Annotated in this window: 51 protein-coding genes (2 of these 51 cut by a window edge); 37 read left to right on the forward strand and 14 right to left on the reverse strand. The window is 52.8% G+C overall.

Annotated elements, in window-relative coordinates:
* From PEL01S_RS08430 to PEL01S_RS08470, 9 genes are all read left to right on the forward strand, one after another.
* A protein-coding gene (locus PEL01S_RS08430; RefSeq protein ID WP_127460003.1) for an NAD-dependent epimerase/dehydratase family protein crosses the window boundary here: on the forward strand, positions 1-433 show its 3' portion. 572 nt of this gene lie to the left of the window's left edge; 433 of the gene's 1,005 nt are visible here — the last part of the coding sequence; its start codon lies beyond the left edge, outside the window; its stop codon occupies positions 431-433.
* Positions 423-1,307 (forward strand): MBL fold metallo-hydrolase, encoded by an 885-nt coding sequence (locus PEL01S_RS08435; RefSeq protein ID WP_127460004.1) that lies wholly within the window; start codon positions 423-425, stop codon positions 1,305-1,307. Before PEL01S_RS08430 ends, PEL01S_RS08435 begins: the two co-directional genes overlap by 11 nt.
* Complete coding sequence (locus PEL01S_RS08440; RefSeq protein ID WP_174806918.1) at positions 1,307-2,650, forward strand: F390 synthetase-related protein; 1,344 nt, start codon at positions 1,307-1,309, stop codon at positions 2,648-2,650. The genes PEL01S_RS08435 and PEL01S_RS08440 overlap by 1 nt, the downstream gene beginning before the upstream one ends.
* A complete protein-coding gene (locus PEL01S_RS08445; RefSeq protein ID WP_307722000.1) occupies positions 2,631-3,782 on the forward strand; it encodes a GNAT family N-acetyltransferase in 1,152 nt (383 codons plus the stop codon). Before PEL01S_RS08440 ends, PEL01S_RS08445 begins: the two co-directional genes overlap by 20 nt.
* 27 nt (positions 3,783-3,809) lie before the next feature.
* Positions 3,810-4,655, forward strand: coding sequence for an SDR family oxidoreductase (locus tag PEL01S_RS08450; RefSeq protein ID WP_127460006.1), 846 nt, complete (start codon positions 3,810-3,812; stop codon positions 4,653-4,655).
* Positions 4,656-4,982: 327 nt separating this feature from the next.
* A complete protein-coding gene (gene uvrA / locus PEL01S_RS08455) occupies positions 4,983-7,490 on the forward strand; it encodes an excinuclease ABC subunit UvrA (RefSeq protein ID WP_127460007.1) in 2,508 nt (835 codons plus the stop codon).
* Between the two features lie 157 nt (positions 7,491-7,647).
* Entirely contained in the window at positions 7,648-8,286 is a 639-nt protein-coding gene (locus PEL01S_RS08460) for a rhomboid family intramembrane serine protease (RefSeq protein ID WP_029191490.1), read from the forward strand.
* A gap of 812 nt (positions 8,287-9,098) precedes the next feature.
* On the forward strand, positions 9,099-10,904 hold the full coding sequence (locus PEL01S_RS08465; protein WP_127460008.1) for an ABC transporter ATP-binding protein: 1,806 nt from the start codon (positions 9,099-9,101) through the stop codon (positions 10,902-10,904).
* On the forward strand, positions 10,901-12,637 hold the full coding sequence (locus PEL01S_RS08470; protein ID WP_127460009.1) for an ABC transporter ATP-binding protein: 1,737 nt from the start codon (positions 10,901-10,903) through the stop codon (positions 12,635-12,637). Before PEL01S_RS08465 ends, PEL01S_RS08470 begins: the two co-directional genes overlap by 4 nt.
* A gap of 254 nt (positions 12,638-12,891) precedes the next feature.
* On the opposite strand, the gene PEL01S_RS08475 is transcribed toward PEL01S_RS08470, so the two are convergent.
* Together PEL01S_RS08475 and PEL01S_RS08480 are read right to left on the reverse strand one after the other, a co-directional pair.
* Entirely contained in the window at positions 12,892-13,314 is a 423-nt protein-coding gene (locus PEL01S_RS08475) for a hypothetical protein (RefSeq protein ID WP_127460010.1), read from the reverse strand.
* Positions 13,315-13,389: 75 nt separating this feature from the next.
* The gene (locus PEL01S_RS08480; RefSeq protein WP_063184634.1) at positions 13,390-14,481 is read right to left on the reverse strand and encodes a hypothetical protein; all 1,092 of its coding nucleotides are present in this window, start codon (positions 14,479-14,481) and stop codon (positions 13,390-13,392) included.
* Between the two features lie 177 nt (positions 14,482-14,658).
* On the opposite strand from PEL01S_RS08480, the gene PEL01S_RS08485 reads away from it, so the two are divergent.
* From PEL01S_RS08485 to PEL01S_RS34415, 3 genes are all read left to right on the forward strand, one after another.
* On the forward strand, positions 14,659-15,399 hold the full coding sequence (locus PEL01S_RS08485) for a helix-turn-helix transcriptional regulator (protein WP_503826317.1): 741 nt from the start codon (positions 14,659-14,661) through the stop codon (positions 15,397-15,399).
* A gap of 400 nt (positions 15,400-15,799) precedes the next feature.
* The gene (mle, locus tag PEL01S_RS08490; protein WP_127460011.1) at positions 15,800-16,639 is read left to right on the forward strand and encodes an alpha/beta fold macrolide esterase; all 840 of its coding nucleotides are present in this window, start codon (positions 15,800-15,802) and stop codon (positions 16,637-16,639) included.
* Between the two features lie 22 nt (positions 16,640-16,661).
* The gene (locus PEL01S_RS34415; RefSeq protein WP_163768508.1) at positions 16,662-16,823 is read left to right on the forward strand and encodes a hypothetical protein; all 162 of its coding nucleotides are present in this window, start codon (positions 16,662-16,664) and stop codon (positions 16,821-16,823) included.
* 22 nt (positions 16,824-16,845) lie between these two features.
* On the opposite strand, the gene PEL01S_RS08495 is transcribed toward PEL01S_RS34415, so the two are convergent.
* Positions 16,846-18,081, reverse strand: coding sequence for an MFS transporter (locus tag PEL01S_RS08495; protein WP_127460012.1), 1,236 nt, complete (start codon positions 18,079-18,081; stop codon positions 16,846-16,848).
* A gap of 491 nt (positions 18,082-18,572) precedes the next feature.
* Between PEL01S_RS08495 and PEL01S_RS08500 the strand changes: the two genes are divergently transcribed.
* From PEL01S_RS08500 to PEL01S_RS08535, 8 genes are all read left to right on the forward strand, one after another.
* The gene (locus PEL01S_RS08500) at positions 18,573-20,555 is read left to right on the forward strand and encodes an endonuclease MutS2 (protein WP_127460013.1); all 1,983 of its coding nucleotides are present in this window, start codon (positions 18,573-18,575) and stop codon (positions 20,553-20,555) included.
* 5 nt (positions 20,556-20,560) lie between these two features.
* Positions 20,561-21,724 carry a bis-aminopropyl spermidine synthase family protein gene (locus PEL01S_RS08505; RefSeq protein WP_127460014.1) on the forward strand — a complete coding sequence of 388 codons (1,164 nt, stop codon included), beginning with the start codon at positions 20,561-20,563 and terminating at the stop codon, positions 21,722-21,724.
* Between the two features lie 17 nt (positions 21,725-21,741).
* Complete coding sequence (locus PEL01S_RS08510) at positions 21,742-22,227, forward strand: GNAT family N-acetyltransferase (RefSeq protein ID WP_239551531.1); 486 nt, start codon at positions 21,742-21,744, stop codon at positions 22,225-22,227.
* Between the two features lie 19 nt (positions 22,228-22,246).
* Positions 22,247-23,308: an HAD-IIIC family phosphatase gene (locus PEL01S_RS08515; protein WP_127460016.1), complete on the forward strand. Its 1,062-nt coding sequence runs from the start codon at positions 22,247-22,249 to the stop codon at positions 23,306-23,308.
* Positions 23,305-23,583, forward strand: a complete 279-nt coding sequence (locus PEL01S_RS08520) for an acyl carrier protein (RefSeq protein ID WP_127460017.1) — start codon at positions 23,305-23,307, stop codon at positions 23,581-23,583. Before PEL01S_RS08515 ends, PEL01S_RS08520 begins: the two co-directional genes overlap by 4 nt.
* Before the next feature lie 258 nt (positions 23,584-23,841).
* Positions 23,842-24,729: a type II CAAX endopeptidase family protein gene (locus PEL01S_RS08525; protein ID WP_063184629.1), complete on the forward strand. Its 888-nt coding sequence runs from the start codon at positions 23,842-23,844 to the stop codon at positions 24,727-24,729.
* Positions 24,730-24,797: 68 nt separating this feature from the next.
* Entirely contained in the window at positions 24,798-25,244 is a 447-nt protein-coding gene (locus tag PEL01S_RS08530) for a DUF6376 family protein (protein WP_127460018.1), read from the forward strand.
* A gap of 313 nt (positions 25,245-25,557) precedes the next feature.
* Positions 25,558-26,211 (forward strand): FusB/FusC family EF-G-binding protein, encoded by a 654-nt coding sequence (locus PEL01S_RS08535; protein ID WP_127460019.1) that lies wholly within the window; start codon positions 25,558-25,560, stop codon positions 26,209-26,211.
* 127 nt (positions 26,212-26,338) lie between these two features.
* On the opposite strand, the gene PEL01S_RS08540 is transcribed toward PEL01S_RS08535, so the two are convergent.
* Positions 26,339-26,650, reverse strand: coding sequence for a hypothetical protein (locus tag PEL01S_RS08540; RefSeq protein ID WP_010495215.1), 312 nt, complete (start codon positions 26,648-26,650; stop codon positions 26,339-26,341).
* 313 nt (positions 26,651-26,963) lie between these two features.
* Between PEL01S_RS08540 and PEL01S_RS08545 the strand changes: the two genes are divergently transcribed.
* The 5 genes from PEL01S_RS08545 (at position 26,964) to PEL01S_RS08565 (ending at position 33,666) form a co-directional block, all read left to right on the forward strand.
* A complete protein-coding gene (locus PEL01S_RS08545; protein ID WP_127460020.1) occupies positions 26,964-27,650 on the forward strand; it encodes a protein kinase family protein in 687 nt (228 codons plus the stop codon).
* Between the two features lie 24 nt (positions 27,651-27,674).
* Positions 27,675-30,980, forward strand: coding sequence for a DEAD/DEAH box helicase (locus PEL01S_RS08550; protein ID WP_127460021.1), 3,306 nt, complete (start codon positions 27,675-27,677; stop codon positions 30,978-30,980).
* A 291-nt stretch (positions 30,981-31,271) separates the two neighbouring features.
* Positions 31,272-32,291, forward strand: a complete 1,020-nt coding sequence (locus PEL01S_RS08555) for a glycoside hydrolase family 113 protein (RefSeq protein ID WP_127460022.1) — start codon at positions 31,272-31,274, stop codon at positions 32,289-32,291.
* A 64-nt stretch (positions 32,292-32,355) separates the two neighbouring features.
* Positions 32,356-32,844, forward strand: a complete 489-nt coding sequence (locus PEL01S_RS08560) for a MarR family winged helix-turn-helix transcriptional regulator (protein ID WP_255320086.1) — start codon at positions 32,356-32,358, stop codon at positions 32,842-32,844.
* 60 nt (positions 32,845-32,904) lie between these two features.
* Positions 32,905-33,666: an SDR family NAD(P)-dependent oxidoreductase gene (locus PEL01S_RS08565; protein WP_127460023.1), complete on the forward strand. Its 762-nt coding sequence runs from the start codon at positions 32,905-32,907 to the stop codon at positions 33,664-33,666.
* A 381-nt stretch (positions 33,667-34,047) separates the two neighbouring features.
* Here PEL01S_RS08565 and PEL01S_RS08570 read toward each other — a convergent pair whose 3' ends face one another.
* Complete coding sequence (locus PEL01S_RS08570; RefSeq protein WP_127460024.1) at positions 34,048-36,018, reverse strand: hypothetical protein; 1,971 nt, start codon at positions 36,016-36,018, stop codon at positions 34,048-34,050.
* Between the two features lie 177 nt (positions 36,019-36,195).
* Here PEL01S_RS08570 and PEL01S_RS08575 point away from each other — a divergent pair, with 177 nt between their 5' ends.
* From PEL01S_RS08575 to PEL01S_RS08590, 4 genes are all read left to right on the forward strand, one after another.
* The gene (locus PEL01S_RS08575) at positions 36,196-37,722 is read left to right on the forward strand and encodes a hypothetical protein (protein ID WP_127460025.1); all 1,527 of its coding nucleotides are present in this window, start codon (positions 36,196-36,198) and stop codon (positions 37,720-37,722) included.
* Positions 37,723-37,823: 101 nt separating this feature from the next.
* The gene (locus PEL01S_RS08580) at positions 37,824-38,330 is read left to right on the forward strand and encodes a DinB family protein (protein WP_127460026.1); all 507 of its coding nucleotides are present in this window, start codon (positions 37,824-37,826) and stop codon (positions 38,328-38,330) included.
* 117 nt (positions 38,331-38,447) lie between these two features.
* Entirely contained in the window at positions 38,448-39,632 is a 1,185-nt protein-coding gene (locus tag PEL01S_RS08585; RefSeq protein ID WP_231884812.1) for a hypothetical protein, read from the forward strand.
* 118 nt (positions 39,633-39,750) lie between these two features.
* Positions 39,751-40,515 (forward strand): SDR family oxidoreductase, encoded by a 765-nt coding sequence (locus tag PEL01S_RS08590; protein ID WP_063184617.1) that lies wholly within the window; start codon positions 39,751-39,753, stop codon positions 40,513-40,515.
* 56 nt (positions 40,516-40,571) lie between these two features.
* On the opposite strand, the gene PEL01S_RS08595 is transcribed toward PEL01S_RS08590, so the two are convergent.
* Both PEL01S_RS08595 and PEL01S_RS08600 read right to left on the reverse strand, forming a co-directional pair.
* Positions 40,572-41,762: an MFS transporter gene (locus PEL01S_RS08595; RefSeq protein ID WP_063184616.1), complete on the reverse strand. Its 1,191-nt coding sequence runs from the start codon at positions 41,760-41,762 to the stop codon at positions 40,572-40,574.
* 74 nt (positions 41,763-41,836) lie between these two features.
* Complete coding sequence (locus PEL01S_RS08600) at positions 41,837-42,118, reverse strand: ArsR/SmtB family transcription factor (RefSeq protein ID WP_063184615.1); 282 nt, start codon at positions 42,116-42,118, stop codon at positions 41,837-41,839.
* A 366-nt stretch (positions 42,119-42,484) separates the two neighbouring features.
* Between PEL01S_RS08600 and PEL01S_RS08605 the strand changes: the two genes are divergently transcribed.
* Positions 42,485-45,355, forward strand: a complete 2,871-nt coding sequence (locus tag PEL01S_RS08605; protein ID WP_239551455.1) for an endo-beta-N-acetylglucosaminidase — start codon at positions 42,485-42,487, stop codon at positions 45,353-45,355.
* Between the two features lie 94 nt (positions 45,356-45,449).
* On the opposite strand, the gene PEL01S_RS08610 is transcribed toward PEL01S_RS08605, so the two are convergent.
* The 3 genes from PEL01S_RS08610 to PEL01S_RS08620 all read right to left on the reverse strand — a co-directional run bounded on the left by PEL01S_RS08610 (position 45,450) and on the right by PEL01S_RS08620 (position 49,146).
* Positions 45,450-46,766 carry an MFS transporter gene (locus PEL01S_RS08610; RefSeq protein ID WP_127460028.1) on the reverse strand — a complete coding sequence of 439 codons (1,317 nt, stop codon included), beginning with the start codon at positions 46,764-46,766 and terminating at the stop codon, positions 45,450-45,452.
* The gene (locus PEL01S_RS08615) at positions 46,763-47,446 is read right to left on the reverse strand and encodes an ArsR/SmtB family transcription factor (RefSeq protein ID WP_127460029.1); all 684 of its coding nucleotides are present in this window, start codon (positions 47,444-47,446) and stop codon (positions 46,763-46,765) included. Before PEL01S_RS08615 ends, PEL01S_RS08610 begins: the two co-directional genes overlap by 4 nt.
* Before the next feature lie 182 nt (positions 47,447-47,628).
* Positions 47,629-49,146 carry a M36 family metallopeptidase gene (locus PEL01S_RS08620; protein ID WP_127460030.1) on the reverse strand — a complete coding sequence of 506 codons (1,518 nt, stop codon included), beginning with the start codon at positions 49,144-49,146 and terminating at the stop codon, positions 47,629-47,631.
* A gap of 232 nt (positions 49,147-49,378) precedes the next feature.
* Here PEL01S_RS08620 and PEL01S_RS08625 point away from each other — a divergent pair, with 232 nt between their 5' ends.
* Together PEL01S_RS08625 and PEL01S_RS08630 are read left to right on the forward strand one after the other, a co-directional pair.
* The gene (locus PEL01S_RS08625) at positions 49,379-49,963 is read left to right on the forward strand and encodes a TetR/AcrR family transcriptional regulator (protein WP_063184610.1); all 585 of its coding nucleotides are present in this window, start codon (positions 49,379-49,381) and stop codon (positions 49,961-49,963) included.
* Positions 49,964-49,984: 21 nt separating this feature from the next.
* A complete protein-coding gene (locus tag PEL01S_RS08630; RefSeq protein ID WP_127460031.1) occupies positions 49,985-50,617 on the forward strand; it encodes an HXXEE domain-containing protein in 633 nt (210 codons plus the stop codon).
* Positions 50,618-50,722: 105 nt separating this feature from the next.
* On the opposite strand, the gene PEL01S_RS08635 is transcribed toward PEL01S_RS08630, so the two are convergent.
* The 3 genes from PEL01S_RS08635 to PEL01S_RS08645 all read right to left on the reverse strand — a co-directional run bounded on the left by PEL01S_RS08635 (position 50,723) and on the right by PEL01S_RS08645 (position 52,168).
* Positions 50,723-51,010, reverse strand: a complete 288-nt coding sequence (locus PEL01S_RS08635) for a hypothetical protein (RefSeq protein ID WP_127460032.1) — start codon at positions 51,008-51,010, stop codon at positions 50,723-50,725.
* A 145-nt stretch (positions 51,011-51,155) separates the two neighbouring features.
* Entirely contained in the window at positions 51,156-51,434 is a 279-nt protein-coding gene (locus tag PEL01S_RS08640) for a hypothetical protein (protein ID WP_127460033.1), read from the reverse strand.
* 323 nt (positions 51,435-51,757) lie between these two features.
* The gene (locus PEL01S_RS08645) at positions 51,758-52,168 is read right to left on the reverse strand and encodes a VOC family protein (RefSeq protein ID WP_063184607.1); all 411 of its coding nucleotides are present in this window, start codon (positions 52,166-52,168) and stop codon (positions 51,758-51,760) included.
* A gap of 144 nt (positions 52,169-52,312) precedes the next feature.
* Between PEL01S_RS08645 and PEL01S_RS08650 the strand changes: the two genes are divergently transcribed.
* Positions 52,313-52,648 carry an ArsR/SmtB family transcription factor gene (locus tag PEL01S_RS08650; protein ID WP_063184606.1) on the forward strand — a complete coding sequence of 112 codons (336 nt, stop codon included), beginning with the start codon at positions 52,313-52,315 and terminating at the stop codon, positions 52,646-52,648.
* A 339-nt stretch (positions 52,649-52,987) separates the two neighbouring features.
* Positions 52,988-53,266 (forward strand): DUF2277 domain-containing protein, encoded by a 279-nt coding sequence (locus tag PEL01S_RS08660; protein WP_063184605.1) that lies wholly within the window; start codon positions 52,988-52,990, stop codon positions 53,264-53,266.
* 97 nt (positions 53,267-53,363) lie between these two features.
* Here the strand turns inward: PEL01S_RS08660 and PEL01S_RS08665 are convergent, their stop codons facing one another.
* The gene (locus tag PEL01S_RS08665; RefSeq protein ID WP_127460050.1) at positions 53,364-54,278 is read right to left on the reverse strand and encodes a class I SAM-dependent methyltransferase; all 915 of its coding nucleotides are present in this window, start codon (positions 54,276-54,278) and stop codon (positions 53,364-53,366) included.
* A 269-nt stretch (positions 54,279-54,547) separates the two neighbouring features.
* Here PEL01S_RS08665 and PEL01S_RS08670 point away from each other — a divergent pair, with 269 nt between their 5' ends.
* The 3 genes from PEL01S_RS08670 to PEL01S_RS08680 all read left to right on the forward strand — a co-directional run.
* Complete coding sequence (locus tag PEL01S_RS08670) at positions 54,548-55,351, forward strand: DUF817 domain-containing protein (RefSeq protein ID WP_127460034.1); 804 nt, start codon at positions 54,548-54,550, stop codon at positions 55,349-55,351.
* A gap of 255 nt (positions 55,352-55,606) precedes the next feature.
* A complete protein-coding gene (locus PEL01S_RS08675; protein ID WP_127460035.1) occupies positions 55,607-57,097 on the forward strand; it encodes a spore germination protein in 1,491 nt (496 codons plus the stop codon).
* Positions 57,098-57,102: 5 nt separating this feature from the next.
* On the forward strand, positions 57,103-57,671 hold the 5' portion of the coding sequence (locus PEL01S_RS08680; protein ID WP_127460036.1) for a Ger(x)C family spore germination protein. 631 nt of this gene lie beyond the right edge of the window; 569 of the gene's 1,200 nt are visible here — the first part of the coding sequence; the start codon lies at positions 57,103-57,105; the stop codon falls past the right edge of the window.

Raw genomic sequence — 57,671 nt, forward strand, 5'->3', positions numbered from 1 at the left:
CCCGCTGATCGGTGGAGGGAAGGCGCTCATCGACTTGACGTATGTCGATAATGCCGTCGATGCGCTGCTGCTGTGCCAAGCGGCGCCAGCCGCTGCCGTGGCGGGACGCATCTACAATATTACGAACGGGGAACCGATGCCTTTTGGCGAGGCGGTAAGCAAGCTACTCGGGAAACTGGGCATTCCGGTCCGGTTCAAGCGGCTGCCTTATGCCGCCGCCTACGGCGTGGCTACGCTGATGGAGCTGTCCGCCCGGCTGCTTCCGGGCCGGGGCGAGCCGATGCTCACCCGGGCGGTCGCGGGCATGATCGGGAGAAGCCAGACGCTGGATATTAGCGCAGCCCGAAGGGAGCTGGGCTATTCGCCCAAAATTTGCGTGGACGAAGGAATGGAAGCTTTTGCTCAGTGGTGGAGGAGTAAGCATGACTTATAGACAACAGAGAGAAGACAGAGGGCTGCCGATCCCCAAGGTCAAGCTGCGCTTGTTTGCGGCAGGCTATTGCACGCACCCGGAATGGGTCACGCTTCGGGGCGGCTCGCTGCGTTCGTGCCGCATTCCGGCGATATTCGCCTGCATCGAGCATCCGGTGTTCGGCGCGATTGTCGTCGACACCGGATATTCGGAGCGGTTCATCCGGGAAACGAACCGGCTGCCGGAGCGGCTGTACCGTATGATTACGCCTGTGGTATTCCGCGAGGAGGAAAGCGCGGTGCGGCAGCTTGCAGCCTGCGGGGTCATTCCAGAGCAGGTGCAGACGGTGATCGTGACGCATTTTCATGCCGATCATGTGGCCGGTCTGCGCGATTTCCCGAACGCCACATTTTTGTACGTGCCGGAGGCGTACGACGCGGTGAAGTCCTTGCGCGGATTGGCGGCACTCCGCAGGGCGTACCTGCCGGGGCTGCTGCCGGAATCGTTCGAACGCCGCTCGCAGCCGATTCTCCAGGACCGGAAGGTCGAGCTGCCGGCGGATTTCCCGTTCTCCAGCGGCCTCGATGTGCTGGGTGACGGCAGTCTGGTTGCGGTCGACCTTCCCGGGCATGCGGACGGGCAGATCGGGCTGCTTTTGTCAACGGAGCGCTACGATTATTTGCTCTGTGCCGATGCGGCTTGGTCGAGCCGGGCGATCCGCGAGAACCGCCCGCCGCACCCGCTTGCCGGACTGGTCATGCCGAACCGGCGGCAGTACCGGGATAGCTTCGAACGGCTCGTTCGGCTGCACGAGCGGTATCCGGCTTTGCGTATCGTTCCCTCACACTGCCCGGAAATTTGGGAAAAGTGGATTCGAGGAGGGGAACCGCTCTGATGTTCATCGATTCGCTGCGCATTTTATCCCGTTATTGGCTTACCCGCCACGGACGCCGGTGGACGGACCGGGCTTCGCTCGAGCGGTGGCAGGAAGCGCGCATCCGGAACCATTTGGACCGGGTACGGCGGCAATCCCCCTTTTACCGCGAATGGTGGGGGAATCGTCCGCTGTCGGAATGGCGGGAGTTTCCGATGATCGACAAACAAATCATGATGGAGCAGTTTGACCGTCTGAATACGGCGGGAATCCTGAAAGAGGAAGCCTTTGCTCTGGCGCTCCGCGCGGAACAAACGCGGGATTTCACTCCGATGATCGGCGGGACGACCATCGGCTTATCGTCCGGAACGTCGGGTCACCGGGGACTGTTTCTCGTCAGCCGGGAGGAGCGGCTGGCCTGGGCGGGCGCCGTGCTGGCCAAGGTGCTGCCGGGATCGCTGCTCGGCAAGCACCGCATTGCCTTTTTTCTTCGCGCCAACAGCAACTTATATGCCGCGGTAGGCAGCCGGCGGCTGCAGTTCCGGTTCTACGATTTGCTCGATCCTTTGGAGCACCATCTGGACAGGCTCCGGGAACAGCAGCCGACCTTGCTCGTCGCGCCCCCTTCCTTGCTTCGCCTGCTTGCGGAGCAGCAAAGAGAGGGGCGGTTATCGATTGCGCCCGGGCGCATCGTGTCGGTGGCCGAGGTGCTGGACCCGCTCGACCGCCGGTATATCGAGGAAGCATTCGGGCAAACGCTGCATCAGGTTTACCAGTGCACCGAAGGTTTTCTTGCCGCTACATGCGCTCACGGTACGCTGCATATGAATGAAGATATCGCAGTCATTCAAAAAGAAGTTGTGGACCTTCGGTTGCGGAAGTTCATTCCGGTTATTACCGATTTTTCCAGAATGGCGCAGCCGATGATCCGGTACCGGCTGAACGACGTGCTGACCGAACGTGCGGAGCCTTGTCCTTGCGGATCGCCGTTTATGGCGATTGAAACGATCGAAGGGCGCTGCGACGACTTGTTCTATTTTCCGGCTCGCGATGGCGAAGGATGGGTGCGCGTATTCCCCGATTTCGTCAGCCGGGCGCTGCTTGCCGCCTCCGGTGATATCGAAGCGTATCGCGTCGTGCTCCACGCGCCGAACCGGCTGGAGGTTTCCCTGCAAGTCGCGGACGGCAAACGGGCGGAGACTGAAGCGGCCGTGGCGAATGCCTTGACTGGCTTGTGCGATCGGATCGGCTGCTGCACGCCCGGGTTCGAATTTACGGCGTATGCCTTCCAGCCGGGAGACCGGAAGCTTCGGCGGGTGGAGAGGAGGTTCGACCTTGACCTCGATGCTGCGCTTATTCGATAGGAAATCGATCGGGCAGCTCGAATGGCCTGATACGGCTGACGGCGGCTATGCCAAGCGTTACTTGCTTCCGCTGCTTCAACAGCCGGTCGAGACATTCGTGCCGAACCTGTCCACGGCTTTGCACGTGCTTCAACTGAACGACAACGTATTGCCGGTGACCGTCAACGAGACGGAATACGACAATTCGTACGTCTGTTCCCCGTACACCCACTACGTCAGCTATGCGAAGCAGGAGTTGTATCTGCTGAACTCTCGCCCGGCGGAGATTGCGCTTCGTGGACTGCTTACCACTATGGGCTGGCTGCTGAAAGGGAGCGGGTTCAACCGTACGGTGCACGTTAACAACTGGCTGCTGTCGACCAATTTGTATCCTGATCTGTCCGACGAGGAAATGGAAGACGCGGTGCGCTTCCTGCTCCGTTCGTTTCCGAAGCATACGCTGATTTTCCGGTCCCTCAACCGGACGACGAACGGCGCGATGATGGATGCGCTGGAGAAGCTGGGCTTCCGCATGGTTCCGAGCCGGCAGGTTTATCTGCTCAAGCCGTCGGACGATGCCTGGATGAATGCGAAAGCCCGCTGGCTGCTGAAGCGGGACTACGGACTGCTGGACAAACACGGGTATGAAGCTGTCGGTCCGAAGGATTTGACGGAGGCGGATATGCCCCGGCTGGCGGACTTGTACCGGGCGCTTTATTTGGACAAATATTCGTACCACAATCCGCAGTTCGGAGCGAGCTTTTTCAAGCTGGCTTGGAAGGAAGGGCTGCTGGAGCTGCATGCGCTTCGTCATAAGCCGACGGGACGTCTGGATGCGGTGCTCGGCTTCTTTTGCCGCAACGGGGTCATGACCACGCCGATCTTCGGTTACGATACGTCGCTTCCGCAGGAGCTCGGCTTGTACCGCATGCTGTCGTCGGTGCTGATCGGCATTGCCCGGACGAACGGCCATCTGCTCCACGAAAGCTCGGGGGCCGCGCAGTTTAAGCGCAACCGAGGGGCGGTCGCGGATATCGAATACAGCGCCGTTTACGACCGGCATTTGCCCTTCCGCCGGCGTTCGGGCTGGATGCTGCTGCATAAGACGCTGAACGGCATTGGCATTCCGCTTATGAAAAAATATAAATTTTAGATGGGAGCAGGAGAAGGAGGGAATTCCATGGACAACGCCCAGCCGGTTGCTTTGGTGACAGGCGCGTCCAGCGGCTTTGGCTTGTTGACGTCGGTCGCGCTGGCTCGCGCTGGCTATAGAACCGTTGCGACGATGCGCAATCCGGACAAAAGCGATGCACTTCAGGGGCATGCGGAGCGCAGCGGGGTGCAGGAGCTGATCGACATCATGCCTCTGGATGTTACCGATCACGAGGCGATCGGGCAAACCGTCGGTTCGATTGTCAAAACATACGGCCGGATCGACGTGCTCGTGAATAATGCCGGTTTCGCCGTCGGCGGATATGTTGAGGATGTGCCGATGGAGCAGTGGAGACAGCAGCTGGAGACGAACGTATTCGGTATGATCGCGGCGACCAAGGCCGTGCTTCCGCATATGCGGGAGCGAAGGTCCGGGTGCATCGTCAACGTCAGCAGCGTCAGCGGCCGCAGCGGCTTTCCCGGTTATGCCCCTTACAGCACGTCCAAGTTCGCCGTGGAAGGCTTCAGCGAGTCGTTAAGGCTCGAAATGAAGCCCTTCGGCGTTAATGTCGTGCTTATCGAACCGGGCGCCTACAAGACGGACATCTGGCAAAAAGGCTTCGACTCCATGTGCAGCTCCGAAGCCTCGCCTTACCGGCCTTTGCTGGAGAAGGTGCTCCGCTACTCGAAGCAAGCGGCCGCTACCGCACCGGACGCGGCGGAGGTAGCGGAAACCATCGTCCGCGTCGTCCGCTCGAAGCGTCCCAAGCTGCGTTATCCGCTCGGTCGCGGGGCAAAGCTGGCCCTGAGGAGCAAGGCGCTGCTCCCTTGGCGGTGGTACGAATCAATTGTGCTGCGTCTGCTCAACAAATGAAGCGCATAAATGACATAAGACAAGGCCGTTCCTGGTCGGAGATGATCCGCGGGAGCGGCCTATTTGTTTGTCGACAGATTGACCAAAGCTCTAGTGGCGTGTAACGGCATGGCCTGGAGACCGGTCCGGCCGCAGATTCCGCGTTCGGGGGCCCCATCGGATACTTCATTTAAAACTCTAAAGTACATGTCAAATGTTTATTGAGAGAAGAATTTATTTTATAGGGATATTATCGTTGAACCTTGGCATTTGCATCAATGTAGTACGATGGGGGTGAAGCTCGAAACGATATTCATTTGCGAGATCAACGATAAAGGAGGAGTATCTTTGAAAGAAGCCATCTTGATCCAAGGCGCACGTGAAAACAATCTGAAAAACATTTCGTTATCGATTCCCAGAAATCGATTGGTTGTCTTGACCGGGCCATCGGGGTCCGGGAAATCAACGCTCGCGATGGATACGCTGCAAAGGGAATGCCAGCGGCAGTATATGGAATCCATGGGAATGGTCACGGATTCGATCAGCAAGCCAAAGGTGGATTCCATCGCCGGACTGTCTCCGTCGATCAGCGTAGGACAGCACGTCACGAACCGCAATCCAAGGTCGACGGTAGGCACGGTGACGGACATCTATACGTATTTGCGCCTTTTGTACGCCAAGCTCGGAGAACGGCCGTGCCCGTCCTGCGGCTCGACCGTTCCGCCATCGTTCGAAGAGGCGGGTGGCTTGAGCGAGGAGGACGAAGCGTCCGGCCAGCCGCAATACGTCCAATGCCCGAACTGTGCGCTTGAGCTTTCCAAGCTGACGATGGGCCATTTTTCGTTCAACAAGCCGGAGGGCGCTTGCGAAACGTGCGATGGACTCGGCAGCGTAGCCAGCCTGAACCTGGAGGCCGTCTTCGTCGAAGAGCAGAGCCTGCGCGGGGGATGCGTGACTTTTTGGTACCAGTCACTCATCGATTACCAGAACAGCATCCTGCAAGCTGCCGCCAAGCATTACGGCTTCGTCTTCGACCCGGATCAGCCGTTGAAAGAATACGGCCAGGTTCAGCGCGACCTGCTGTTCTACGGCGTGGAAAGCGAAGCCTTCCTGCGGCACTTCCCGAACGTCCAGCCGCCCAAAACGGTCGGTAGAGGAAGATTCGAAGGCGTCGTCACGATCTTGTGGCGGCGCTACCTGGAAAAAGACGGCGACCCAAACGGTTCGGCGTCCGTAGGGGCGTATTTCCGCCGGCAAACGTGCGGTGGCTGTCAAGGAACGAAGTTGAACCAGCAAAGCCGCCGGGTTACGGTGCGCGGCGCGTCGATTGCCGAAGTATCGTCCTGGTCGCTGGATGACGTGCTGTCGTGGCTGAACGGTTTGCCGGGAAGCTTGCCGCCGGCCGGACGAGAAATGCTGGAGCCGGTGCTGAACGATTTGCCCGAGCGGCTAAGACGGGTGATCGATGTCGGTTTAGGGTACTTGTCGCTTCACCGGCAGACGGTGACGCTGTCCGGAGGAGAGGCGCAGCGAATTCGGCTCACTTCCTTGCTCGGTTCCGGTCTCACCGGGGTGCTGTATATTTTGGACGAGCCTTCGGCAGGGCTGCATCCGCGGGACACGGAGGGGCTAATTCATGTCCTGAAGCAGCTTCGCGATCTGGGAAATACGGTGCTTGTCATCGAGCATGACGTCGAGGTGATGCGTGCGGCGGATCATGTCATTGACATGGGACCCGGCGCGGGCGCGATGGGAGGAACCGTCGTCGGCGAGGGTCCCTTGGAAGCTCTGAAGTTGTGCGAGAGGTCGGTTACGGGCGCTTATTTGCGGGACGAGAGCTTACTGTCCTCAGGGCGGGTTAGAAGGCGGGGGAATGGGAGCTTCCTGACGATCCGGGATGCCCACGCGCGGAATTTAAAGCACATTACCGTTTCGTTTCCTCTCGGCTGCCTGATTTCGGTGACCGGCGTATCCGGTTCGGGGAAGTCGACGCTCCTGTTCGATCTGCTCGCGCCGGACGAACAAGCCGGGAAGCACGAAGGCTGCGGAGCTATTACCGGTCTGGAGCATATCGGGAACTGGATTACAGTAGACCAGTCTCCGCTCGGGCGGATGCAGCGTTCGAACATTGCGACTTATACCGACGTCTTTACCTCGATTCGGAATCTGTTCGCCAGCTTGCCGGAGGCGAAGCGAAGCAAGCTGACATCGAAGCACTTTTCGTTCAATACGCCCGGCGGACGCTGCGAGAACTGCCAGGGGCTCGGCGTTTTGTCGCTGCACATGCATTTTCTTCCGAATCTGGAAGTGCGGTGTCCCGCCTGCCGTGGCAGAAGGTTTCAGGATAACGTACTGCGTGTTACCTACAAAGGCTACACGATATCCGACCTGCTCGATATGACGGTTCAAGAAAGCCTGTCCGTCCTGAAGGATCAGGATAAAATGTCAAGAACGATTGAACTGCTCTGCGAGGTAGGGCTTGGCTATTTGCAGTGGGGCCAGTCCGTAACGACGCTGTCGGGCGGAGAGGGGCAGCGGGTCAGGCTGGCCAAGGAGCTGAGCAAAAAAACAAAGACCCACACCCTCTATTTGCTGGACGAACCGACTACCGGCCTGCATCCCGGTGATGTGCGGCAGCTGCTCGTTTTGTTGAATAAATTGGTTGATGCGGGCCATACCGTGATGGTGGTCGAGCATAACGTGGACGTCATCCGCGAGTCCGATTGGGTCGTCGATCTCGGCCCGGAAGGAGGAGAAGCGGGCGGCTCGCTCGTCGCAGCGGGAACCCCGGAGGAAGTGGCCGCATGCGAAGCTTCTCACACCGGGCGCTTCTTGAGGCAAGCACTACGCTTGTAAAGGCGGCAGGGGACGTCCCCACAAACCGGACCGTGCGGGAGCGTAGGAGGAGGTGCCGTTCGGGCATCTCTTTTTTTATGCCCCGATTTCACAATAAGAGCAGAAGCCGTTATAATTAGGAGATACTTTTGCATCGCAGGGAAGGGAAGCGAGGTACATGTTTGCGCGTAGGGAAAGCTTAGGTCAATATGTTCGGCTTTATCCGGTGACAACGGCCATCATCTTGATTCAATTGCTGGTGATGGCGGCGATGGAGTGGTACGGATCGTCCCAAGACAGCGAAACGCTGCTCCGGTTCGGCGCCATGTACGGCGTTCCAGGCATCGAGCCGGCACTGTGGCGCTATGTGACGGCTATCTTCGTACATATCGGGTTCCAGCACTTGCTTTTTAACAGCTTCGCCTTGTACGTGTTCGCCGCTCCGCTTGAGCGTATGCTCGGCTCCTGGCGCTACGCGGCGTTCTATCTTGCGAGCGGAATCGCCGGGAATGTGGCGAGTGCGTGGTTCCACTCGGACCCCTATATCGGAGCGGGTGCGTCCGGAGCGATCTACGGCATATACGCCGCGTACTTGTACTTATCGGTATTCCGGCGCGATCTGATCGATTACCAGACGAAACAAACGGTATGGACCATTGTGATCATCGGCTTTGTGTATTCATTTGTCGTCCAGAATGTCGACGTTTATGCCCATGCCGGCGGCTTCGTCGGCGGGTTGGCCGTATCGGCGCTGATGACCTTGTTCGTGAAGCGGAGACGGCGCAGGGAGAGCTGGGACGAGCCCGGTGTGGAGTAGTCCAGCGGCTCGAAACCCTCGAATAGTCTGAATTGGTTGGGAATAGAGGAACGCCGGTGCGCTAAACGGAGTTTGAAGACGGTGATGGAAGCATAGCGGAACTGGGGAGCATTTAAGTGTGTCGAAAAATGTTAATGCTCCCCGTGATCGGCCTGATAACGCATCACAGGTTCTCTATATTGGGCCATTCGACGATTTCGGCCGTTATAGCGCATCTCAGTTCCTCTAAGTTTGCGAGCCTCGCATCGAGGACGGTGCTTCATGCGCCGTGAAGTGAATTTGCCTCTCGGGGGGCGGACATAGGCCCACCGATTTAATCCGCGAGTTCAATCCTAAAGGTCAATCCTAAAGGTCAATCCTAAGGCAATCCTAAACGTCAATTCCAATAGCCCCCCCTCTAAAATCTATCTTCTCACATGAATCTCCGAAAATTTCGAATCCCCAGCCACTTCAACCTTTCACATTAACCCGCACATAACGGCTCCTGAGCATTAAACGAGGTTTCTTGGCAAATCAAAGAACTATAGATCAGTTCGGGAGCTACGGAGGTGGCTCTTTAGCATGACTAAACGAATGCGCTTTCAATCAGAACTATGGGGAGGCCGACATTTCTTCGCGACAGCTCTTTCCTTCCTTACCCCTCCACAAAAACGAAAAATGCTGCGCCCGTGCACCTTCCTCTAACTTCGCTCAACAACAACTGCGAGTTTATCCGTAGAACCGCATAAATAATCCGTCCTCCGGGAGACAAAGAAAAGCCCTTAGTGATAATCTTTATCAATGAACGGGTTCAACGAAGGGGAGGGATACATGTGAACCAAAAAAACGGAATCGCAAGACTGCTCGAGATTGCGGGCGAGAAGCGCGGGCTACTGATCGTTTCCGGCATTTTGTCGGCTCTGAGCGCGGTCTGCATGCTTATTCCTTACGTATCGGTATATTTTATCATCCGCGAGCTGTTGGAGCATGCGGCGAATCCGGCTTCCGCCGACGGAACGTGGATGATCCGCTGGGGGATCGTTGCGCTGCTAGGGCTGCTGGGAAGTCTGCTGCTGATGTATGCGGGAGGAATGTTCTCCCACATGGCGGCGTTCCGGATCTTGTACGGTCTACGCGTCAAGCTGTCCAACCATATCGGACGGCTGCCGCTCGGCTGGCTGAACGGCACCTCGACGGGCGTCGTGAAGAAGACGTTGGAGCAAAACGTAGAAAAGGTGGAGACCTTCGTCGCGCATCAGCTCCCGGATCTTATTCATGTGGCGGTGTCTACTCTGGTGATGATGGTCGCGATGTTTGCGTTGAACGTATGGCTGGCGCTGGCTTGTCTCGTTCCGATTGCAGCCGGTTTCACCGTGCAGATCCTGCTCTCGACGGGGGAAAAGTCCAAGAAAAACGTTAAGCTGTATTACGATTCTTTGGAACGGATGAGCGGATCGGCGGTTCAATATGTGCGGGGGATGCCGGCGGTGAAGGTGTTCGGACAGACGGTCCATTCGTTTCGCAAGTTTTACGACGACATGATCCGCTACCGTGATTTTTGCGTCAAATTTACCGATCAGTTTCAGAACGGATTCCTGATCTTTAAAGTCATTCTCAGCTCGTTTGCGGCGTTTATACTGCCGGTCGGCGTCTATCTGCTGGCACGGGACCCGGGCAGTGTGGCGTTCGCCTCGGTTCTGCTGTTCTTTCTGATCATGGCCCCGGGCATCTCCGCCCCGATGTTCAAAATTATGAATATCAGCTCCTCGCTCCGCGATATTAACGAGGGGGTCGAGCGGATCGACCGTATTTTGGCGGAGGAGCCGGTAAAGGAACCGGTGAACCCGAAAAAACCGGACGCGTACGACTTGACGTTCCATAGCATCTCCTTCTCCTACGGGACGGAAGGCAGATCTTCCCGGAGCGAAGCGCTGTCCGATATTTCGTTCAACGCACGGCAGGGCAAGGTAACGGCGCTGGTCGGTCCGTCCGGCTCCGGCAAGTCCACGGTTGCCAATCTCATTCCCCGGTTCTGGGACGTGAGCCAAGGAAGCATCCGCATCGGCGGCGTAGACATCCGCGAGATGGCCTCGGCCGATCTGATGAACACCGTCGCTTTTGTTTTTCAGGAAACGTTTTTGTTCTACGATACGCTCTATAACAATATCGCCGTCGGGCGGCCCGGAGCGTCGCCGGAGGAAGTGTACGCCGCCGCGAAGGCGGCCCAGTGCCACGAGTTTATCGGCAGGCTGCCCCAAGGCTACGATACATTGATCGGGGAAGGCGGCGTGTACTTGTCGGGCGGCGAGGAGCAGCGGATTGCGGTGGCCCGGGCGATTTTGAAGGATGCCCCCATTTTGGTACTCGATGAGGCGACCGCTTTCGCCGATCCCGAGAACGAGTACGAGATGCAACTGGCGCTTAAACAGCTGATGCAGGGAAAAACGGTTATCGTGATCGCGCACCGGCTTTCTTCGATCCGGGATGCCGATCAAATTATCGTGCTGAACGCCGGACGGCTCGAAGAGCAGGGAACGCATGACGGACTCGTTGCCGCAAACGGTTTGTATGCCAAAATGTGGAAAGCGTACACGGATGCGGGGCAATGGCAGATCGAGACGGGAGGAGTGAGGGCATGAGTCTGCTTCATCATATTACGGCGGGCCAGCCGAAGAAGCTGATCAAGCCGGTACTGTATACGACGTTCGCCAACCTGATGGCGATCGCGCCTTTTGCTCTGCTGGTTGGAGGCGCGAGACTGATCTTCGAGCCGTTCGTTCATCCGGGCGCGTCACTGGATGTAGCGGGACTTTGGTGGGTGTGCGGGGGCATGGCGGCTGCGCTGATTGTTTTGTTCTTCTGCGAAGTGCCGGCATACCGCGCCCAGTTCAGGGGGGCTTACGAGACGGCGGCCGAAGGTCGCGCTCAGCTGGCCGAGCATTTGCGGAAGCTTTCCCTCGGCTACTTGAACCGACGCGACCCCGGCGATTTGGCGAACATGATAATGGGCGATTTTACGCTGGTGGAGCACGGCATCTCGCACCTCGTGCCGCAGATGCTCGGCGCGCTGGTGATGCCGGTGCTGGCCCTTGCCGGGCTCTCCATTCTAGACTGGCGCATGGCGGCCGCGATGTTTGCCGCTTTTCCTGTGGCGGTCGTGCTGGTGCTTTTCACCTCCCGCATTCAGCGTAGGCTGGGGGCGAACCATATGCGGGCCAAGATTGATGCCGCAAATCGTCTCCAGGAATATTTGAACGGTATCCGGGTCATTAAAGCTTACAATATGACGGGCGAGCGCTTCGTCCGGCTTGAAAAATCGTTCAAGGAGCTGATGCACCGCAGCATCCGGATCGAAGGGCTGCTTGGGCCGATCGTGCTGAGTGCCATCGCTCTTATTCGCGCCGGGCTCACCCTGATGGTGATCGTTGGGGTTCATCTGCTGCTGGGCGGCAAGCTCGAAGTCATGACGCTTGTGACGTTTTTGCTCATCGGAACGCGGATTTTCGATCCTCTCACGACCGCGCTTGTGAACTATGCGGAGTTTCGCTATCACGAGCAGGCCGGTGAACGTATCGTCCAATTGCTGAAAGAACCTGGCATGACGGGCGGCGTGCTTCCTCCCGAAGAGCACGACATTGAGCTGCGGCAGGTCACCTTCGGCTACAACGAGCAATCCACGCTCAAAAACATCAGCGTCCAGATGCCCGCCGGTTCGTTCACTGCGCTGGTCGGCCCGTCGGGAAGCGGGAAGAGCACGATTCTTCGGCTAGCCGCCCGCTTCTACGATCCCGTCGAAGGAAAGGTGCTGCTCGGAGGGCAGGATATGCGGAGCATGGACCCGGAAGCGCTGCTGCGCAAGGTGTCGATGGTGTTTCAGGACGTCTATTTGTTCCAGGATACGATCGGCAACAATATCCGCTTCGGGCGGAGCGGTGCAACGCAGCAGCAGGTGGAGGAGGCGGCCCGGCTGGCCTGCTGCCACGAGTTTATCATGAAGCTGCCGCAAGGCTACGATACGATGGTGGGCGAGGGGGGCAGCACATTGTCCGGCGGGGAAAAACAGCGGATTTCCATCGCGCGGGCGATTCTGAAGAACGCGCCGATCGTCCTGCTGGACGAGGCGACGGCTTCCTTGGACCCGGAAAACGAGGTGGAGATTCAGCGCGCGATCGATCATCTGGTTCAAGGGAGGACGGTGATTGTCATCGCACATCGTCTGAAAACGATAAAAAACGCCGACAACATCATCGTGCTGGACAACGGCCAAGTGGTCGAGCAGGGGCGGCATCACGACCTGTTGAAGCGCGAAGGCTTATACGCCAGGCTCTGGAATTTGCAGCAGCAAACCGGAGGCTGGAGTATCACTTCTTGATCGGCGACGTAGTTTCATAGTTCTACCAACACTGCTTTTACAACCATTAATCTAATCCAGCTCTGTGCTGGATTTTTTGTTGTTTAAAAAAGTTATACACTATTCAAACTTGTGGATAAACTCGAAGAATGAAGCAAGGGGATAGTCATTAAAAATGGAAACATGGAAAAAGAAAGGGGGTGGAAATAAATCGGCGTCGAGGGTGACAAATTATCAATTTAATTTTAAAATTGGAACAATAAAAAATAGTTAGTTTATGGGAGTTTTGGCCAATCATTGTAGCTGGTGCTTGAATATTTTTCAACCAACCATTTTCCATTATCTTGAATCATTATTATAGTGTCCGTGTAAGTTGCATGTTCGCCAGTTTTTTTAACTGTTTTTACACTAACTATTCCTTTTTTTCTTGATTCATCTACGTTGGTTATTTTTTCAACTTTAAAACTCTTAATATCCCCGTAGTAAAACCTGTAGTTAACAAGTTGTCCGGCATTAGTTCCACTAACATATTTTGCCGCCTCATTAACTCCAATAATATATGCATTATAAAAATCTTTTAATGCCTGATAGGCATCTTTATTGTTTTCAGAGTTTGGGTCAGATTTGAAGTGCTCATATGTATAAAAAATACCACCTAATACAAGTAATAAAGCGAATATTAAATAAAATTTCTTCATAAATGTTCTCCTTGAATTGATATTACAATAATACTGGAACCCAATAAAACGATGGGTTCCAGTATTAAGTCATGCTTAAGGGTATAACCTACCTGCTTTTAACCAAATCTTTTCTTCACTCTGAGAAGTATAATCTACTAATATTTGATTTCTAGGAAAACCATAAAATAATCCCCAATCTTGCGATTGAGCAGGATTATATCTTTGCCCAATTCTTACATTTGTCCAGTTTGCATGGTTGAATTCTGATCCTGAATTCAGGTTTTGGTTAACTTGGGCGATAGAAGTGATACGTTTTACCTTCATTCCAGAACCGTCACCATAAAAATCATATCTCCAAGGCAATTCCGCTGTCAAGGTTGAACCAACATAGTAACCAGCCCTGTTATATCCGGCACAAAACAATGCTACCGAATTTGTGGCGTATACGTAAAAGTCCATTACAATGGATTGACCACCTTGGAAATTATGTTCGGGCGGAGTTACGATTGTACCTTCTTTAGCGCCATGGATTGTCATTCCCCAAACATCATCCCAAGGATTAGGACCATCATTGTAGTTGTATGCGAGACCGATATCAATAGAGTCGCCATCTTTGTCAATTGCTCCCGTATATGCCCATGCTTTTTCGTTACTGCTATCAGTAATATATATTCCATTGCCTTTTTTGGGTAACCATATATCAGTAACTAATCTGGAATAACCGACATTTGAAACAGCCCGACGGTAAATGCCCGTTTTGACATTTTCAGATTCATAGTCAGGGTATTTCCAACCTGTTCCCAATAGGGCAGGTACTTTTCCTTTTTCTTTGTCTGCATCAATGCTCTTGGTGACCAATTCCTCAGTATTTATTTTTAAATTACCGTTTCTATCCAATTTGTTTTTATTCAGTTCCTTCAGACTTTTCAAATTAGATGAACGATTAGAAATTATAGACCCATCAATGTTTATATGAATTACATTTTCTCTATGTTTTTCGTCTAGTTTGGACAGAACTTCCTTCAACTTCTTTCTATCACTTTCAGGTATGTCCTTATCAATATATGCCTCTAATGCGGCACTTTCGGCAGGACCTAACTCTTCATTCGATTTGGCAGAAGCAACAGGTATAGCCATTGTAGACAGTAAAATAGCACTGATTATTAATGCGGGAATCCTTTTCATATGACTACCTCCGTATTTTTCGATATTTTTATGAGGATCATGGTAGTTTCATGCAATAGAATCGAATACCACCTTTCCCTGTTTTTAAATGCTTGATTTCGGATATAAAATACAAATAATTACATAATATAAAATATAATGCATTAAATGCTAATAGATTACAATATATGATTTTGATTGTTAAAAGAAAGTCCTTCCAAACTCTGGCTTCGAGACGGCATGGAGCTGCAGTTGAGCGATATGATCTGGCGGGAGGATGTAACCTTTGACATGAGCGTTCGGTATCCGCATCTGGAACTTGCGCTGAATATCGAGGGGAACGGCTGTTGGTCCGCTGAAGGGCAGCGGAGGGAAATATCGAGCGAGTCCGGCTCCGCGCAGCTTGTTTACTTTAACGATATCCGTATCCGTGCGGAGCATAGGAAAAACAAACGAATCTTGCACGCGGAGCTGCGCATGGACGCCCGGCTCTGGCGGCCCCTTTTTCTAGAGCTTGAATGTTCGGATGGAGCAGTCCTTTTTCTACTTCGAAGATTTGATCGGTCCCAAGCTTCAGGTTCTTGCGCAACAGCTGCGGAGCTGCCCGTACGGTGGCTCGGCCAAGCGGCTTTTTCTAGAGATATTTTGCTGCAGACGCTGGCCCAGCCGCCAAGCTTGCTTGCCTTATCGCGCAAAATCAGCCTTAACGACTACAAATTGAAGATCGGCTTTAAGGAAGTGTTCGAGATGACCGTCTTCGAATTCGTCCGCCGGCAGCGGTTGGAAAAAGCCTGGGTGCTGCTGGAAAACGGCTCGCTGAACGTCAGTCAAGCCGCGTCTCTTGTAGGCTATAATAACTTCAGCCATTTTGCCGCCTTATTCAAGAAGACGTATGGCGTGAATCCAAGCAATTATGCCAGAGATGTTGCTAAAACTTGAATGCCGTGTTACGATAGGATAAATTTAGCAGAACGGAGGGTTACGTGTGTTAGACAATACCAATTCCGGCGTACTTGAGTTCACGAATTAAATAGTGCTCAAAGGCTCTGTCTGTGTACAGAGTGATCGGGATTGGTCTGCCTGCATATACGGGTAACCCTGGTTAGTTATACGCAATATGGCTATCAGAGGGAGGGACGAATCGGCCCTCTTTTTGTTATGCCCGCAAAACGTAATACACAAGGCCAATAATCCGTCCGTTTGAAGAACGCCCTGATTTTGACATATGTTGGAACGGGGGAGGTTCTTCTTAAGGGGATGCGTATGTCCTTTTCCGATGACTCCTGGCACAGGCAGCAGCCTGTGTTTTTATTTTTTACATTTTGGGAGGAATCAGACTATGAGCGAACAAATGCTGCGAATTGACGGAATCGAATTATGTGCCGAAAGCTTCGGCAATCCAAAGGACCCGGCGGTTTTAATGATTATGGGAGCCACTGCATCGATGATTTGGTGGGAGGACGAGTTTTGCCAACGTCTGGCAGATCGCGGGAGGTATGTGATCCGCTACGATAACCGCGATGTCGGGCGTTCGACAACGTATGAACCGGGGCGTCCCGAATATACTTTGGAAGATATGGCGGACGATACGGTTCGTGTTCTCGACGGGTACGGGATAGCGCAGGCGCACTTTGTCGGCATGTCGCTCGGCGGGCTGCTTACGATGCTTGCGGCGGTGCGGCACCCGCAAAAAGTGCTGACCGCTACGCTGGTGATGACGTCGGCTTTTGCGCCGGATTTGCCGCCGATGGAGGAGAAGGTAGAAGCTTTCTTTGCCGGTACAGCCAACGTGGATTTGACAAACGAGCAGGCGGCCGTTGACCTGACTGTGGAAAAATGGAAAATCTTAAAAGGCTCCAAGCATCCGTGTGATGAGGAGAGAATCAGACGTCTGGCTATCCAAGAAGTCGGAAGGGCGAGCCGCCTATCGAGCATGTTCAATCACGGCCTGTTGACAGGCGGCGAATCGGATATCGCCCGGGTTCACGAGATCGAAGCTCCCGCGCTGGTCATTCACGGAACGGAAGATCCGATTTTGCCTTACGCGCATGGGGTGGCGCTTGCGAACCAAATTCCGGGAGCGGTCCTGCTCACGCTGGAAGGGACCGGGCACGAGCTGCACCGTGACGATTGGGAGGTTATGATCGACGAGATCATCAAGCATACGGCGATGCAATAAAATAGGAGCGGCAGTCTGGAGCTTGATTTTCGGCTCCGGACCGCCGCTTCCGCTAGATTATTTAGCAAGTCTGTATGCGGCTAATGTCATAGCGTTAATCGTCTGGTCGATCAAAAATCCGAATACCGTTGAACTGGCGGATAAGCTCCAAAGCTTTGTATTCGGGGTTGTGCAGCAAGGCTGACCGTATCTTAATCCGGCAATACTCATTGATTTTGTGCGGCTGACGGCTCCGCCTTCCCTTTATGTCGACAAAGCGGAAGGATAAGAAGGAACCCGGCAAAAAAGCATAAACCGACCAATGCGTATACCATGGAAAGAGAAAGCGCATTTTTCAATATACCTGCGACACTCATCATGAGAAGCATGGCTCCAGTCATAAGCGGAGTGCGGATTCCCGTGACCCGGCCGATAAAGCCAGGTTCGGTATGCTTCATAACCAAAGCGTTATTGCCGACAAAGATGGCCGGTTGCAGTAGGGCAATGAAGAATTGCGCGATCATCGTTAATCCTAAGCTGGTGGATAACCCTGTCAAAACTATTCCGGCTCCATCGACGAGCAATCCGATCATCAGGAAGCGTTGAGGGGCAATCCTGGCAGCGAGTGCGAACGTTACGATTCCTCCGATCACTTCGCCTAACCCATACGGAATGGTGATCCACTTCAACGCTTGCGCGGGCAAGTCCAACTGCTCCGTCACGAGGAAGATGCTCAGCGGTGAAATTAACCCGACACCCAGTCCCACGAATAGGAAGCATAAGCTTAGCTGCAAGAGCGTCTTGTTGAGGAAGACATAGCTCATACCGTCCGCCATTTCGCGAAACAGTGAGGACGGATGATCGGCTTCACTCTTCGGCTGCTTTGGATCGGATGGGACAAAGATCAGGGCTGCGGCGGAGGACAGAAAACATACGCTCGTTCCCAATATCGAAGCTTCAATACCGAATTGCTGATACACAAACGTGCCCAAGATCGGACCGAGAACCATAAAGACGGAAACTAACGTTTGCAATAAAGACATGCAGGCTTGTGCGTCTTCCTCGCGTACGTGGTTCTTGAACAGCTTCATTCCGGAAGGCTGGGCAAACTGCGATAGGATGGAGGAGCATAAGGTGGCCAGAAAAACAACCCTCCATGATCCGGCTTCAAGCATAAGGAAGACGAGGAATACGGACAACGAACTCAAACACTCGCACCAGACCATGGTGCTTTTGGGCCGCCACCGGTCCGCGAAAACCCCGCCGATGAAAGCAAAGATAAACATAGGGGCATATTCCGCGACCGAAATCATGGAAACGGCAAAAGCATCCCCGCCCGTCGCTTCCATGACAAACAAGAGGACAGCGAAATTGCGAATCCAAATTCCAAGTTGCGAAAATAAGCTTGAAACCATAACGGCCCGAACAAAGCCGTTGCGAAGCAGTTGTACGGTTCCCGACATTTGAACAATTCCTCCTTCGTCATCGTTTGGAATTTCATCCTACGGCCTCCTGCAAGGGGAGTGTCAACGCATTTTTTGAAAGAGCAAGAACCTACGATTGCGGCTGTAGATTTTACAGCACTTGACATTACCCGGGGAAGTAGGGTAGAGTAAAGCTAATTGTTACCTAAAGGAGAGATTTTGATGTCGGTGGTCGTTCTTAACTAATCAATTCCATAACGAGGTTTCTGGAAATTCATTGGCGAATTTTGCTGTTAAGCAAGGTTTATTTGTCATGGGTTTACGGTCACCTTGGAATTAGTTAAGAACAACGGATATCATACAATGCCTTAGGTACATGCCTATTCATTGCGCCTATCATCCGTGCTGAGTTCAGCGCGGATTTTCTGTTTTATCGGGCGCTTTTATTTAGGCATGGTCACAAAAGGGCAGAGAATGACGTACGTTCATTCTCTGTCCTTTTTTTATTTTCTTACAAGGAGAGATCACCCATGAATGAAAAAGCATTGCAACGTTTGGAATACGGCAAAATCAAAGAAGCTCTAGAGGAATATGCCGTATCGTATCTGGGCAAGCGGCAGATCGCCGAGCTGCTTCCTCTAACGAAGATGTCCGTCGTGCGGGCGAAGCTGGATGAAACGGCGGAAGCGAAGTCCTTGCTCCAGTATGGCGCCAGCGTTCCGATTCCTTCGCTGGAAGGGATGGAAAATATTTTGGAGCTGCTGGGAACGGGCTACGTGTTCAGTGAAAAGGACTTCATGCACATGCACCAATTTCTGACCAGTTGCGCGCAGCTCATGAGGTATATGGCCGCGAAAAGCGGGGCAGCCCCTCACATTAGCTCTTATGCGGCTTCCATGTACACAATGGATGCGCTGAAATCGGAGATCGAACGGTGCATCCGTCACGGGCAAGTCGCTGACTCCGCCAGCAAAGAACTTATGAAGGTCCGCAAGCGGCTGGCCGTATTCGAGGAACGTCTGAAGTCCAAGCTGGACTCTTTGATGAGCCGCCACCGCTCCATTTTGCAGGAACATGTCCTTAGCGCGCGCAACGGACGGTATGTGCTGCCAGTTAAGAAAGAGCACCGCAAGCTGGTGAAGGGAACAGTGCTCGACGAGTCGGCGAGTGGCCAAACGGTCTATATCGAGCCGGCCGAGGTCATGACGATTCAGTTCGAGCTTACAGGGTTGAAAGCGGAGGAAGCACGGGAAGAGCTGAAAGTACTGAGCGATTTGACCGCACTGGCGGAAAGCTCCGAGCAACAGCTTCTGACGAACATTGAAACGGTGGGCACCTACGATTTCATATTTGCTAAGGCCAAATATGCTCTGGCCATCGGAGGCTCCAATGTGGAGCTGAACGACCAAGGGATCATCGACCTGCGCGAAGCGAAGCATCCGCTGCTGAGCCGGCCCATGGTTCCCTTGAACTTCGTCATCGGACGGCGGTATAAGTCGCTGATTATTACGGGACCGAATACCGGAGGCAAGACTCTAACGCTGAAAACAGTTGGTCTGCTGACTGTCATGGCGCAGTCGGGCGTATTGGTTCCGGTACGGGAAGGAAGCTTGCTTTCCGTATTCAACCATCTCGCCGTCGATATCGGGGACGGACAAAGCATCGAGCATGCGCTTAGCACCTTCTCCGCGCATATTCGGAACGTCAACGAAATGCTGCAGTTTGCCGACCGTTCGACGCTCATCTTGATCGACGAGATGGCTTCCGGGACCGATCCGGGAGAAGGCGTCGGCTTGTCGGTGGCCATTCTGGAGGAGCTGCACCGAAGAGGGTCGACGGTGGTGGCGACGACCCATTTTACGGAGATTAAAAACTTCGCTGACGCGACGCCGGGGTTCGAGAATGCCCGCATGGAGTTCGATACGGACACGCTGCAGCCGCTGTACCGGCTGCGGATCGGGGAAGCGGGCCAGAGCTACGCTTTCTTGATCGCGTTGAAGCTGGGCTTGCCAGCCGGCCTTATTGAGCGGTCCCGCGAAATTACCGCACGCGGCTTGCCGGACAGCTTGCCGCAGGGGACACAGGCCCCCGGGCCTGAGCCGGACGAAGCCCCCGCGGCGGACACGGACGATCCGCAGGAAGAAACGACTCGGGTGCCTGCGTCTCTGTCTTCATCGGAAAAGAAGAAGGAGCCGGAGGATGCTGGTGAGCTGGTCTCTGTGGGTCCCAGAATCTTCCAGCTTGGTGATTGCGTGTACATCGCTTATTTGGGCCGTACTGGCATTGTGTTTGAAACCGAGGATGCCCGGGGCAACGTCGGGGTAATGATCCAGAATCAGAAGTTCAAAATCAACCAGAAGCGGCTGAAGCTGCACATCGAGAGCGAGGAGCTGTACCCGGACAATTACGATCTGGACATCGTGTTCGAGACGAAAGAAAACCGCAAAAAACGCAAGCTGATGGGGCGCAAGCACGCACCGGGCGTTACCATCGAGATGAAATCAGAGGAGTGATCGAAATGAAAAATTATGTAGATGAAATCAGCGCGAATGTCCGTTTGGAAGAAGGTTCTGCCGTCATCGAGCAGCTTTTGCTGGAGTGTTATTTCAGCCCGGGCATCTCGACCAAGGAGCTGGCGCGCAAGACGCTGCTGCCTGTTCCCGTAGCTGCGGCCATCAAGAAGGAGCTCGTCAAAGCAGGCGCGCTGACGCAAGAGAACGGGACGCGCTGCAGCAGCGCGGGAACGGCATGGATTGAGCAAGAGCTGGGATACGGCGGATTGAACAGGAGCCTGTACCTGAAGCTGACGGCAGGCGATGTGGATTGGAAGGCGGAGCTGGCAGACGTGCTGAGCGAGCTTCAGGAAATTTTCCGCTTGCGGCCGCAGGTGGACGTCCGGATCGATCAATCGAAATGCACCGCGGAGACGAGTCTGCGCCGCGCCGTCCTGTGCTTGAAGCAGCAGGCGCTGATCGGAAAGCGCGTGCTATGCATCGGCGACGACGATCTGGTCAGCGTGTCACTCGGCTTTTTGCTCAGGAAGCTCTTCCCGGAGGGACATTCGAAGACGAGCATCGACGTTATCGATATCGACGAGCGGTTCCTGAGCTATATCGGAGAGACTGCAGCCAGGGAGAGGCTGCCTATCCAATGCAGGCGCTGGGATTTGCGGCACCCTCTGGCCGAGGAATGGCAGGGACAATACGACTGCTTCTTCACCGATCCGCCCTATACGCTGCAGGGCATGATGCTGTTTCTTTCCCGTGGCATCAGCGGCTTGAAGAAGAGGAAAGGAGCCCCGATCTTCTTATCATTTGCCCATAAGTCGCCGGAGTTCATGCTGGCGATGCAGCGGGAGTTCGTGCGGATGGGGCTCATGGTCAGCGCCACGTTCCCGCGCTTTAACGAATACGAAGGCGCGGAAATGATCGCGAACCGGAGCCAAATGATCGTGCTGAAGACGACGGAGCAGACACGTTCCGAATATGCCGGCGCTTTCGAAGATGCGCTGTACACGGGCGAAGTCAAGCGGACACTGCGTACCTACCGCTGCCAGCAGTGCGGGGAAGCGGTCTACGTCGGCTTCCAAGGCGACGTGCCCACAATCGAGCAGCTCAAAAATCAAGGGTGTCCCCGCTGCAAGAACGATACGTTTCAATTGATCGAAAAGAAGAGCGTATAAGCATGCGGCGGCGAATCATGGCTCAAAAAGGAGAAGAAAACAAGATGAATATCCGGCCGATCAAGCAGGAGGATGTGGCTCAAGTAGCCGAATTTGAGAAGGAAATTTCCGTCATTTCGTTTGGCAGCGAGGCGGTAACCGATCTGGAATTCCACCGGCGCAAGCTGGAAAAAGCGATACCTCGCGAACAGGAAGGCATGCTCGTTCTTGAGCTGGAAGGCCGGGTAGCCGGCTGGCTATGGATGACGCTCAAAGAAAATTTCGTGACGAAAGAAAACTACATCCAGTTCAAAAGCTTTTACGCCGCAGAATCGTGCCGCGGTACGGAGGCGGTAACGGCTTTGTTCGAGGCGGGGATGGATTTTGCCGGCAGGCGGAAAGCCCGGCGCATCGTCGGACACGTACACGTCAGCAACCTGCCCATGCGCGCGCTGTATAAAAATTACGGCTTCGCGCCGACCCATCTGACGATGGAGTACAAGGTGCAGGATCAGGAAGCTTAGGCTGCGGAGGATAGGTAGCATGATCAAATGTCTGATTTGGGATTTGGATGAGACGTTATGGCATGGAACGCTGGCCGACGATGAAGAGGTGTCGCTGCGTCCCGGCATTCGCGACGTGCTAGAGCAGTTGGACGGGCGCGGCATTTTGCAGAGCATAGCGAGCCGGAACAACCATGATCTGGCGATGGCGAAATTGGAGGAACTAGGTATCAGCCGTTATTTTCTGTACTCCCAGATCGGGTGGGGGACAAAGGCGGAAGGCATTCGGCGGATCGCAAGCGAGCTGAATATCGGGCTCGATGCGGTAGCGTTCATCGATGATAATCCGTTCGAACGCTATGAGGCGGGGGCGTATCTGCCGGAACTGACTATCTACGATGCGCATGAGGCGCTGGAGCTTGCCGGATACCCCGAGTTCCAAGTCGGGAAGCTAACGAGGGAGGCTGGGAAACGCCGCGAGATGATGCTTTCCCGGCAGAAGCGGACAACGGCGGAGCAGCACTTCGCCGGAACGCGGGAAGACTTTTTGCGCTCCTGCCTCATGGAGCTGGAGGTCCGCGCTGCACGAGAGGAGGAGCTTGACCGGGCCTTCGAGCTGGCTGCGAGAACGAATCAATTCAATAATTTCACGGAGCGGATGTCGGAGGACGTCGTCCGCTCTTATCTGGAATCGACGGCGAAAGGACTTTATGTCGCGGAGCTGCGGGACCGGTTCGGCGATCACGGCATTGTCGGGGCGGCCATGTTGGACTATGAGATGGAACGGCTGAACATCCGGTTGTTCTGCATCTCTTGCCGCATCGAAGGGCGCGGCATTGGAACCGCGTTTCTCGGGACGGTGCTGAAGCTGGCGCAGCAGGAGCATCCGGCGATGCTTGAAGCGGTATGCAGCTACCGGGCTACAGGCCGCAACCGTCCGGCGCTGATGCTTTTGCAACTGCTGGGGTTCACCCGGAAGGAGAAGCGGGAGCATGATTCAATCTATGCGCTGCCGTTACCGTTCTCGTATGGTGCACCGGATTGGATTACCGTGAAAACGGGGCATTTTAAGCAAGCAAAGGAAGGGAGGACCTTAGGATGAATCGTGAAGAAATTAAACGGAAGGTCACGGCCATCGTCGCGCAATTGCTCGGCAAGCCGGACGTGGAACCGTCTGCGCAGCTGCTGGGCCCTCAGGGCGTTTTGGATTCCGTTACGGTGGTCCGGTTGATCGCCTGGCTGGAGCAGGAGTTTCAAGTTGCATTCGATGAGGAGGACCTTACGATCGAATCGTTGTCGAGCGTAGACCGTATCGTCTCATTTATCGAGGAGAGCGGGAGCTTGCCTCGCGGGGCTTATTCCGGACTGGAAAATTGAAACTCCGGATTGAAAAATTGAAACATCAAAGAGCTGACGTCCTATACGGATGGCCGGCTCTTTTTGCGCGACTGCACATGTTTCCGATTTTCAACGGTCTTGAGGCTGGTTTTTGTTCGTTCTTTTGGCGGGGTCGTGGTTGGACTTCCGATCGTTGTTTAGACAAAGGACGCTGTTATAATAAGGTTGAAATTTACATAAATGTAATTATTGATTTGCGGTTTCTGGCGGGAGCCGCAACAAAAGGAGTGTTCGATAATGACTACCTCAAACCACGAGACGGCGCATCAGCGCGTGCAGTCTGCCCGACGGGGGCTTACGGTCTTTTTTGCTTTCCTCGTTCCTCTTTCATGTCTGGGGTATTGGCTGACTCTTCATGACGAGAAAGGGGTACTTTTTCTGATGTGGACGCCCGCCTTGGCGTCTTTATTCTCGCGTTTGCTGCTGCGCGAGGGTTTTGCCGACATCTCGCTCCGTCTGGGAGGAAGACGCACTCTTAAATTCATACCGATCGTGCTTCTCCTGCCGATAGCGGTCGATCTGGCGGCCTATGGCATCGCATGGATGTTCGGACTCGCGCAATTTACCGCGCCTGCTACTTATTTAACCGCTTCACCCCTCGTTCTATTCGTATTCTTCCTGCTCGCAAATGTAACTCTTGGAACGGTTCAAGGCTTGGTTGGATCCTTTGGCGAGGAAGTGGGGTGGCGCGGCTACATGCTCACACGCCTGATCGATGCCCGGGTTCCCCGGCCTGTTCTCGTCAGCGGACTGGTATGGAGCGTGTGGCATCTGCCGCTCATGGTAGCTGGAGTGTACTACGCCGGTCCGTTTCTTCTTTTGTCCATCGTGCTGTTTATGATCACGGTCACGTCCTTCGGGTATGTGATGGCGTACCTCCGTTTGACATCGGGAAGCATCTGGCCGGTCGTCTTGCTGCATGCCTCATGGAATGCCATCACCCAGAACGTCTTTGACCTGTTTACCAAAGGGGATTCGGCCTTGCTGTGGACGGGAGAGTCTGGCGTTTTCGTTGCGCTTGCTTTGCTGGCGGTGGCGTTCATTGTTTCGAGAAAGCCATGGGCGATCATTCGAACTCTTCCCGGAAAAGGCGAACAGCCGGTTCAGGAGCCGCTGTCCTTATAGGTATTTTTTTGAAACCGGAGCCGGCTTGCGGCAGTATTACCTTGTAAAAAAAGTCGGAGGTCCGGAGGATGAAATTGAAAATTGTGCTTCTGCTTGTGCTCGCAGTTGGTCTGTTGTCAGGCTGCGGGCTCGTCGACAAAGTAAATCATTCGTTAAATTATGTGGAAGAAGCCACCAACTTCATCGATGATACTTCGCGGTTTGCGGAGCAATTGCCGACGCTTGCCGGGCAGGCGGTTACCGATCCCGAAGCCAGAACGACATTGAAGAACGAATTGACCGGTATGAAGGAACGGATCGCCAAATTTAACGCGCTTCAAGCCCCCGATTTTGCCAAAAATGTTCATGAGCAGCTCGTCGGCTATAACGAGACGTTGACGAAGGAGATTAACGGTTACCTGGCGAAGATCAATGACGGCGCCATCGACTGGAAGGCAATCGAAAATTCCCGGTTCATCGACACGCTGAACGAGGTCACTCAAATCTCGGATAAAGTTAAGAGCCTAACTCCATAATGCCAAAAAGGATGTCGTTCACATGAGGTGAAAGCATCCTTTTTGTTATGGAAGGGAATGAATGAGGTCTTGTTCTTGCTACAGACATTCGTTTTGTTTATACTAATCGTAAGTAAGAACGGGGGAGTTGGTACGGATGGCAATTCGCGATTGCCGGATTGGCCAGTCTCATGCAAAGCCTTATTTTTTAGGGCGATACTTTGCATGGGCGTGAAAAATAGCAACACAAAATCGCCCGAATGAGCAGCTATCGTTTCTAATAATATGGCTTTGCACCTTATTTTCAATCTTATAAAATAAGGGGCTGACCTCCATGTGTGGACCATTTATTAGAAACCATCAGTATAACGATATCAAGAAGCAGGCAGGGAACCTGCAGCACGCTCTCAGAACGATTGCCGATCGAAAGGTATTGGAATCGGTCAGGCAGGGGACGGCAGCCAAAATCGCAGAGCTGTTTCCCGACGCTTCCAGCCTTCAGAAACAGATGCTGGAAAACGTTGTCACATTGGAAACGTCAGAAGATTTCCATAAGTATCTGAGAACGCTAGAGCCGTATATCGTGGAATTTCCGCATATTACGGAAAAGCAGATCCAGAAGCTGTTTCCCAAGAATAAGAAGCTAAAGATTCCTAATTTATCCGAGATAGACTATCGTTACGTGACCTATCTCAGTTGGGTCGATATCTCGACGAATAAATTGTTTATCGTATATCATTTAAACGGACAATTTGTCGGGGTAGAAGGCAGATATACTCCTACCAACAAGCGAAGCTTTTGCTTCATATGCAATCGGTATGAAGACCTTGCTTTATTCTCGGCGATATCCCAAAAAAGGCCGGCGAAAGCTTCAGCTGATTATTATAAAGCGGTTGGCAATTACTTGTGCACGAATGGTCAAGATTGCAATAAGAACATTACGGATACTTCTTCTTTGGAGAATTTTATTAACACGGTTATAGGCTAGACAAGAAACCATTGGATCTGCGGGTTTTCCGGATTCAATGGTTTTTTCGTTCTCTAAGGCCTAACAAATCCTCGAAAAAAATAAAGGGCGCAAACACTTTTTTGTATTTACGCCCGCTTCAATATCATTATTTCTTATCGTTCAAATAAAACGCCCCATTCGGCAGAGCGGTTTCTTTATGGACTACGACGAGCCCGACACCTTCGGGAATATAAGCGACTCGCGAATCGCCTGTGATCACATAATCCCCCGGAACCAATACCCCGTCTACATTCGTTATCTTTACAGTAGTCGTCAGGTTCAAGTTAGGAAAAGTGATGGTCGTCGTCGGAGGGGTCGCTGCCGGTTCGTCCGGCGTCTGGGCGAAAGCTGCCACCGGTAATAGGAAAGCCGAGCACAAGGCGAGTACCGCTACTTTTGTTTTCAGCATGCTCTTCATACGTAAAACACTCCTTTTCTTTGCGGTTGTGTTCCCATGTTCTGGTATCGGAACCAGCTAACCAATAGTTACCCGTATGGATTATGTTTGAAGCAGAAGAAACGCGTTTTTTTCAGCCCAATTTCGGAACGGTACGGTCAGATATCGTATTCGTCTTTTGGCGAACGGTTGTTCTGTGGTATAATCGCTCTAACGATCTCGACCCATTTTGCACCCTCGATGCTTGTTTCACGTAATGATCTACGAGAGTTAACGTGCCGCGGGGCATTTCTACGGCGCGGGCTGCCAGTAGACTTTATAAGGGGGCTCCAGGATGAACGTGGATTGGACTTTGGCGGATAAGGCGCTGCGCAGCATCACGGTAACCGGCAGTGAACGGAATGAGCCTGTCATCGTATCCGGCGATTCGGAAGGACTTCGCTGCATCGGCACCGGAACGGATGCGGCGGTGTTCACCTATGATCGGACGCCGGGCTATGCGTTTAAAATCTACTCGGATCATGCGCTTGCGCTCGGAAAACGGGATATGGAAAAGCAAGTGTACGAACGGCTGAAAGGGATTCCTTATTTTCCAGTATATTACGGGTGCGGGGAACGCTATCTGGTCATGAGCCACGAATCCGGAGTTACGCTGCTCGATTGCCTGTTGGAGGGCATTCCCGTACCGGAGCAGGCGATCCTCGACGTCGAAGAGGCCCGTGCGCTGGTGCGCAGCCGCGGCTTGAATCCGCGTGACATTCATTTGAAAAATGTCATCCTGCAATCGGGCCGGGGCAAAGTATTGGACGTATCCGAATATGCGCTGGAGGGAGACGACCACCGGTGGGAGCATCTGGTCTGGGCGTACCGCGTCGTTTATCCCGGCATCGAGGGGATCAAAATTCCCGCCTGGGTGCTGGATGCGATCAAGAACGGCTATGCCAGACTGGATCAGGCAAATCTGAGCCTTGACGATTTTGCCCAGCGAGTCAGTCAGTTGTTTTCCAAGTTTTTGAAATAGATGAAGTAAGGAAGGTTTCAGGCGATGAACGCACCGTTGACACCACGGGTCATTAAATCGTTGTGCGGCGAGCTCTCCTACAAAAAGGGAGAAGCCTACTGCCGTGCCGGAAAAGTGGCCTTCACGCATTGCGATCCCATAGCTGCGAGCTACGAAGCGACGGTCGGCGGCGCCGACAGCTGTCGAGTGACTGTCGAAATCGGGCATGAATCGGAGGTCAAAGCGGCGTGCACGTGCCCCACCTTGGGCTCCTACGACAAATATTGTAAGCATGTCGCTGCGGTGCTGCTGTATATTCATGATATGGAGCTGGCCGGCAGCTTGCCTGTCGGGCGGCTTCGGCCGGAGGACGGATTATCTGCGACGCCTCTGTCAGGTGGAACGGCAGCAAGCGTTTCTGCGATTCCGGCGGGAGATCTTCGGCTCACGAACAGCGTGCTAGGACTATTCGTAGGCAAGCCGATGATTCCGACCGGTTCCCGGCCGCGCTTTGATACAAGAACGCAGCTTGAGGTGGAGTTTACTTGCACGCCCTTTGCTTACGGTTACCGGAAGTACATGTTCGGAATCGAGCTTAAGGCAGGGCCCAAACGGCTGTACATCGTACAGAACATAAGAGAGTTTCTGGAGCGGGTGGAACGGAGACAAGTCTACGTATTTACCAAGCATTTCACCTACGACCCGGAGCTTCACAGCTTTAAAATCGAGGACGACGCCATCTTGCGCCAGCTCGTCCAAATCTGCCGCAACGAGAAGCTGTACCGCGAAACGTCCAGTACGTATGCCGTTCAGCTCAACCGGCTGAGCGGCGAGCGGATACTGCTGATTCCTCCGTTCTCGTGGGAATCGCTGTTTCCCTTATTGGCGGCGGCTCCCTCCGCACAGCTTGAGCAGGGTGGCCGCATCTACGAGGGTGTTCGTATCTCCGACGAGCCACTCCCGCTTCGCTTCGATTTCGACCAAGCGCCGGGGGAAGGCTATCGCTTGGACGTCTACGGGCTGGACGAGATCATCGTTATGGAAATGTATGGGCTGGTGCTTGCCGAGGGGAAGCTGCTGAAGCTGCCGCCCGACAGCAGTCAGCGCCTCTCGGAGCTGAAACAAATGCTGGATTCGGCCCGCACGCGCCAGCTTCGGATTTCAGCGGATCAGATCGAGCCTTTCGTTGAGAAGGCGATTCCCGGTCTGATGAAGCTGGGAACCGTCCATGTCGCCCAAGCCGTGTCCGAGCAGATCATGCGCATATCGCTGAAGGCCAAGCTGTATTTGGACCGGGTGAGGGATCGGCTGCTCGCCGGGCTGGAGTTTCATTACGGCGATATCGTCCTTAACCCGTTGGAAGAGGGAAAAACGCAGCGCGGCGAAGGGCGAATCTTGGTGCGGGACGGGGAGAAGGAGCGGGCGATCCTTGAGCTCCTGGAGCAAAGCACCTTCGTCAGGACCGAAAGCGGCTATTTCTTGGATGGCGAGGATGAGGAATACGAGTTTATGTACCGCGTCCTGCCTCAGTTGGAAAAGCTGGTCGAGGTATATGCCACTTCGGCCGTGAAAGTAAGGCTTCATACCGGCCACGTTCCGCCGAAGATCCGGGTGGATGTGGACGAGCGGATCGATTGGCTGGAAATTAAATTCGATATCGACGGAATCCCGGAAGCGGAAATTCGCAAAGTGCTGAAATCTCTGGAAGAGAAGCGCAGATACCACCGGCTGCCGACTGGCGCGCTCCTGCCGCTGGAAAGCGAGGAGTTTCAGGAGATCGTTCGTTTCATGAACGAGATGGGCATCCGCCAAGCGGATGTGAAAGGAACGGAGCTGCGTCTGTCGGCAGTTCGCGGACTGCACCTGATCGATGCGCGAGAGCAGGGCCGTACCGTTAGCCTGGGCAAGTCGCTTCGCCGGCTCCTGGAAAACATGCGGAATCCGGACAATCTGGACTTTCCGCTGCCGGACCGTCTGGTCCCTGTGCTGCGGGATTACCAGAAATATGGGTATGGCTGGCTGAAAACGCTGGCCCACTACCGCTTCGGCGGCATTCTTGCCGACGATATGGGGCTGGGCAAGACGCTGCAGAGCATCGCTTTTCTCGTATCCGTTCTGACGGAGATTCGAGATCAGGGGCAGCCTGCACTGGTCGTCGCTCCCGCGTCTCTCCTGTATAATTGGAGGAACGAGCTGAACCGGTTCGCGCCGGAGCTTCGGGCCGTTATTGCCGACGGCAGCAGCACGGCACGCGCCCGTGTACTGAAGGAGCTATCCCATGCGGACGTCGTCATCACCTCGTACCCGCTGCTGCGCAGAGATATTGGACGGTATGCCGGGCATGCGTTTCATACGCTCATTTTGGACGAGGCCCAAGCGTTCAAAAACTATGCGACGCAGACGGCGCAAGCGGTGAAAGCACTCCGGGCCGGATACCGGTTCGCGCTGACGGGAACGCCGGTCGAGAACTCGCTGGAGGAGCTGTGGTCTATCTTTGACGCGGTGTTCCCCGAGCTGTTCCCGGACCGCAAAGCTTTCGGCGAGCTGTCCCGCGAGACCGTGGCGAAGCGCGCCCGCCCGTTTCTGCTGCGGCGGGTCAAGAGCGATGTGCTGAAAGAGCTTCCGGAGAAGATCGAATCGCTGCAAGCCTCGGAGCTGCTGCCGGAGCAGAAGAAGCTGTACGTGGCCTATCTGGCCAAGCTGCAAAAGGAAGCGCTGAAGCATCTGGATGCGGATACGTTTCAGCAAAACCGGATCAAAATTTTAGCGGGCATCACTCGGCTGCGCCAGCTGTGCTGTCATCCTGCGTTGTTCGTCGAAGGGTATACCGGAAGCTCGGCGAAATTCGAGCAGCTGCTGGAGCTGGTGGAGGAATGCCGGAGCGCCGGGCGGCGGATGCTGGTCTTCTCGCAATTTACCGAGATGCTGGGGCTGATCGGGCGGGAGCTCGGCTATCGGGGCGTTCCGTATTTTTATTTGGACGGCAAGACTCCGCCCGCCGAGCGCGTCGAGCGCTGCCGCCGATTTAACGAAGGCGAGCGGGACTTGTTCCTGATCTCCTTAAAGGCCGGGGGAACCGGACTGAATCTGACTGGAGCGGACACTGTTATCCTGTACGATCTATGGTGGAATCCTGCCGTGGAGCAGCAGGCTATGGACCGCGCCCACCGGATCGGGCAGAAGAAGGTGGTCCAAGTAATCCGTCTCATCACCCAAGGCTCGGTAGAAGACAAAATGCACGAGATTCAGCAGCGAAAGAAACATTTGATCGACGAAGTTATTCAGCCTGGCGAGGAGGGGCTGTCCGCTCTGACGGAGCGGGATGTCCGGGAGCTGCTGATGCTGGATTGAGCAGGCTTTTGCGATGGAACTTAGATGGAAGGCACATGAAAGGGACCCGACGCCGATGAGGCGAAGGGTCCTGTTTTATTGGGGGAGTACCAGCGTAGCTGTCACCAAGGGCAAAGTAGATGTAATTAAATAGGGAATTTAGGGATGACCTCGTTGTTAAAGGCAGTGGACCAAGTAACATTTTAGTTGACTATATAATTTCATTTTGCATATAATTAAATCACTTATTTAATTGGTAACTAAATTAATTGGTAATCTATTTATATTGGACACGAAGGGAGTTCGTCTATTATGCGCATGCGTGGATTGACCTATGACACAGGATTTCTAAGCGAAGGAATGAGCACACACCCCAACTTCGATGCGGCGAGAGTGTGCAGGGAGATGGAAATTATACGGCGCGAGCTGCATTGCACTGCCGTACGCGTGACAGGCGGCGATCCTGATCGCCTGGAGATCGCCGCGCAAGCGGCAGCGGCAGCGGGCCTCGAGGTGCGGTTTTCGCCGTTCACAAACGAACTCGACCAAGAGGAGCTGCTTGCCTTGCTTGCGGACTGTGCCTCGCGGGCTGAACGCCTCCGAATTACGGGGGCGGAGGTGGTCATAGTCACGGGTGCCGAACTGATGCTCTTTACCCGCGGCTTCTTGCCCGGCGAGACACTGCAGGAACGCCTTACGGCTTTGTCCGAACCGACGGCTAGCCGTGTTGTGTTCGCAAAACTACCTACACTGCTCAACGACTTTCTGGCACGTGCTGTAGACGTCGTGCGAGCCCGATTCGGGGGGCGCATTACGTACGCGGCCTTGCCTAGCGAACCTGTGAACTGGGAGCCTTTCGACTTCATTGCCGTCGATGCCTACAACTCCGCTGAGGTTACTCATCTCTATGCGGATTCAATCAAGAAGCTGGCCAGCTCAAACAAGCCTCTGGTGATCTCCGAGTTCGGATGTACGATCTTCAAGGGCGCATGCGATCTGGACGCACGCGGAATGTTCATCGTCGAGTGGGACGGTGCGCGTGCCGTTCGGCTGACAGGAAGTTACGAACGTGACGAGTCCGAACAGAGCCGATATTTCAACGATAGCGTCAACATTTTCGAAGAAGCTGGAGTCGACACAGCATTCTGGTGTACCTTTGCTTCCCACAACTTGCCGTACGATGAAGACCCCAATCAAGATTTTGATCGAGCGTCTTACGGGATCGTGCGGGTTCTGAAAGAAAGCCACGGCACGACTTACCCCGACCTGTCTTGGGAGCCTAAAGAAGTATTTTATACCATCGCAGCGCGATATAAAGTCTTAGAACAATAGTGACATTGCATCTGGAACTGATCTACAATACGATGTATTTTCCAAATGAATCCTTATATGGGAAGTGAATGGATTGTCGGATAAGCAGAAGAAAATAGCAGAGCAGTTAATGGATTCGTACTTCCAATCGCAGGTTGGCGGAAATATGATGCAGAATCGCTCGATATACAATCAAAAGCCAGGCGAGATCATGGTTCTCTATTTCATCAGCATGAATGTCAAGGATGATAGCCCGGGATTGATGGTTTCGGAAATAAGCGGAAAACTTAATGTTACTTCGCCAACGGTAACGCAGCATATCAACAGTCTGGAAGCACAGGAACTTGTCGAACGTCATGCCGATCCTGCCGATCGGCGAGTTGTCAGAATTCGGCTTTCGGATAAAGGTAAAAAGTATATCCAACGCATTAATGAGGCCCGCCTCAATATGTTTGTTGGTCTCGTTAATCATCTAGGGGAGGAAGAAAGCCTGCTCTTTGCCGAGATGATGAGAAAAGCTTCGGATTATATGCTCAAACAACAGGAATTTTATCTCCGGAGTTTTGAGAAATGAGTAAGCGTAGGCTGATAGCGTGAAGGCATTAAAGGCTTGCTAGGAATAGGAGGATTTTACATGAAATATACGGTTATTACGGGAGCCAGTTCAGGAATTGGGTATGAAACGGCTCTTGCTTTTGCGGCTCGTGGAAAAAACTTAATCATAGCAGCTCGCAGAACTGCGGAATTGGAAAAGTTAAAATCAAAAGTGGCTTACATTAACCCGGACCTGGATGTTATCATTCGAACTATTGACTTATCTGTACCTGCTAATGTTTATAAATTCTACGAAAGTCTCCAGGAATATCAGATCGAGACCTGGATCAACAATGCCGGGTTTGGAAATTTTGCTTCCGTTGAGGAACAAAATTTAAATAGAATGATGACGATGCTTCATTTGCATATTGAAGCTTTAACCATCCTATCCTCTCTTTATGTACGTGACTATGCAGATGTTGAAGGAACGCAAATCATTAATGTTTCTTCCGTAGGAGGATACCAAATTGTTGGCAATTCTGTGACGTACTGCGCGACAAAGTTCTATGTAAGTGCCTTTACAGAAGGTCTTGCACAAGAATTGAAAGAAAAAGGAGCTGCCATGCAAGTAAAAGTCTTAGCTCCTGCTTCAACTGAAACTGAATTTATTAAAAGTGCTTTCGATTTAGATGAGTTTAATTATGAAGGATTAGTTCCAAAATTTCATACAGCAAAAGAAATGGCTGGATTTATGTTAGATCTTTATGATGGGGAGAAAGTTGTTGGGATTGTGAATGGAAAAACGTATGACTTCGAATTAAAAGATCCGATTTATCCGTATCTGGCGAGGACAAGAACCTAGTTTTTGACTAGCTTTGCTGTCCCTGTTCTTTTACTCAGTCTAGCTCGATTTTCTTGCTTGTCTTTGTTCCAGGGTAAGAACATTGCGTGTGTAGCAGCGACGCCGTGCGCTCTGGGCAGCGCCCAACAACTGGCGTATCTTCACATTCATAATCTTCGGGATTTAACTGAACGCAGTGAAGCAATCATTTCTATTGAACTATCGGATACGATAGTTCAATCTCCAACTGAGACTAGGCTGCCTACATTGATCGGCAGCCTAGCTCCGTCTTTGACCATTGACGTAAACAACCCAACACGATAATTGAAGTTTTATACCATGAGCTTGCGAGTGGGTGTCAGCTACGCTGGCATTACCCCTTATTGGATGGACGATGGTTCCTTATCGGGCCGTTACATCGAAGTCCTGCTCAAAGATGATGCGCTCGCCGACCTTAAATACGGCGGTAAGCCGGTTGACTCCAGGCTGCAGCGGCTTCTTTAAAGATAGGTCATAAAGTGCGCGATACATATCGAAGGAAAACAGTAGTTCTTCCGACGCAACGGCCGCGCCGGCGAATGAATCGGATGGCGCATCGGAAGAGCGGTCATACACATAGATCTTTAACCGGTTGCCGACTTCGTTCTGCTGCGGACTTCCCGCATCGTAGCAAAGGGCGGATAGATGCAGAACGCTCCCTTTCACCTCGGTAGGCGGGTTAAAAGTGCCAAGCGTATATTCAGCAGAATGCAGCAACACCTCACTATGATTCGGCGTAACTTCGGTCGAAGCGCCGAATAGCATTCTCATCTCGTCAATCCTCAGATCAGGCGCCTTTTGATCCGTGGAAGCGACCGGAGCCCCCGATAAAATCACGCTTCGGCGGGGTTCGCCTTTCCACGAAATTACAGCTTTTTTCTCCCCGGTCTTAATTCGGAAGGAGTAACCCGAAGGATAGGCGAAGGTCCACCCGTTCTCCTGATCCGGACCCGAAACGGTGTATTGATACATGTTTGCCACAACACCCGAATGGAAAAACAGCTCGCTATCGCGCTCATATCCTACTTTCTTATCCCCGAACGTAAGCGTGTTATCTGTCTTGTATATAGCCCCCTTATGGCTGATCTCCCCGGAAATTTGCATATCCTGCTCGCGTCCCGGAAGCTGAAGCCGGTCACGGGTAGGGTTTAGGTTAATCCATGCGTTTCCAAGGAAGGTGGGAATTTGAAACCACCGTACTCCGTTGGGGGCCGTCCATGCGGCGAAGGCATGAATCTTTTGCGGGCCGAGAACCCCGTAGTTCAGCAGCTGAGTGCTGTCCGGATATTGGTAAAGCCATGTTTTATCCGACTGCAGAGCGATTTCGGTGTTGTCTGGCTTGGCGTCTTCCGGATCCGCGTATTTTGGATTGAACCAGCCTTTTCCTTCGTTTGCCCGGACATGATACCAGGTTCCTTCCGAGCTGCGGACCGAAGTTGCTTCGATTTTCTCAAGAACGGTCAACGACTGGGGAGCCGCTACATTGGGCTTACCGCTATAGGGAGACGGCGAAGGATACAGAGGCGCCGACTGCCACCTTGTGATCGTCTCGTTTGCTTCCGCAACAAACTCGCCGGGATAACGTGTCCAGCTTGTGCCGTCCGGGGTCTCCACTTGGTAGAAGCTACCTAAGGGAGTTTGGAATTCTCCCGTCTCCGTAAATATCTGATCCCGGATCTGCCGGCGGGAGGCTGAAGAATCCACCGAATGGTTCCACAGGGGAACGCTACTAAATTCGGCGGTCCCATAATATTTTTTCTTGGTATGGCTGTAGTAGGAGCCGATTTGCTTGAGCGGCAGCCGAATCCATTGGTCACCGAGCCAAGACGTGCGGATCTTTAGCCATTTTAATTCGTTTTCGTCATGCTTCGAACTGTAAAACCATTGCTTCTCCGCGCCGGCCACCTCCACTTGCTGAGGAGACAAAACGGCGGAAGGCTGGAGCTGGGTACCGGCTTTGGCATAGATCGGCGTATTTTCCATTAAGGTGATCTTGGAGGGAGGGGGCACGTCAATGTTCCCGGGTTCGGTCTTGATCCATCTATCACCAAAGGTCGTACGAATCTTCCACCAATTCGTCATTTCCGCCCATCGCGTTTCGGCTTCGATGACTTCAACCGTTTGCGGGGAGAAGGCACCCTCGGCTTTGTTCACCAGCGCGTTCGGAATGACATAATACGGCGTATCTTGAAGCAGCGATAATGTCCGAGGAATGCGAACGGCATCGGCAGGCTCCGTCGGGGTATCCGCATATTCCGAGGCGTACCCGTGAACGGCCGCGGCCAGCGACAGGCCTATTCCCAAGAGAAAGGCTAGAGTTGATTTATTGCGCATAGCACCGTCTCCTTATTCATTCTGTCAATTTGCTATAATACCATATTCTAGCAGCTTCATGAAGCGGAAGATACGTTTTATCGGTAAGTGGCGTCAGATTGATTGTAACTTTTTGACAAGGACTGCGTCTAAGTTCATATTTGCATCAAAAGAGCAGGAACGAGGAGATGACCTTTGTTGAAACGAATTTTCCTTACATGGCTGAGCGCACTGCTGATGTTGTCCATGCTGACAAGTACGGCGAAGGCGGAGGGAGGCACGGTTCAGGTTCGCATTGCGGGTTTTCCAGTGAAGGTCAACGGCCAAATCATCAATAACAAGCAGGTTGCGTATCCGTTCATAGTGTACAAGGATATCACTTATGTGCCGTTGAATTGGGACTTGATTCAAGAGTTTGAACTAGATGTCGATTGGAGCGAGCAAGAAGGTCTGAAGGTTTATAGAACTTGCTGCGCTACCTCTTATGGGAAGTACCCGGCGCTGGAAAAGAGTGGGCTTACGCAAAATCCGACGACCACAAACTCGCTCACCCGCTCCTATTCGGCGAAAGTGGCTTCTTATCCTATTCAAATATGGGGCCACCAGATTGATAACGGACAAGAGCCGTATCCTTTTCTGGAATTCCGCAATGTAACGTATATGCCGCTGACCTGGAAATTCGCCCATATGGCGCTCATGATGGATTTGCAGTGGAGCAGCGAGGAAGGCCTGGCCATTTGGAGCGGGCAGGACGCGGTGATGCGGCAAATCGTTTATGATGACGCCGAGGCGCTGTATATCGATGCCGGCCGGGGAACAGGCGGAATGCTCGTGATGCTGAAGGTGGACAAAACGTTTCAAACGCATCCGGTATGGCTCGACCCGCCGCAGGCCGATGCGATTCGCGTGAAAGCCAAGCAGGCGGCAGAGACGCAGGCCAGTGAAGGGAAAAGCGTAGTGATCCAGCGGGATGGTGATAATTTGTCGTACGCAGGGCTGTCGCTTGGACCGGTGCACGACGACGATAAAATCAATATGGGCGGAACCACGCTTCAAATCGAGGGGACGCTGTACGATATCGACAGTAGGCGGAAGCTGCTTGCCGTATATTCCTATTTCCCTCTGCCTGTGAAAGGCCCGCCGCCGCACAGCCGCTATCAGTTGTTCGCGATTATTGACGGAAGTGTACGCAAAGTCTCGAACTATCCTTATAAGCCGCAGCGCGTCCTAAAAAATAATGACGGCACGGTATGGATCGCGCGGGACTTGATGCCTTTTCGGGATGTTTATTATGGCGGTTCCGGGTTGTTGGCGCTGATGGACCCGGAAGGGAATATACGCCTTGCCAACGAAGTGTGGAACGAACAGGACGTTAGTCCGGTTGGGCTTGAAAGTCCCACGGGAAACGCGGCGGACCGTGACGGGCGGATGGTCGTACGGTTATACGGAAAGTCCTTTAAGGAAGAAAAATCCGTTATGTATCGGCCGAGAGGGCCGCGGCAGATGCCTATCGATCCGTTTGATGCGGACAAAGACGGCTTTTACGAGGTAACGCCGGAGCTGAAGCTGAAGCGTCTTGCGAAAGCTCCGGACCAGCAAGACGACCTAAAGCTGTATCGAGACAGCCAAGGCGATATCTACACGATTCACCGGTACAGCAATATGCTGACGAACTGGACCAAGAACCGCACCAAAACGTGGACGGATCTGGAACTGTTGAAATAAAAATAAAAAGTGCTTTTTGCGAAGTATGCCACCCTGTTGTCATACTTCTTTTTGTATACTAACCATAACAGTTAATCCAAAAAAGCAAAGGGGAATCACTTATGTCAAATGCCGTAACGATGTATGAGTACCATGCGTGGGCGAATCAGACGATGCTTAACCGGCTGAAGGAGCTTCCGCAAGACGTATACAAGCAGGAGATTGTAAGCATTTTTCCGTCCGTATCGAAGGCAATGGCTCATATTTATACCGTCGACAATTCATGGCTGGAGATCGTTACCGGCACAGAAATGAAAGATGCGTTGAAACCGGCGGAGCAAGTGATGAAAGAAGCGGAGAGGCAGAGCATCGAGGGGCTGGAGGCGATGTTCGCGGCTTTGTCTGAGCGGTATAGAGTATTCTTCAAACAGCAAGCCGACTTGGAAAAGGCGATTGTACTGGATAATCCGTATGCCGGAATCCGGGAAACCCGTTTATCCGAAATCGTTATGCAGGTCGTGAATCACGGCACATACCACCGCGGCAATATTTCGGCGATGCTGCGTCAGATGGGGCATGCCTCGGTCATGACGGAGTATGCCTTGTTCTGGTATCAGAATCGAGCCTGAGGCAGGCTTGCCTGCTGCCAAGCCGTATCATGAAGTTTCATAAACCTTCGCAACTTTCCTGTCTGCCGCGCGTCTGTTACAAAAACAGGAAAGGATTGACATTGGATGAGGAAAGCCTTGAGGAAGCTTGCCCTGGTATGGGCCGTCATGCTGCTGATGCTGCCCGCCACAGTGAAGTATCCCGTCGCCGCTTACGCTGAGGAGCCCCAGAGAAGCTTCGTGATTATCGGTGAGACGGACCTGTACGCTCGGGAGGGAGGCGGAGGCCGTTCGCTAGGCTCGATTTCGCCGTATCAGAACGTGCTGCTTGCGCCTGGCGCGCCATTCAATTTATTCGATGAGCGGAAGCCGGAGGAATGGCTTAAGGTGCGGACCTGGCTCGGAGACCGGTGGATTCGTGACGACGAGAGAGTGCTGTACGGGACCTACGAGGAACGGAAGAAGACGCATACACTCATCGGCACCACACGGTTGTTCGACCGCCCTGACGTCGAGACGGACACGGGGCAGTCGCTGGCCCCTCAGGAAATTGTGACTATCGCAGAGCTTCGTTACGGACCAAAATACGTGATCAAATCGCCGAGAGCTCACATACAATCGGGCATATGGTACCAAGTGGAAACAACATGGATGGGGCCGAAATGGATTCATAGTCCTGCTCTTATGGAGAATGTTTATGCTAAATCCGTCGATTATGATCTGAAGCTGTCGGGAGCCGAAACCGCCTATGAAGTTCCGTATGATGGCGAGGGGAAAGGGGAAGTGGTGGAGCCGGGCATCGTTCACGCCATCTCCAAATGGCAGTATTCGCCACAAGCTTTCTTCGTCTTCACCTGGTACAAGGTCCAGCTTCCTCAAGGCGAGCGGTGGATCAAGCCTAAAAATGAAGTGCTGGAAGATTATAAAGCGCTGAACGAGCCTGTGAAGCTGACCACCAAAACGCGATATTTTGAGGATAGGATGTCCAGCTTCGATCGAACTCGCTGGTTGGAGCCGGGAGCTTATAAAGCCGTGCAGAATGTAGGCGAATGGACACAGCTTGAAACGCCGGCAGGCTTGAAGTGGGTAAATCTGAAGCGGGCGTTATTGGAGCGGCCCGAGGGCATCGTACCGACTGAAGAGATGGTGAAGCTAACGGAGAAGACACAGACGTATTATTTTCCTGCAACTGGCGAAATGTGCCACATCGAAGGCTTCTTTTCCCCGCAGGAGGTTCAGGCGTTCGAGAAATGGACGTCGCCGGAAGGCGCGGTCTGGTACCATATCAAGACATTTAGCGGCACCGAGTGGGTGAAGCAGTAGGCGGCGGGTTTCCCGGCTGCGGTTCGATGAATGAGAGAGCAACATAACAAAAACCGCCTTGTGCTATAACTAGGATGAGCAGGGGAACCTGTTAATCGAGCATGAGGGGTTGGAAAATATGGGGAAATTGCAAGGCAAGATAGCTTTGGTGACAGGCGCAAGCCGGGGAATCGGACGCGGTATCGCGCTGCGTCTCGCGCAGGAAGGGGCTCTGGTCGCCGTACATTATGCCAAGAACCGGGAGGCGGCCGAAGAGGTCATTCGCGAGATTTGGGAAAAGGGCGGGGCGGCTTTTGCGGTTGGGGCGGATTTCAAATCGGCCAACGGCGTATATGAACTGATGGGAGCCATGGATGAAGCGCTGCGGGCACGTACGGGGGATAACTGCTTCGATATTCTCGTGAACAATGCCGGAATCGCGCAAACCGCCTTCATTGAGGATCTGACGGAGGAGCTTTTTGAGGAAGAGATCGCCATCAACGTCAAAGCGCCGCTGTTCCTTATCCGGGAAGCTTTGCCCCGGCTGAACGACGAGGGGCGCATTATCAACATCTCGTCGTCTGTAACGCGGATGGCTTTTCCCAATCTGCTCGGCTACAGTATGACCAAAGGAGCAATCAATACGATGACCTCCACCTTAGCCAAGCAATTGGGAACGCGTAATATCACGATCAATGCGATCATGCCCGGAATAACGGATACGGATATGAACACCGCAACCTTGCAGGACCCTGCGGGGCGGAAATTTGCCGCCGGTCTTTCGGTCTTTGACCGGTGGGGGCAGCCGGAGGATCTTGCGGACGTCGCAGCTTTCCTCGCTTCTCCCGACAGCCGGTGGATTACCGGCCAGTGCATCGATGTCAGCGGGGGTACGCATCTTTAAGCAATAAAACAAGCCGGTCCAACACGTCAATCCGTGTTATGACCGGCTTACTATTTTTAAGCTCCGGCTTGCTGAAGCTTCCGTTCTTGCGCCAGGCGGTGGGAGCGGGTGATGCCAAGGGAAGCGGCTGCCGTCAATGCTGCTACGACGACGCCTGCCGCTCCGATCCAGCTTATGGAGGTCAGCGAGGCCTGTTGTACGACGACACCGCCGATCCCCGCGCCGGCCGCCATGGCAAGTTGAAGCACCGAGCTGTTCAAGCTAAGCATAATGCCGGACGCTTCGGGAGCAAGCGTCATTAAATAGTACTGTTGGGTAGGACCCGACGACCACGCGGAGAAGGCCCATAGCATGAGAAGCGGGAAGACGGCTGCCGGGGAGTGGGCGGCTAGCGACAGCAGGATGAGAGACACAGCATGAAGAAGCATGCCTCCGATCAGCGTACGAGAGACGCCCCATTTGTCGGTGCCGTAGCCTCCGAGCTTTGAGCCGATCAGACTGGCGATTCCGAAGGCGAACAGCCCTGCGCTCACGCCTTGCTCGCTCATGCCGGTCACCGTGAGCAGGAACGGCGAAATGTACGTGTAAGCGATCGAATAGCCGGAAATCCAGAAAAAGGTGACAAGCAAAGCAACGGCGATTCGCGGCTCTTTGATCAGCGCGAGCTGTGTGCGAAGCGGTACCGGTTCCTCGCCGTCCGTCTGCGGAATCGTCCAGGAGACGGCCAGAATGGCAAGCAGTCCAAGCACGCCGATTCCGGCAAAGGTTATCTTCCAGTCGTAAACGGAGGCGACGACCCTCCCGAGAGGGACACCGACGATCAGGGCGGTGCTGAAGCCCATGACGAGCGTCGCGATGGCACGTCCTTGTCTCTCCGGCGGGGCCAGCTTGGAAGCGACGGTCAAGGCGGTCACGACGAATACTCCGGTGCTAAGCGCGAGAATGATCCGGGAAACGATCAGAAATTCAAATCCCGGCAGCAACACGGCCATCCCGTTTCCGACGACGAAGACACCGAGAGAATAGAGCAGCAGCTTGCGCCGCTCCAGACGGGCGGTCGCCGCCATAAGAATAGGGGTCCCAAAAGCATAGGCCAGCGAGAATACGGTAATGAGCTGACCTGCAGCGGACACCGGAACCCCGATATCCGACGCAACTTTATCCAAAATCCCGGCGATAATAAACTCCGACGTGCCGACAAGAAAACTGACGACGGCCAGCATGTAAATTTTCCACGTGCTTGACATGATGATAAATACTCCTCTCTCCACTCCATTATTTTTATATTTCTACAAATATAGAAATAAAACCGAAAAAAAAACTACTCCAGCAAATACGGCGCATACTTCTGGGCGATTTCGCGATTCACGCTGTAATAAATATACGTGCCGTCCTTGCGGAGCTTGAGCAGGCCGCAATCCGTCAGCTGCTTCAAATGATGGGACAGCGTCGAGCCCGCAACGCATTCGAGCTTGCTCCCAATATCCGAGCAGCACAGATTCCTTTCTTCCGTCAGCAGCAGGGCGATTTTAAGCCGGGTCGGTTCTCCCAGAGCTTTGTATATTTTGACAGCTTGCTGCAGTTCCGCGTGATTATGCTCCATCGTAGCCTCATCCTTGCCCGTGTATTATTTCTATATGTATCGAAATTTAAAATAGCATACCTATCCGCAAATGTAAATAGGCAATTTGACCATAGAAGCGGACTACATGCCGGTGCCGGAGTGGAAACGGAAGAAGGATGGTCACGAAAATGTCGGATTTATTGGGAATTTGCTCCTCCAGCATCAAATGTTATTACAGCGCTTACAATCATTTAATATGTCCATGAAATCTTTTGTTTGGCCACTTTACTGCTGCCGCGAACGGGTGTTAGGGTGGAATAGACGAGTCGTTTCTTTTCCTTGGATTGGCAGCTGCAGCAATTGCTAGGATGGTACCAGGCCGGATCAAACGAAGAGAGGTGCGTTATGTCAGAACGAAAAAAACGGAAAAAAGCTTTCTCTCGAACCGTCACGAAAGCGGTATCAATAGGGTTGACGGCCGTTATGGCGTCGACTCTGATGTTAGGGCCGAAAGCGGCCTTGGCGATGGAAACGCCGAAAGGGCCGGAGCAGCCTTATTTGTACGGCTATAACGCCAAGCAGATTAAGGAATGGACCCCGGAGAGCGACCCGTATGCGAAGTATTTTCGCTCCCGCGTTCCGCTAGCGAAGCGGATCGGAGCGTTCCAGCCGACGCAGGCGCATCCGGAATTAACGAGCACGGCCCAAGTCATGAATCTTTCCGCCGACTACGATAAGGAGGAATGGTTCGAGGGGTACCGCTATAACGACAGCTTCAGCCGCAACGTGCTGAAATATTGGCAGTATCAGGACATTTATGCCTCCTGGCACGGTTTGCCGGTGTACGGCTCTCCAACCGAGGAGGGCAAGCGGGATTACGGCGTGGTGAACCTGCCCAATCCGGCTTATACCGATGCGGCCCACCGCAACGGAGTTATCAGTCTGGGCGGTTGGTTCTGGCCGCGTAACATCAACTTCGCGGAGCTCGTCGAGAAGACGCCGGACGGCAAATTCCCGGTGGCCGATAAAATGATCGAAATGGCGAAGTATTTCGGCTTCGACGGATATTTTATCAACCAAGAAGCGACGATCAGCAAGGAGCATGCGGCTCTGCTGATGGAAATGCTGAAATATATGCGCAGCCAAGGGCTGTATATGAGCTGGTACGACAGCTTGACCGTAGACGGCAAGGTCTCCTATGTAAACGGATTCAACAAGGAAAACTCGCCGTGGCTGATGGACGAGCGTGACGGAAAGCGCGCGAACGACAGCATTTTCATGAACTACGCCTATACGCCGCAAGGCTTGGAGAGCAGCGCCGATCATGCGCGCAAGCTTGGTCTTGATCCGTATGCCTCGCTCTTCGCGGGCATCGAAAACGACAAATTCCGCTTTGACCGCGGTTTGGAGCTGGATGCGATTTTCAAAAACGACGCTTCCCGTACGCCACGGACGAGCGTAGCGCTTTTCGGCACGGATATGGTCTGGAACAAAGGTCCTAATCCGTTCGATCTCCGCATGCAGCCGGAAATCGAGAAGCGCGAGCAGGCCTATTGGTCGGGACCGAAGGGCAACCCTGCGGAGAGCGGCCGGGCGGTCGGCACCGAATATGAGAGCTGGCCGGGTATCGCCCATTACATACCGGAGCGCTCCGTTATCGGCTCCTATCCGTTCGTGACCCGCTTCAACAACGGGCATGGACTCGACTTCTTCGTGAACGGCCGGAAGGCCAGTGATACGGAGTGGAACAACATGGCGGCGCAGGACATCCTGCCGACATGGCAGTGGTGGACGCAGTCCGCAGGCAAGCCGCTGACGGTCGGATACGACTACGAAACCGCATGGAACGGCGGCTCTTCCTTGAAGGTGGAAGGCACGCTGAATTCGAGCCATGCTGCGGATATTCACCTGTACAAGACCGAGCTGCCGGTGACCAAAGAGGTGGAGCTGTCGCTGACGTACAAATCGGACGTTCAGCTGCCGGATAAGAAGGGTAACGGTCAGGCGCAAGGGCATCTGAAGAAGGCGGCGGACATTCAGGCGCTGCTAACGTTCAAGGACGACCCGCAGCATCCGGCCGCCGTCGATTTGAAAGCCGCGCCAAGCGACGATTGGACCACGGCTACGGCCAAGCTGAAGCCGTTCGAGGGACGCAGCATCGCCGCGATCGGTTTGCGTGTCGGCTCACAATCGGCGGAGGACGTGCCCTTTAAAGCCAGCATCGGCGAATTGAAGCTGACGGACGGCAAGAAACCGCAGGCGCCTGCCGCCCCGACGGGCTTCCGGGTCGAGAAGGCGATGTTCGACGATAATCAAGCCGCGATGTTCGTGAAGTGGGACTTCAACGCGAAGCAGCAGGATGTTTGGTATTACGACCTTATGCGCGTGGTAAATGGCAAGCGCGAATGGGTCGGACGAATTTACGACGAAGTGTATTACATCAAATCGCTTCCTCGTCTCGGCGAGAATGATGTGAAGCTGGAGCTGTATGCTGTAGGCAAAGACGGAACGGCGAGCGAGCCGCAGGCGCTGACTTGGAAATGGGGGAACGGGCAGAAGGTTCAATTCAACAAAGGTCCGGTTGCCGCAGCTTCCATTCATGCGATGCACCTGCAGGACAACAAGCTGACGATGGAAACCGGATGGACGAACTATGTCAATATCCGCGTCATGCCTTCCACGGCAGCAAATGTAAACGTCACTTGGACATCGAACAACGAGGCTGTCGCCAAAGTGGATGCACGGGGCAAAGTGACCGCGGTAGGCCCAGGCGATGCGGTGCTGACGGCGCAGACCGGTCCGGTTAACGGCCAGACGGGCGTGAAGACGGAAATCCGCGTGAAGGTTGTGGCGCCGGAAATTCCTCAGAACGGCGTCGTCCTGCAGGCGGAAAAATACGATCAGTCCAACGGCTTGTTCGTGCCGGGCACTTATGTGAACGTTCGCGACTTGAACTTTGCCGATTGGCTGTCGTTTAAGGATGTCGATTTCGGGGCAAAAGCAGCGTCGAAGCTGACGGTTCGGGCGGCTGTTCTTGCGAAGGACACCCGGGTGGAGGTGCGCTTGGGCGGCCCGCAGGGCGAGCTCATCGCAGATGTGGCGCTGCCGGTGGACGCGAAGCAGCTGGCTCCGTTCTACAAGAACTATACCGTCGATCTGAAAAAGCCTGTTACCGGCAAGCAGACCGTTCATGTGACTTTTAAAAACCCGAACTATACGAAGTGGAGCGTCCGCGATAACGGTATCGCCGATGTAGACTGGTTCCAGTTCCAATAGTTCAAGGTAAAGCACGTTTCGTTCAAGCGTGCGGGTACGTTAAGGCCTCTCGTCCAATGTGACGAGAGGCCTTTTTGGCGGGGCGGGATCGGTGTTAGGAGTTCAAAGAAGCATTTTCTCCGGTTACATTTGATTTACTTCGAGACCATATAACCACAGGTATTAGCAAAAGGGCAAGTCCTCCGCCAACAAGCGACAAGGTCGCATAGCTTGAGTGAGCTACGACCATACCGGATAGCGCACCACCCGAGGCCCCGGCAAGTGCAACCAACACATCAATCGTTCCTTGGGTTTTTGCCCGCGTGGTTGGGTCGGTTGAATCTACAATGATGGCTGTCCCGCTGATCAAGCCAAAGTTCCAACCGATCCCAAGCAACGATAGAGCAATAATAAGTATCAACATAGAATCCGGTGGAGCTGCCGCTGCTGTAATACCTGCAAGCAATAGAACGCCTCCCGAAGCAATCGACATGGCTGTACGACCGATTTTATCAACCAGAACGCCGGTAATGAGCGAGGGGAAATACATCGAGCCGATATGAATTCCGATGACTAATCCTACATCTCCCAAGCTATGGCCGTGATGTTTCATGTGGATTGGTGTCATGGTCATGATGGCAACCATAACGATTTGGGTTAAAATCATGACGGTTGCTCCGACAATCAAGCCGCTGTTGCTGCTTTTAGAAACTTTTTTACCCTCATCGGCTCCTTGACTCTGTCCCATGGATTGCTGCGACTTAAACACGGCCTTTGCAACGACGTAGGGATCGGGACGCAGGAAAATAAGAAAGACGCTTCCTGCAAGAAAAAAAGCTGCAGCAGCTAGGATAAACGGACCAGCAAGTGCTGGAATCCCAATGGAAGTTGCAAAATGACCTGTAACATTTACCATATTTGGACCTGCAACTGCACCAAAGGTGGTCGAAACCATAGCAATGCTAATTGCTTTTGCACGCTGATTAGGCATGGCTAAATCTGTTCCGGCGTAGCGGGCCTGTAAGTTTGTTGAGGTTCCCGCACCGTAAATAAGCAGCGATATGAACAGAAGAAGTACACTATGATTTGCTGCTGCCCCTATTACTCCTAGCGCGCCAAGACCCCCGGCAAAGAATCCTCCTGCAAGCCCAAGCCTGCGTCCGTAATGCTCTGATAGTCGCCCTACCCATAAGGCGGCCGCAGCAGAACCAAGGGTAATCAAGGCTGAAGGAACCCCCGCCAAGCTTTCTGTTCCCAACATCTCTTGTGCCAGGAGCGCTCCGACGGTTACACCGGCTGCAAGCCCTGCACCTCCAAAAATTTGGGAAAGGACTACGATAAGGAGGGAACGCTTATACAGCTTCCTTCGCAAATCCGGGGAATCTATGTATTGGCGAAGCAGGCTGTCTTGGATTTGGGGTTCATGCGTCATCGCTTAGAACCACCTTTCTCATTGTTTATAGTTGATTGTTCCATGTAACGTTTCCATTCGATTACGCCTTCTTCCAAACGAGATGCTTGGATTCCCTTGTTTTTTAAAATTTCAACCGCTTGGGCGGACATCAGACAATAGGGCCCTCTGCAATAAGCTACGATTTCCTTATCCGTTGGCAAAGACGCCAGGTGTTTCTCCAGGTCTTCCATAGGTATAGATATCGCGCCTGGAATATGGCCCGTTTCATACTCATCTTGTGGTCGAACATCTAGTAATACAACGTCTCCTCTCTCCATCCGCTTGAGGAGCTCTTCTAAACCGATAGGCTCCATATTCACATGATTCTGCAACATTTCAGTTTTAAGCTTCTGCACCTCTACTAATTGCTTTTCGCTAAGCCGATGTAAGGACACCATGAAATCGGCTACAGAAAGTCCGGCAATTTCATAAATAACAAAGTTCCCTTGTCTATGGGAACGGACCAGTCTTGATTCATGCAACGTTTGCAGATGTTGAGATACATTCGCAACACTCATCCCGGTTATTTTAACGAGTTGATCCACGGATTTGGGACCTTGGGAAAGCAAGTCAAGCAATTCCAGGCGTTTGGGACTGGATAAACACTTACCAATACGAGCAAATTCCTGATACAACTGATCTTTCCATATTCGTTCCATGCTCACAAAAAGACACCTCAATTATTCAATTAATTTATTGAATAGTTATAATGTAAGGGAACAATCTTGTAGAGTCAAGACTTTGCTTTCATGCTCCAAAATGGCAACATCAACAGTAAGAAAAAAAGCCTGCAATCTGCCGTGTACGGCGGACTGCAGGCTCTCGTTTTTTCGGTTATTAGCTAGCTGGTGGGAATGCCGCGGGCTTTCCAGATCCGGTCGATATCTCCGGCATGCTGGCCGCCGTAAAGCTGGAGGTCGGCTTGTTTGATCGCTTTGGCGCCGTCCTTAAAGGTGGCGGTCGGGGTGAGAGAGAAGTGGGCTTGAATGATAATTTTGGTGGCTACGTCGCGCCCGAAGGATTGTGCCATATCGTACAATCCTTGGGACCAAATTTCGCCGTCAGCGTGCACTTCATTTTGAAGGTCGCGCGGATACACTTTGTTTACGTCGAGGCGCCGCAGGCAAGGCGGATTGCTGCTGGAATACGACGTGGCGTCCCATTCGGCTACGCACGCTTTGCCGAAGCTGGTGGAGGAGGTAGCGTCTTCATAAGTCGCGCCGAGAAAATCGCCGAAGCCTTCGCCCATCGAGCCGCCTTCATGGGAATCGCCGAAGCCCGGCACCTGATTGTCTTGAATCGCGTGACCATATTCGTGGGCAATGACGCCGGCGTCTTCCGCATCGTCTACCCCGCCGGTACCGAAGGTTAACTCGCCTGTCGACGGCTGATAGTACGAGTTGTCGTCCGGAGACGCGTTGACGTTTACTTTAATGGCACGGTTGTTGACATTCTTGAAGCCAAGCTGCTGCAAATACCGCTGCAGCGTATCGATGTGGTAATAGGCCATGACATCCTCGAAGCTGTCGTTGGAACGGGTATAGTTGAACTGGTTGGAGGCCGAATACGTCTTGGCGGCGGAATTAATGTAGACGTATTGCCCGCGCAGGTAGCCGGAGCCGTCCAAGCCTTGGAGGGTAACGGATTTCAGCTGTTTGGTCAATTCGGGGGAATCCTGATCGTTGTTATCTTTGAGGTTGCCGACGGAGCCTTGGGATTCGACAGGGTTGGGGAGGAAAACTTTACCGGTGCCGTTCACGCGCTGGTTCAAATTCCGTTTGCGCAGCAGCTCTCCGCTGCCTGCATGAATGTAGGTTTCCCATGCGCCGTACGGGGCCTTGCTGTGGACGACGACTCGGTAGGTAGGCGTAGCGACGCCTTTCTGGATCGTATAGCCGTACTCCTCGGAGGATGGTGCCCATTCTCCCTGGGCCTGGTCTCCGACGAACTGGAGCGCTTTGGCCTTCAAATCGCCGGGCGGCAGCAGCTGCGACACCTGCTGAACCGTGGTGTAGGGCTCGTAGCCGGAGATGACCAAAGGATTGTGGAAAGAACGGTCCAAGGTGACGGTGACCTGCCGGTTAAACACCGGGGCGTTGTTCACGATCTGCTGATAACGGACATAATGGCCTGCGTCGGTTTGAATCGTGGTGACATACTTCAAGTCGGACAAATCGGCCTTGAGCTGATACTGCTTGGCGTGTTCCTTCAGATACCGGTCTACGGCAGCTTTGGTATCGGCGGGCTGCTTCTGCTCGGCGCTGATCGGGGCTTCCGTTTCCGCCATAGCCGTAGGGACCGCCAGGGTGAGTGCGATTGCGGCAGCGACCGTACTCCAAAGCTTGTGACGCTTGAACATAAAAACACCTCCAACAGGATGGAATGCGTTACGAAATTCATTGTATTACTTAATTTGTAATATATGACAGTCATAAGGGGCTTGGATCATGTCAAGGTTTGGACACGGACGGCATCGGTTGACCTCTTGCGTAGGAATAAAAAGGATGGTACAATCAGTTTAAACAATGATTAAAACATTGTTTAAAACGATGATTAACCCAATTTGCCGTTTCTGAAGAGGAGGGGCGCCTATGCCGCCGGATCAAATGGAAACCAAAGATAAAATTTTGCAAGCGACCTTGGACATGATCAAGAAGGAGGGCTTCGAGAACGTCACGATAAGAAAAATTGCTGCCCACTCGGACACCAATATTGCGCTGATCAATTACCATTTCGGCTCCAAAGATAAATTAATCAGCGAAGCGATTAAAATTATGCTGCTCGGCTTTCGCGAGACGTTCGATGTGTTGGACGACTCTGCCTTGCCGCCGAAAGAGAGGCTAAAAACGTTTCTGACACATTATGTGCAGGTCATTCGGGAGCACCCGGAGCTTGTCTCCCGAATCATCGCCACCGGAACCGCCATGTTCGCATCCCAAGTCGAATACGGTGAGTTCCTTCGCGAGATGGGATTTCATAAAATACAAGCCGTTTTACAGCAGATCACGCAGGAGGACCGTCCGGACCAACTCATGATGATGATTACGCAGCTGTTCGGCGCGATTTTCCTTCCCGCTCTCATGAAGCCGATTCTCGAATCGGGGGCTGGGGTGAAGATGCTGCCGGTTGGGGAGCAGATCGATTGGTTCTTTGAGCGCTATTTTCATGACGAATGAAGAGGACAGGGGAGAGAAGCCATGAATTTCTTAAGAAAGTATTGGCAGGACCTGGGGATGCTCGTAGCTCTGGCCGTGTGCATTTACTTGATCGTGAGCGGCAGCGGGATTCCGAAAATAACCGTGATGCTGTGGCTGAGCTTTGTTGCGATTCTGGTGCATCAATTCGAGGAGTACCGCTGGCCGGGCTTTTTCGGAGGGTTGTTCAATGCTCTTATTTTTAAAAGCGGGCAGCCGGATCGGTATCCGCTGAACCCGCAATCGGCCATGGTCATTAATCTGGTCATCGCTTACGTCTTTTACCTGCTTCCGCTGCTGTATCCGAATGTCATTTGGCTTGGTCTCGCTCCGATGCTTATGGGCTTTTTCCAGTTGATCTGGCATGGCATTTTCGCCAATCTGAAAGGAAGAACCTTCTATAATCCCGGTTTGTTCGCCGTCGTGTTTCTTCATATACCCGTAGGAGGATGGTATGTCCACCATATCGTGACACAGGGGCTGGCTACCGCGACGGATTGGATTGCCGGCACCGTTTACTTTGTCATCGCCGTGTATATTTTGATCATCAAAGGGAATATGTGGATGAAGGACCCGAATACCCGTTACCGGTTTTCTCCCCGGCAATTAGGGCCGTACAAGCTCAAGGGGATGTAAAGTAAGCGGCGACGTGGAGCAGGCCCATGCGACTTTTGCGCACGGGTCTGCTTATTTATTTGGAAAAAACCTAAAAAATTGGACCGAGCCTGCCGATATAAGCAGTTAGGTTAGGCGGGTTCGCATTGCGTTCCCCGGTCTGGACCAAGGGATGGCTTTGGCTGGCCGCAGATCCGGCCATTTTTTCTTCCGATGTCGTTCCGTCCACTTTTGCAGCGCGGTGCTCGCGGCCATGCTGGCTGCAAGGGCGAGCAGATCCGAAGCGGTTACTTTTCGGACGATCGCGTAGATCCCGGTGCCGGAGATAAGCTCAATGATAACGGCCTTCTTAAGATCCGAAGCGGATATCGCAAGGAACGGATAGGGGGTGGGCTTGGCTTTTGGGATATGCAATCGGATGTCCTCCTGCTCGTCGGATATAGCCGACCTACGATATAACGTATGGCAGTCGGATTTTGTCCTATTCGGAATGGGCAAAATAAAAAGCCCGTACTAAATCTTCTTGAGATTTAGCACAGGCTCGCTTGGTCGAATGAATTTACTTCATTGAGCTGCCGATGAGACCTATGAACAGAACACCGACTATCAAATATAAGACAAATCCGATGGCCATCCAGATCAGCGCGGCTTTCGCGTAATTCGATTTGCTCGGATTCGCTCCGCCGCCAAAGGCCCATACAAACAGCATAATAAGGTTTACGACCGGAATGATCAAAATCAGCAACGTAACGAGCCAATCTTTCACCGATATGATCGGCGCGGATTGAGGCTGATTCGCGTAGTTCACATTCGCCCCGGGATTTACATTTGTGTTCACTTGGAGGTTCCCCCTAAACATATTTTCTTGAGCAATAGACATGTAAGGTGTACGTTAAATATTACAAAAAACTAATATTTTGCCTAATATATTGCTCATATAGAAAATAATATGTTAAATTCCGTATAATTTCAAGATATTTTTTTGTAAATTGTTGTTTAGCGTCATTTCGTGTCGGTGTTCAAACGCTGGTTATGAAGCAAAAAAGCCAAAAACCGCTGCCCCTTGGTGGCGATTCTTGGCACTTTTGTCCTTGGTTCGTAAACATTTGTTAACGTTCGGTAAACCGCTAGCCCCTTTTGGCCGAGAGCCGTTCGGCTGCCTTATTTTTTCTCAAGATTCAACTGCCAGGAGACGCCGAACTTATCTTGTACCCAGCCGAATTTTTCGCTGAACGGGTAAGCTCCCAGCGGCATTAAAACGGATCCTCCATCGGACAGTCTCCCGAACACCCGCTCAATCTCTGCTTCCGTATCGCATGTTACATATAATGACATGGAAGGGGTGAATGTAAAATTGTGCTTCACACTGCTGTCGATGCACATAAACACCTGTCCGTTCAACGAAAATAAAGCTTGCACCACGGTTCCTTCGGCACCGGCTTCGTTCGGTCCGTACTGCTGCATGCTGATGATTTCCGATCGGTCAAATAAAGTGATGTAGAAGTTCATGGCCTCTTCGGCTTTTCCCTCGAACATGAGGAATGTAGTGATTTTTTGCTTCGCGTTTCCCATCTTAAATCCAGCTCCTTTATACTTTGTTCCCATCAAAAGTATTGACGTAAACTATCCGGATCAATCATCTAAAATTAAGGGATTCCCAAGGAGTCTCTCGAATATACATTGACAGGAATATTCCAATTCGGCTACATTTAATTCATGAATTCGATCTTGAGTGCTCTTGCGGAGCCAAACCGTCTACATATCGTCGAGCTCCTGCGTGACGGCCCGCTCACCGTAGGAGAAATCGCCGATCGGCTTGGGCTCCATCAGCCGCAAGCTTCCAAGCATCTCCGCGTCCTTAGCGAAGCTGGACTTGTCGAGATGCAGCCGGTCGCTAACCGCCGGATATACAGGCTGCGGCCCCAACCGCTAATGGAGCTGGATGCATGGCTCTCGTCGTTCCGCCGCATTTGGGAGGAAAGGTTCGACCGGTTGGACGAATATTTGCTGGAACTGCAAAAGTCAGAACAGAAGCATGACGACAAACCATAGCCGCGCTGCGCACGGCAGCGTGCGCTGATGGTAACCGTCGGAGAGGAGGGGGTCATTTCGTCCGGCGGAATTTCTGCCAATCCAGGACCATGAGTTTATGTACGCATGGAGCTTCCAGGATATCGACGGTCATCTGTGGGAAGTCATGTAGATGGACGCAAGTGCAGTTCCACAAGCGTTATCGGAATAGCTGCTAAGAACCTCCCACAATTTTGGGAGGTTTTTTCACAAGTATAACGTTGTCATGAGCTCATTGAGACCCGAGCTTGCGGCTGGGCTGGCACGTGGAGAAGAGTTATAGTAAGATGACCTCAAAAAAGATGTCAAAGGAGAAAAGCTATGTGCCGAAATATTAAGACGCTGTTCAACTTCGATCCTCCGGCAACCGAGGACGAGATTCAAGCCGCCTCGCTTCAATTCGTGAGGAAGCTGTCCGGCTTCAACAAGCCTTCGAAGGCGAACGAGGAAGCGTTCCAACTGGCCGTCGAGGAAGTCGCTGCTGCTGCCCGGAAGCTGCTGGACTCGCTGGTTACCCAAGCCGAGCCCCGCAACCGCGAGGTGGAGATCGAACGCGCCCGCATTCGATCGGCGAAACGCTTTGGTGCTGGGGAGAAGTAAGACCCCGCGCGGTCGAGCGGGAGAAGCGGGGAGAAAATAAACAGCCTCTCAACCCTTAACGGCGGATTGAGAGGCAATTTTGTTTTTAACGGAACTATTATTTTTTTACAGCATGGATATAATGAATCGTTTCGAACGCAGACAAATAATCCGTCCGACGACGAAAGAATTGGTCATGGATCGCAGCCGGCGATAAATGTTCATAAATGAGCAAGCCCGATTGCTCCAGCAGCTTCTCGATTTCGTCATAACTGAAGCACGATTTCATGGGTTCCCCGCTTGCCGCGGCCATTTTCACCATATTTTGAACCCGATTCGATGTCCCTTTCTCCACAAACAGATTTTCGTCCGCATAATCCAAAACGATAGAACTGCCTGCCGGGACTTTGGCAAATAAATGATGGATCAAGCTTGAAATTTCTTCTTTCGTTAAGTAATAAGAAACACCCAACAGGCTAAAGAACGTTTTGTGGTTTTCAAACCCTTCGTCGAATAGATTCTGATATGAAAACTGACGGGTGAAGTCCATAGGAACAAAATGAAGATGACTCGAAATGTCAAATCTGGCATGCTCCAACCTCTGCTTTTTCCATTCCTGGGTAGCCGGGTGGTCCACTTCAAATATGTCCAAGCTGTTTTTCAATTCCGGATGGCGGAAGCCAAAAGTATCTAACCCGGCTCCGAGAATGACATACTGCTTCAATCCCAGCTTCATTTCATGAAGCAATACTTTTTCGCAATACGCAGCACGTGCCAGCGGCGTCGGGGAAAGCTGGACTTGTACAATCCATTTTAACATTTCATCCGGATCATCCTGAAGCCTTTGAGCCATATCTGGATTGAAAAACGGCATGCCCCGAATCATATTTTCTCTGATGTCCGAAAACTCTTTTGGGGTAATGAGATCGATTGCAAGTAAATCATCGAAAATTTTGGGCGTGTCATTTTGGCTGTGATAGGCTCGACCAAAAGCGGATACGAGGGAAGTTAAACTGGACTCATTCGGCTTCATACAATTATCCTCCAGCATAAACAAAATAAGATTCCCCTGGCCAGGAGAATCTTATTATACACGCGATTTATTTAAATGTAAATTATAGCATAAAAGAACAATTTTGTCAATAGATAAATGCTCTTTGCTGGTGGTTTCTTCCAGAAATATAAAATATGAAATTTGTCTCATTTACATTTCTCTTTTTGTTCTTATTTTTCGGATTACAATAAATGCAGAGGCGGCAATCGATGCAACGATGCCAAACGATACAAACGGAGGGGAATGGAATGAGTTGGAAATGGGGCAAGCAACTGCTGCTTTTTGGCTACGAGGAAGCGATGTCCTGCGTGTTTCCCGCTTGTATTTTTCTTTCGTTGGCCTTGTTGAAAATCGCACCGCTGCCCGGCATGCCGGCTTACGACTGGATGCTTGTTATCTGTATCGCCGTGCAAATCATCATGGTGCGGGCAGGGCTGGAAACGATCGACGAGCTGAAAGTCATCTGCGTGTTTCATCTTATCGGTCTGGCGCTAGAGTTGTATAAAGTACATATGGGCTCCTGGGATTATCCGCAGCCGGGCTGGACCAAAATCGGCGGCGTTCCGCTGTATAGCGGCTTTATGTACGCAAGTGTGGCCAGCTATATATGTCAAGCTTGGCGCAGGCTTCATATCCGCTTGGACCGTTGGCCGTCTTCCGTCTGGACGGTAACGCTAGGGGCGGCGATCTACTTGAATTTTATGACCCACCACTTCATCCCTGATTTACGCTGGCTGCTTGCGGCTCTGTTGTTTGTGGTGTTTTTCCGCACGGCGCTTTTTTTCAAGGTCGGAGATATCGTGTACCGCATGCCGCTCACGCTTGGCTTTGCGCTTGTCGGTTTCTTTATCTGGATCGCCGAAAATATCGGAACTTGGCTGGGGGCATGGCGTTATCCCCATCAACAAAACGGCTGGAGTATGGTGTCGTGGAGCAAATTCAGCTCCTGGTTTCTGCTGGTCATCGTCAGCTTTATTATTGTCGCCCAATTGAAGCATGTAAAGGGGCTTCGCCCGAAAAAGAACACCGCCGATACGAGCATGCGGCATTAAGGGCAGAGGGTCAGCCTTCTTGCAGTACAAGCCGCTCGGATGGCGGGTCCCGTCCCGTCACCGATCAGTACGATCAGGCTTTTGGCCGGCGGCTTCGCTGCTTCCTTCCCGGCGTGTAGCGGGACCGGGATCAGGTTGCATAATACTTTTTCACGCAAACACTGCCTTTCGGCGGTGTTTTTTCTTTTGGACAGTAGTATTACTCCTCCATCGATTGGAAATAAATGAAGCATAACGAAAAGCTGGAGGCTTCGTATGATCGAAGGGACCAAACCGCCAATCGATAACCCTCAATTTGACAAAAGCGACATCCGATCTTTCGTCGATCTGCTGATTCATACGATTGGAAATCCGCCGGACCTCATTCATCAATCGTTTACCTTCGGCCCCAACCTGGAAGGCACCTATTTATTTATTGAAACCTTGGCGGATAAGAGAAAAATCGAAGATAACGTTCTTCGTATGTTTGCCGGGGAATCGTTGTCAGCCGCTTGGGACGGCGTGTCGGAGCTTGGAGACCTGCTAAAGCGCCGGATACCGGTTGCCGCGATATCGGCTTCGTCCGAATTGAAGTCATGCGCGCAAAGTCTTCTGGATGGAAAGTGTTTGCTCGTCATCCCGGAATCGGAGCACGTGCTCGTGCTCGATACGGCGAAATTTTACCATCGTGCCGTGACGGAGCCCAGAACGGAGAATACCGTACATGGACCGCACGAAGCGTTTATCGAGGATATTGCGACGAATGTCGGCTTGATCCGCAAAAGAATTCGTACGACCGCTCTACGTTTTGAGTCATTGCAGATCGGCACGGCAACCGAAACCAAAGTGCTTATCGTCTATATGAAGGATCTCGCGCCGGAGGAAGTGGTAAGCGAGTTCCAGCGAAGAATCAAGTCGATGCATACGGACAGCATCTTAGACAGCACGTACGTGGAAGAATGGATTCAGGATAAAACGTTGACCATCTTTCCGACCTTAATGAGAACGGAACGGCCCGACGTCGCGGCATCTCATCTGCTGGAAGGAAGGGTCGCGGTTATGGTGGACGGCAGCCCGCTGGCGCTGATCGGTCCCTTCACGTTTATGCAATACTTTACGTCTCCCGAAGATTATTACCAGAGAGCGGATATCGCGACCTTTTTGTTATGGATCCGGTTCCTGGCGTTCCTGCTTGCCATATTGGTTCCATCGCTTTACATTGCCGTAACTTCTTACCATCAAGGACTGCTTCCGCCTGCGCTTCTGATCAATATTTCCGCACAGCGGGAAGGGGTGCCGTTTCCCTCTTACATGGAGGCGTTTCTTATGATGCTCATCTTTGAAGTGCTGCGCGAGGCTGGCCTGCGCATGCCGCGGATTGCCGGTCAAGCCATATCGATCGTCGGAGCGCTCGTGTTGGGCGAAGCGGCAGTCAATGCCGGCCTCGTATCGGCAGCGATGGTCATTGTGGTAGCTGTCACCGCGATTACCAATTTTGTCGCCCCATTCTACAACTTCGGGATTGCGCAGCGGTTTCTGCAATACGGATATATGATATTGGCAGGGTTTATGGGCGGTTTCGGCATTTTATGCGGAGTGCTGTTCACGCTTGTTCATCTGGCTTCGCTCCGGTCGTTCGGCGTTCCTTACTTGGCTCCTGTCGCGCCGACGTTCTTCTCGGACTGGAAGGACATCTTGGTCCGGGTGCCACGGCCGTGGATGACGACATTCCCCCGCATGAACGACGCCAAACGGAAAAAAAGGTGAGCCGCATGATGCTTCAAACATTCGTTCGCACAGGAAAGCTGCTGGCGTTGGCGGCAGCCTGCTGCAGTCTTGCGGGCTGTTGGGATATGGTTGAGGTCAATCAGCTCGCCATCGTAGACTTGGTCGGAATGGACAGGGAGCCCGGGAACGGGAAATACACGACTTACTATCAAGTGATTAACCCTCCGGGAATCGCCGTGCAAAAGGGAGCGGGCATCAAAGCTCCGGTATATACGTACAAGGTTGAAGGTTTCTCCACAGTGGAGTTGGCCGGAAAAACGTTCGATATCATTCCGAGACGGCCTTTCTATGATCATTATCAAGCTTTGATGGTCACCGAACGGTTTGCGAAAGAAGGATTAAGGGAAGTGCTTAATTTTCTTGAGAAACGGCCCGACCGAAGGGCAACGATTCATCTGCTCGTCACGGATTCGCCGCTCCCGGATATGATGAAAACGTATATTCCGCTTGAACGATTGCCTGGCCGGGCCGAACATTCGATTATTGAGCTTCAATCCAAATATTCCGGCCAGGAAAGCAAGCGGTCCCGCGTGAAGGATTTGATCGAGAACAT

Origin of the sequence: Paenibacillus elgii NBRC 100335, assembly GCF_004000865.1 — a bacterium.
Classification (GTDB): Bacteria; Bacillota; Bacilli; order Paenibacillales; family NBRC-103111; genus Paenibacillus_G; species Paenibacillus_G elgii.

Bases quoted from the DNA above. Each gene is read 5' to 3' on its own strand.
- PEL01S_RS08540 (WP_010495215.1), bottom strand. From the start codon at position 26,650: ATGAAGAGCATGCTGAAAACAAAAGTAGCGGTACTCGCCTTGTGCTCG.
- PEL01S_RS08610 (WP_127460028.1), bottom strand. From the start codon at position 46,766: ATGACGCATGAACCCCAAATCCAAGACAGCCTGCTTCGCCAATACATA.
- PEL01S_RS08630 (WP_127460031.1), top strand. From the start codon at position 49,985: ATGAATTTCTTAAGAAAGTATTGGCAGGACCTGGGGATGCTCGTAGCT.
- PEL01S_RS08450 (WP_127460006.1), top strand. From the start codon at position 3,810: ATGGACAACGCCCAGCCGGTTGCTTTGGTGACAGGCGCGTCCAGCGGC.
- PEL01S_RS08650 (WP_063184606.1), top strand. From the start codon at position 52,313: ATGAATTCGATCTTGAGTGCTCTTGCGGAGCCAAACCGTCTACATATC.
- mle (WP_127460011.1), top strand. From the start codon at position 15,800: ATGAGCGAACAAATGCTGCGAATTGACGGAATCGAATTATGTGCCGAA.
- PEL01S_RS08440 (WP_174806918.1), top strand. From the start codon at position 1,307: ATGTTCATCGATTCGCTGCGCATTTTATCCCGTTATTGGCTTACCCGC.
- PEL01S_RS08645 (WP_063184607.1), bottom strand. From the start codon at position 52,168: ATGGGAAACGCGAAGCAAAAAATCACTACATTCCTCATGTTCGAGGGA.
- PEL01S_RS08500 (WP_127460013.1), top strand. From the start codon at position 18,573: ATGAATGAAAAAGCATTGCAACGTTTGGAATACGGCAAAATCAAAGAA.
- PEL01S_RS08620 (WP_127460030.1), bottom strand. From the start codon at position 49,146: ATGTTCAAGCGTCACAAGCTTTGGAGTACGGTCGCTGCCGCAATCGCA.
- PEL01S_RS08570 (WP_127460024.1), bottom strand. From the start codon at position 36,018: ATGCGCAATAAATCAACTCTAGCCTTTCTCTTGGGAATAGGCCTGTCG.
- PEL01S_RS08665 (WP_127460050.1), bottom strand. From the start codon at position 54,278: ATGAAGCCGAATGAGTCCAGTTTAACTTCCCTCGTATCCGCTTTTGGT.
- PEL01S_RS08550 (WP_127460021.1), top strand. From the start codon at position 27,675: ATGAACGCACCGTTGACACCACGGGTCATTAAATCGTTGTGCGGCGAG.
- PEL01S_RS08605 (WP_239551455.1), top strand. From the start codon at position 42,485: ATGTCAGAACGAAAAAAACGGAAAAAAGCTTTCTCTCGAACCGTCACG.
- PEL01S_RS08520 (WP_127460017.1), top strand. From the start codon at position 23,305: ATGAATCGTGAAGAAATTAAACGGAAGGTCACGGCCATCGTCGCGCAA.
- PEL01S_RS08590 (WP_063184617.1), top strand. From the start codon at position 39,751: ATGGGGAAATTGCAAGGCAAGATAGCTTTGGTGACAGGCGCAAGCCGG.
- PEL01S_RS08480 (WP_063184634.1), bottom strand. From the start codon at position 14,481: ATGAAAAGGATTCCCGCATTAATAATCAGTGCTATTTTACTGTCTACA.
- PEL01S_RS08595 (WP_063184616.1), bottom strand. From the start codon at position 41,762: ATGTCAAGCACGTGGAAAATTTACATGCTGGCCGTCGTCAGTTTTCTT.
- PEL01S_RS08545 (WP_127460020.1), top strand. From the start codon at position 26,964: ATGAACGTGGATTGGACTTTGGCGGATAAGGCGCTGCGCAGCATCACG.
- PEL01S_RS08525 (WP_063184629.1), top strand. From the start codon at position 23,842: ATGACTACCTCAAACCACGAGACGGCGCATCAGCGCGTGCAGTCTGCC.
- PEL01S_RS08530 (WP_127460018.1), top strand. From the start codon at position 24,798: ATGAAATTGAAAATTGTGCTTCTGCTTGTGCTCGCAGTTGGTCTGTTG.
- PEL01S_RS08495 (WP_127460012.1), bottom strand. From the start codon at position 18,081: ATGTCGGGAACCGTACAACTGCTTCGCAACGGCTTTGTTCGGGCCGTT.
- PEL01S_RS08580 (WP_127460026.1), top strand. From the start codon at position 37,824: ATGTCAAATGCCGTAACGATGTATGAGTACCATGCGTGGGCGAATCAG.
- PEL01S_RS08475 (WP_127460010.1), bottom strand. From the start codon at position 13,314: ATGAAGAAATTTTATTTAATATTCGCTTTATTACTTGTATTAGGTGGT.
- PEL01S_RS08670 (WP_127460034.1), top strand. From the start codon at position 54,548: ATGAGTTGGAAATGGGGCAAGCAACTGCTGCTTTTTGGCTACGAGGAA.
- PEL01S_RS08535 (WP_127460019.1), top strand. From the start codon at position 25,558: ATGTGTGGACCATTTATTAGAAACCATCAGTATAACGATATCAAGAAG.
- PEL01S_RS08505 (WP_127460014.1), top strand. From the start codon at position 20,561: ATGAAAAATTATGTAGATGAAATCAGCGCGAATGTCCGTTTGGAAGAA.
- PEL01S_RS08600 (WP_063184615.1), bottom strand. From the start codon at position 42,118: ATGGAGCATAATCACGCGGAACTGCAGCAAGCTGTCAAAATATACAAA.
- PEL01S_RS08470 (WP_127460009.1), top strand. From the start codon at position 10,901: ATGAGTCTGCTTCATCATATTACGGCGGGCCAGCCGAAGAAGCTGATC.
- PEL01S_RS08435 (WP_127460004.1), top strand. From the start codon at position 423: ATGACTTATAGACAACAGAGAGAAGACAGAGGGCTGCCGATCCCCAAG.
- PEL01S_RS08555 (WP_127460022.1), top strand. From the start codon at position 31,272: ATGCGCATGCGTGGATTGACCTATGACACAGGATTTCTAAGCGAAGGA.
- PEL01S_RS08675 (WP_127460035.1), top strand. From the start codon at position 55,607: ATGATCGAAGGGACCAAACCGCCAATCGATAACCCTCAATTTGACAAA.
- PEL01S_RS08615 (WP_127460029.1), bottom strand. From the start codon at position 47,446: ATGGAACGAATATGGAAAGATCAGTTGTATCAGGAATTTGCTCGTATT.
- PEL01S_RS08515 (WP_127460016.1), top strand. From the start codon at position 22,247: ATGATCAAATGTCTGATTTGGGATTTGGATGAGACGTTATGGCATGGA.
- PEL01S_RS08565 (WP_127460023.1), top strand. From the start codon at position 32,905: ATGAAATATACGGTTATTACGGGAGCCAGTTCAGGAATTGGGTATGAA.
- PEL01S_RS08625 (WP_063184610.1), top strand. From the start codon at position 49,379: ATGCCGCCGGATCAAATGGAAACCAAAGATAAAATTTTGCAAGCGACC.
- PEL01S_RS08460 (WP_029191490.1), top strand. From the start codon at position 7,648: ATGTTTGCGCGTAGGGAAAGCTTAGGTCAATATGTTCGGCTTTATCCG.
- PEL01S_RS08445 (WP_307722000.1), top strand. From the start codon at position 2,631: ATGCTGCGCTTATTCGATAGGAAATCGATCGGGCAGCTCGAATGGCCT.
- PEL01S_RS08510 (WP_239551531.1), top strand. From the start codon at position 21,742: ATGGCTCAAAAAGGAGAAGAAAACAAGATGAATATCCGGCCGATCAAG.
- PEL01S_RS08660 (WP_063184605.1), top strand. From the start codon at position 52,988: ATGTGCCGAAATATTAAGACGCTGTTCAACTTCGATCCTCCGGCAACC.